This is a genomic window from Nakamurella sp. UYEF19 (genome assembly GCF_040546275.1).
Classification (GTDB): domain Bacteria; phylum Actinomycetota; class Actinomycetes; order Mycobacteriales; family Nakamurellaceae; genus Nakamurella.
Genome location: NZ_JBEPNO010000005.1, coordinates 115048 through 172718, shown reverse-complemented (window position 1 = coordinate 172718; position 57671 = coordinate 115048). Strand labels below are relative to the sequence as shown.

The 57671-nt window shown below is 69.1% G+C and carries 42 protein-coding genes and 1 tRNA gene (2 of these 43 only partly in view); 13 read left to right on the top strand and 30 right to left on the bottom strand.

What is annotated here, in order from left to right; translation table 11 throughout:
• From ABIB25_RS10495 to ABIB25_RS10480, 4 genes are all read right to left on the bottom strand, one after another.
• Positions 1-1404, bottom strand: partial view of a branched-chain amino acid ABC transporter permease gene (locus ABIB25_RS10495; RefSeq protein WP_354528386.1) — the 5' portion only. The gene continues 36 nt to the left of window position 1, outside the view; the window shows 1404 of its 1440 coding nt (coding positions 1-1404); the start codon lies at positions 1402-1404; its stop codon lies beyond the left edge, outside the window.
• A gap of 6 nt (positions 1405-1410) precedes the next feature.
• Positions 1411-2460: a branched-chain amino acid ABC transporter permease gene (locus tag ABIB25_RS10490; RefSeq protein WP_354528385.1), complete on the bottom strand. Its 1050-nt coding sequence runs from the start codon at positions 2458-2460 to the stop codon at positions 1411-1413.
• A 146-nt stretch (positions 2461-2606) separates the two neighbouring features.
• Positions 2607-3917, bottom strand: coding sequence for a branched-chain amino acid ABC transporter substrate-binding protein (locus tag ABIB25_RS10485; protein WP_354528384.1), 1311 nt, complete (start codon positions 3915-3917; stop codon positions 2607-2609).
• 301 nt (positions 3918-4218) lie between these two features.
• Positions 4219-4803: an ANTAR domain-containing response regulator gene (locus ABIB25_RS10480; protein ID WP_354528383.1), complete on the bottom strand. Its 585-nt coding sequence runs from the start codon at positions 4801-4803 to the stop codon at positions 4219-4221.
• 206 nt (positions 4804-5009) lie between these two features.
• Here ABIB25_RS10480 and ABIB25_RS10475 point away from each other — a divergent pair.
• Positions 5010-5083: transfer RNA gene (locus ABIB25_RS10475), tRNA-Leu, on the top strand.
• Between the two features lie 109 nt (positions 5084-5192).
• Here the strand turns inward: ABIB25_RS10475 and ABIB25_RS10470 are convergent.
• The 11 genes from ABIB25_RS10470 to ABIB25_RS10420 form a co-directional block, all read right to left on the bottom strand.
• Positions 5193-6341, bottom strand: a complete 1149-nt coding sequence (locus tag ABIB25_RS10470) for a cation:proton antiporter (protein WP_354528382.1) — start codon at positions 6339-6341, stop codon at positions 5193-5195.
• A 143-nt stretch (positions 6342-6484) separates the two neighbouring features.
• A complete protein-coding gene (locus ABIB25_RS10465; RefSeq protein ID WP_354528470.1) occupies positions 6485-7324 on the bottom strand; it encodes an acyl-CoA thioesterase in 840 nt (279 codons plus the stop codon).
• Between the two features lie 156 nt (positions 7325-7480).
• Complete coding sequence (gene pyk / locus ABIB25_RS10460) at positions 7481-8899, bottom strand: pyruvate kinase (protein WP_354528381.1); 1419 nt, start codon at positions 8897-8899, stop codon at positions 7481-7483.
• Between the two features lie 185 nt (positions 8900-9084).
• On the bottom strand, positions 9085-10536 hold the full coding sequence (locus ABIB25_RS10455) for a glutamate synthase subunit beta (protein ID WP_354528380.1): 1452 nt from the start codon (positions 10534-10536) through the stop codon (positions 9085-9087).
• Positions 10529-15127: a glutamate synthase large subunit gene (gene gltB, locus ABIB25_RS10450; RefSeq protein WP_354528379.1), complete on the bottom strand. Its 4599-nt coding sequence runs from the start codon at positions 15125-15127 to the stop codon at positions 10529-10531. The genes ABIB25_RS10455 and gltB overlap by 8 nt, the downstream gene beginning before the upstream one ends.
• 344 nt (positions 15128-15471) lie before the next feature.
• Positions 15472-16695, bottom strand: a complete 1224-nt coding sequence (gene lgt / locus ABIB25_RS10445) for a prolipoprotein diacylglyceryl transferase (RefSeq protein ID WP_354528378.1) — start codon at positions 16693-16695, stop codon at positions 15472-15474.
• Positions 16695-17537 carry a tryptophan synthase subunit alpha gene (gene trpA / locus ABIB25_RS10440; RefSeq protein ID WP_354528377.1) on the bottom strand — a complete coding sequence of 281 codons (843 nt, stop codon included), beginning with the start codon at positions 17535-17537 and terminating at the stop codon, positions 16695-16697. Before trpA ends, lgt begins: the two co-directional genes overlap by 1 nt.
• Positions 17537-18766, bottom strand: coding sequence for a tryptophan synthase subunit beta (trpB, locus tag ABIB25_RS10435; protein WP_502919788.1), 1230 nt, complete (start codon positions 18764-18766; stop codon positions 17537-17539). Before trpB ends, trpA begins: the two co-directional genes overlap by 1 nt.
• A gap of 402 nt (positions 18767-19168) precedes the next feature.
• Positions 19169-19987: an indole-3-glycerol phosphate synthase TrpC gene (gene trpC / locus ABIB25_RS10430; protein WP_354528376.1), complete on the bottom strand. Its 819-nt coding sequence runs from the start codon at positions 19985-19987 to the stop codon at positions 19169-19171.
• Positions 19988-20223: 236 nt separating this feature from the next.
• Positions 20224-21048, bottom strand: coding sequence for a Trp biosynthesis-associated membrane protein (locus ABIB25_RS10425; protein ID WP_354528375.1), 825 nt, complete (start codon positions 21046-21048; stop codon positions 20224-20226).
• Positions 21041-22699, bottom strand: a complete 1659-nt coding sequence (locus tag ABIB25_RS10420; protein WP_354528374.1) for an anthranilate synthase component I — start codon at positions 22697-22699, stop codon at positions 21041-21043. Before ABIB25_RS10420 ends, ABIB25_RS10425 begins: the two co-directional genes overlap by 8 nt.
• Before the next feature lie 44 nt (positions 22700-22743).
• Between ABIB25_RS10420 and ABIB25_RS10415 the strand changes: the two genes are divergently transcribed.
• Entirely contained in the window at positions 22744-23703 is a 960-nt protein-coding gene (locus ABIB25_RS10415; protein ID WP_354528373.1) for a GNAT family N-acetyltransferase, read from the top strand.
• A gap of 27 nt (positions 23704-23730) precedes the next feature.
• On the opposite strand, the gene hisI is transcribed toward ABIB25_RS10415, so the two are convergent.
• The 6 genes from hisI to ABIB25_RS10385 all read right to left on the bottom strand — a co-directional run bounded on the left by hisI (position 23731) and on the right by ABIB25_RS10385 (position 28562).
• Entirely contained in the window at positions 23731-24075 is a 345-nt protein-coding gene (gene hisI, locus ABIB25_RS10410) for a phosphoribosyl-AMP cyclohydrolase (protein WP_354528372.1), read from the bottom strand.
• Positions 24072-24863 (bottom strand): imidazole glycerol phosphate synthase subunit HisF, encoded by a 792-nt coding sequence (hisF, locus tag ABIB25_RS10405; RefSeq protein WP_354528371.1) that lies wholly within the window; start codon positions 24861-24863, stop codon positions 24072-24074. Before hisF ends, hisI begins: the two co-directional genes overlap by 4 nt.
• Positions 24864-24991: 128 nt before the next feature.
• Positions 24992-25711, bottom strand: a complete 720-nt coding sequence (gene priA / locus ABIB25_RS10400; RefSeq protein ID WP_354528370.1) for a bifunctional 1-(5-phosphoribosyl)-5-((5-phosphoribosylamino)methylideneamino)imidazole-4-carboxamide isomerase/phosphoribosylanthranilate isomerase PriA — start codon at positions 25709-25711, stop codon at positions 24992-24994.
• 11 nt (positions 25712-25722) lie between these two features.
• The gene (locus tag ABIB25_RS10395; protein ID WP_354528369.1) at positions 25723-26925 is read right to left on the bottom strand and encodes a THUMP-like domain-containing protein; all 1203 of its coding nucleotides are present in this window, start codon (positions 26923-26925) and stop codon (positions 25723-25725) included.
• Positions 26922-27701, bottom strand: a complete 780-nt coding sequence (locus ABIB25_RS10390) for an enoyl-CoA hydratase/isomerase family protein (protein WP_354528368.1) — start codon at positions 27699-27701, stop codon at positions 26922-26924. The genes ABIB25_RS10395 and ABIB25_RS10390 overlap by 4 nt, the downstream gene beginning before the upstream one ends.
• A gap of 45 nt (positions 27702-27746) precedes the next feature.
• Positions 27747-28562, bottom strand: coding sequence for an ABC transporter ATP-binding protein (locus tag ABIB25_RS10385; protein WP_354528367.1), 816 nt, complete (start codon positions 28560-28562; stop codon positions 27747-27749).
• An 89-nt stretch (positions 28563-28651) separates the two neighbouring features.
• On the opposite strand from ABIB25_RS10385, the gene glgX reads away from it, so the two are divergent.
• A complete protein-coding gene (glgX, locus tag ABIB25_RS10380) occupies positions 28652-30859 on the top strand; it encodes a glycogen debranching protein GlgX (protein WP_502919781.1) in 2208 nt (735 codons plus the stop codon).
• Between the two features lie 213 nt (positions 30860-31072).
• On the opposite strand, the gene ABIB25_RS10375 is transcribed toward glgX, so the two are convergent.
• Positions 31073-31831 carry a hypothetical protein gene (locus ABIB25_RS10375; protein ID WP_354528366.1) on the bottom strand — a complete coding sequence of 253 codons (759 nt, stop codon included), beginning with the start codon at positions 31829-31831 and terminating at the stop codon, positions 31073-31075.
• A gap of 228 nt (positions 31832-32059) precedes the next feature.
• Entirely contained in the window at positions 32060-34657 is a 2598-nt protein-coding gene (glgP, locus tag ABIB25_RS10370) for an alpha-glucan family phosphorylase (RefSeq protein ID WP_354528365.1), read from the bottom strand.
• A gap of 300 nt (positions 34658-34957) precedes the next feature.
• Here glgP and ABIB25_RS10365 point away from each other — a divergent pair, with 300 nt between their 5' ends.
• The 5 genes from ABIB25_RS10365 (at position 34958) to ABIB25_RS10345 (ending at position 43997) form a co-directional block, all read left to right on the top strand.
• Positions 34958-36985: an alpha-1,4-glucan--maltose-1-phosphate maltosyltransferase gene (locus ABIB25_RS10365; RefSeq protein ID WP_354528364.1), complete on the top strand. Its 2028-nt coding sequence runs from the start codon at positions 34958-34960 to the stop codon at positions 36983-36985.
• 155 nt (positions 36986-37140) lie between these two features.
• Positions 37141-38961 carry a maltose alpha-D-glucosyltransferase gene (treS, locus tag ABIB25_RS10360; RefSeq protein WP_354528363.1) on the top strand — a complete coding sequence of 607 codons (1821 nt, stop codon included), beginning with the start codon at positions 37141-37143 and terminating at the stop codon, positions 38959-38961.
• Positions 38962-38965: 4 nt separating this feature from the next.
• On the top strand, positions 38966-40420 hold the full coding sequence (locus ABIB25_RS10355; protein WP_354528362.1) for a maltokinase N-terminal cap-like domain-containing protein: 1455 nt from the start codon (positions 38966-38968) through the stop codon (positions 40418-40420).
• Positions 40417-42708: a 1,4-alpha-glucan branching protein GlgB gene (glgB, locus tag ABIB25_RS10350; RefSeq protein WP_354528361.1), complete on the top strand. Its 2292-nt coding sequence runs from the start codon at positions 40417-40419 to the stop codon at positions 42706-42708. Before ABIB25_RS10355 ends, glgB begins: the two co-directional genes overlap by 4 nt.
• A gap of 17 nt (positions 42709-42725) precedes the next feature.
• Positions 42726-43997, top strand: a complete 1272-nt coding sequence (locus ABIB25_RS10345) for a neutral zinc metallopeptidase (protein WP_354528360.1) — start codon at positions 42726-42728, stop codon at positions 43995-43997.
• Between the two features lie 16 nt (positions 43998-44013).
• Here ABIB25_RS10345 and argS read toward each other — a convergent pair whose 3' ends face one another.
• On the bottom strand, positions 44014-45741 hold the full coding sequence (gene argS, locus ABIB25_RS10340) for an arginine--tRNA ligase (protein ID WP_354528359.1): 1728 nt from the start codon (positions 45739-45741) through the stop codon (positions 44014-44016).
• Between argS and ABIB25_RS10335 the strand changes: the two genes are divergently transcribed.
• The gene (locus tag ABIB25_RS10335) at positions 45740-47068 is read left to right on the top strand and encodes a chloride channel protein (protein WP_354528358.1); all 1329 of its coding nucleotides are present in this window, start codon (positions 45740-45742) and stop codon (positions 47066-47068) included. The genes argS and ABIB25_RS10335 overlap by 2 nt on opposite strands.
• Positions 47069-47089: 21 nt before the next feature.
• Here the strand turns inward: ABIB25_RS10335 and ABIB25_RS10330 are convergent, their stop codons facing one another.
• Complete coding sequence (locus ABIB25_RS10330; protein WP_354528357.1) at positions 47090-48277, bottom strand: ROK family transcriptional regulator; 1188 nt, start codon at positions 48275-48277, stop codon at positions 47090-47092.
• A gap of 120 nt (positions 48278-48397) precedes the next feature.
• On the opposite strand from ABIB25_RS10330, the gene ABIB25_RS10325 reads away from it, so the two are divergent.
• Positions 48398-49663: a YbiU family protein gene (locus ABIB25_RS10325; protein WP_354528356.1), complete on the top strand. Its 1266-nt coding sequence runs from the start codon at positions 48398-48400 to the stop codon at positions 49661-49663.
• 34 nt (positions 49664-49697) lie between these two features.
• On the opposite strand, the gene ABIB25_RS10320 is transcribed toward ABIB25_RS10325, so the two are convergent.
• Complete coding sequence (locus ABIB25_RS10320; RefSeq protein WP_354528355.1) at positions 49698-50642, bottom strand: tetratricopeptide repeat protein; 945 nt, start codon at positions 50640-50642, stop codon at positions 49698-49700.
• Between the two features lie 13 nt (positions 50643-50655).
• Complete coding sequence (locus tag ABIB25_RS10315; protein ID WP_354528354.1) at positions 50656-51504, bottom strand: exonuclease domain-containing protein; 849 nt, start codon at positions 51502-51504, stop codon at positions 50656-50658.
• Between the two features lie 164 nt (positions 51505-51668).
• On the opposite strand from ABIB25_RS10315, the gene ABIB25_RS10310 reads away from it, so the two are divergent.
• Positions 51669-52181, top strand: coding sequence for a MarR family winged helix-turn-helix transcriptional regulator (locus ABIB25_RS10310; RefSeq protein WP_354528353.1), 513 nt, complete (start codon positions 51669-51671; stop codon positions 52179-52181).
• 10 nt (positions 52182-52191) lie between these two features.
• Here ABIB25_RS10310 and ABIB25_RS10305 read toward each other — a convergent pair whose 3' ends face one another.
• Positions 52192-53379 carry an acetyl-CoA C-acetyltransferase gene (locus ABIB25_RS10305; protein ID WP_354528352.1) on the bottom strand — a complete coding sequence of 396 codons (1188 nt, stop codon included), beginning with the start codon at positions 53377-53379 and terminating at the stop codon, positions 52192-52194.
• A gap of 105 nt (positions 53380-53484) precedes the next feature.
• Between ABIB25_RS10305 and mce the strand changes: the two genes are divergently transcribed.
• Together mce and ABIB25_RS10295 are read left to right on the top strand one after the other, a co-directional pair.
• Entirely contained in the window at positions 53485-53967 is a 483-nt protein-coding gene (mce, locus tag ABIB25_RS10300) for a methylmalonyl-CoA epimerase (RefSeq protein WP_354528351.1), read from the top strand.
• A gap of 75 nt (positions 53968-54042) precedes the next feature.
• Positions 54043-55593, top strand: coding sequence for a coiled-coil domain-containing protein (locus ABIB25_RS10295; protein ID WP_354528350.1), 1551 nt, complete (start codon positions 54043-54045; stop codon positions 55591-55593).
• A 101-nt stretch (positions 55594-55694) separates the two neighbouring features.
• On the opposite strand, the gene ABIB25_RS10290 is transcribed toward ABIB25_RS10295, so the two are convergent.
• Positions 55695-57305 carry a hypothetical protein gene (locus tag ABIB25_RS10290; RefSeq protein ID WP_354528349.1) on the bottom strand — a complete coding sequence of 537 codons (1611 nt, stop codon included), beginning with the start codon at positions 57303-57305 and terminating at the stop codon, positions 55695-55697.
• Positions 57281-57671, bottom strand: partial view of an ABC transporter ATP-binding protein gene (locus ABIB25_RS10285; protein ID WP_354528348.1) — the 3' portion only. It continues 464 nt past the right edge of the window; 391 of the gene's 855 nt are visible here — the last part of the coding sequence; its start codon lies off the right edge, out of view — the gene reads right to left on this strand; the stop codon is at positions 57281-57283. The genes ABIB25_RS10290 and ABIB25_RS10285 overlap by 25 nt, the downstream gene beginning before the upstream one ends.

Genomic DNA, 57671 nt, shown 5'->3' with positions numbered 1-57671 from the left:
GTCGCCGGGGTCCTTGCTGTGGGCGTAGGGCGCGGACGAGCCGTCGTCCGACAGCACCTCGTCCGCGGGCTCCTCCCGGAGCACCGGACTGACGGCGGCGGCCGACGCCCTGATGTCTGCGTCATCGGCCGCGTCCGAGGCCTCGAAGGCCTCGGATTCCTGCTCGGCCTCGGTGATGTCGGCGCCGATGGCTTCCATCTCGGTCCGGCTCGGCGTGTTCATCAACGCCTTCGTCCGTTTCTCGGGGATCAGTCCCTCACGCCTGAACAACATCATCAGCACCAGCAGAACGCCCAGGATGATGTAGTTGTAGCGCGGCAGCTGACCCTGCAGCGTGGTTCCGGTGTTGAACCAGGAGTCCAGCTGCACGCCGATCTGCTGGAGACCGTTGCTGTTGAGCCAGGCCAGCAGGAAGGCGCCGATGATGACACCCCACACGTTGCCCATGCCGCCGAGCACCACCATCAGCAGGACCAGCACCGACTTGCCGAAGTCGAAGCCGGACGGGGACACGGCCCCGGTGATCGCCGAGGCGTTGGCCACGCCGCCGATCCCACCGAAGAATGCGCCGACCGCATAGGCCGAGAGCTTGGAGCGGACCAGCGGCACACCCATCATGCTGGCCGCGAGCTCGTCCTCGCGGATGGCCAGCCAAGCCCGGCCGAGCCGGCCCTCCCGGATGCGCAGGGAGATGAAGAGGCAGATCGCCACGAGCAGTCCAAGGACGAGGATCTTGTAGACGTTCGAGGTGGAGTTGTTCAACAGCTTCTGCGGCACACCCGCATAGACGAACGGTCCGGTCCCGATGGGGTCGATGATCGAGATGCCACCGTCACCGCCGGCCAGGTTGAACCCTGCGATGTCGTTGGAGTTCTTGAAGAACTGGGTGATCACCTCGCCGAAGCCGAGGGTCACCAGCGCCAGGTAGTCACCACGGAGCCGGAGGGTGGGCGCGCCGATGATGATGCCGAGGACCGCACACAGCACCCCGGCGATGATGATGACGAACCAGAAGTTGATGTGGGTGCCTTCGCCGGAGACGGCGGAGAGCACGTGGAAATCCCACGTCCAGTTGAACGGCGCCGCCATCAACCAGCCGGCGGTGTACCCACCGAGAGCCCAGAAGGCCACGTAGCCCAGGTCGAGCAGACCGGCGTAGCCGACCACCACGTTCAGCCCGAGCGCCATGATGCACCACATCAGGCACTCGTTGATGGTGGAGACCGGAAGCCAGCCGGTGATGCCGCTGGACACACCGGTCGCGAGGTTCGGCAGCACGGTCTGGTAGACGAGGAAGAGGCCGACGATGACGACGACATACCCGATGGGCCAACGGAACTCGCCGATCTTGCGGCGGCTTCCACCGGTGGTCGGCGAGGGCTTGGAGAGCGTAGGAATGGCCATGTGCGTTTACACCTTCTCCGTCGTTCGCTTGCCGAAGATGCCCTCGGGCTTGAACACCATGAAGACGATCAGGATGATGAAGATGACCGACTGCGACCACTGCTGGCCGAGCCCGTGGGCGCCACCCTCGTTGATCGCCTGGACGATGCCGATCAGCAGACCGCCGACGACGGCACCGGTCAGGTTGCCGATACCACCGAGAACTGCTGCGGTGAAGGCGATCAGGCCGAGCTGGGTGCCGGTGTCGTAGTAGGTGTTGGTGCGCACCAGGAAGTACAGGACGCCGGCTGCTCCGGCCAGGGCCCCGCCGAGGGCGAAGGTGAACGAGATGGTGCCGTTCACGTTGATACCCATCAGTCGGGCGCCGTCCTGGTCCTGCGCGACGGCTCGCATTGCCTTGCCGCGCTTGGTCTTCGACACGATGTACGTCATCAGCAACAGCAGGATGACCGTGACTCCGAGCACCATGATCAGCTGGTAGAGCGGCAGGTTGCCGATGGTCGGACCGTTCCACACGATGGTCGGCCAGTTCTTCGGTGCCGAGCCGTTCACCAGGTCGTTCTGGCCGATGCCGCGGAATACGAAGGAAAGGCCGACCGCCGTCATCAGCGGTGCGAGTTTGGGGGCGCTGCGCAGTTTGCGGTAGGCGAAGAATTCCGCTCCGACGTTGACCGCCGCACCGAAGGCCATGGTCACGACCAGCACGATCAGGATCGGCAGGATGGCCTTCGTGGTCAGGTCACCGACGCCGAGGACGTTGACCGACAGGTTGGCCGCCACCACCGTGGCGAGCATGAAGAGGTCGCCGTGGGCGAAGTTGATCAGCTCGATGATCCCGTAGACCATCGTGTAACCGAGGGCGATCAGCGCGTACATGGCGCCGTTGTTGATGCCGGTGATCATGCTGTCGAAGAAGCCCGAACTGTCGGACACCGCGTTCCAGATGATCCAGGCGACGCCCAGGACGAGAACGCTCAGCCCGGCGTACTTCTCCACGATCGGACCGACGCGGACCTTCGCCTTGCGGGGGGTTCCGGCGATGACGAGTGTGCTCATGGGGACCAGGCCCTTCTCCGGACCCCCGAGCGGTCGACGCGCGAGTTCCGGCTGCTGCTGTCGGATGGGACGGTAACGCCGCTAAAGAGGTGATGCCTGGGCCCGAACACACAATCGTCCGGACCCAGGCATCGACGATCTTCAGGTCAGGAGACGGCCTGGGCCTTGACGAACGTCTCCTTCTGGTCCTTCACGATCTCGACGGTGATGTCCTTGGCCGTCGTATCGCCCGATGCCGGATCGATCTTGATCTCCTTGCCGGTCACCGAATCGGCGACCGGGATGGTGATGCCGGCACCGGAGAAGACCTGGTCGGTGACGCCCTTGCGGGTGCCGTCCGACTTGGCGATCGCAGCGAGGATGACCTGGACGGCGGCGACGCCGTACAGCGGGTAGCTACCGGTCGGAGCGGCACCGTACTTGGCGGTGTACGCCTGGATGAGCTTCTTGCCCGGTCCATCGGCCTTGATCAGCTGATCGGTGGTCAGACCGGCGAAGGTCAGGTACATGCCGGCCGACTGCGGGAGGGCAAGGAGGTCCTTGTACCCGGTGAAGCCGTCCGGTCCCATGAGCTTGACCTTGGTGTTGTCACCGAGGACGGCGACCTTGTCCTTGATCAGCTGGCCACCGTTGTTGTCGTAGATGCCGCCGAGGTACACGCAGTCGGCGCCGGCCGTCTTGGCCTCCTGGAACAGCGCGGTGTAACTGGTCTGCTTGGCGTCCCACGCCTTGGTGCCGACGATCGTGATGCCCAACTTCGCGGCGGAGTCGGAGAAGGCCTTGGCCACGCCCAGCCCGTAGGTCTGGTTGTCGTTGAGCACGTAGCACTTGGTGACCTTGAGGTCGTTCTTGGCGAAAGCGGCGGCGGCGGAGCCCTGGTAGTCGTCGGTGGTGACGACGCGGGCGTAGGTGCGGTTGCCGGCCGGGTAGTACTTGTTGGGCTCGCCGGTGTCCCAGGTCTTGGTGAGACCCGGGTTGGTGTTGGCGTGCGACACCATCAGCATGTCGGCCGGGTTGAGGACCGGAACCTCGATCTTGGCGCAACCGGAGTTGAACGTACCCATCACGGCGACCTCGTCGGCGTTCGCGACGTGATCGGTGGCGTTCTTGGCACAGGCAGCGTCGTCCCACGCGCCCTTGGCGGCGGTCGAGTCGTCGTACGGCTTCAGGGTGATGTTGTAGTTGCCGGCCTTGTTACCTACCTGGTCCAGGTACAGCTGGATCAGCTTGTTCGTCGAGTCCGACTGCGAAGCCGAGCTGCCCTGCAGCGGAAGGTCGGTGGAGATGACGAGCGTCTTGCCACTGGCCGGGGCGGCACTGGAGACCGAAGCCCCGCCGGACGCCGCCGCGCTCGATGTCGTGGGGGAAGCGGTCGTGCTCTTGCTGGCGCAACCAGCCAGCGTGAGAGCGGCTGCCGTTCCCACGGCGACCACACGGATGATCGAACGAGTTCGCAATTGTCCTCCTCATAGGGCGCCCGGCCGCGCACGTTGCGCTGCAAGGATGATGCTGTCGGCGTCTCGTCGCAGAGTGGCGCACAGTTGTTTCGGTGCCATTACCGAGCAGTCTCACACCCGACGGTCGGGCTCGCGCCCGGGACGGATGCGTCGTGCCCGGACCGGCCGGAGACGAGACACCTGCAAAGCAGGAGGCTATGCGCCAGCCGTGGAGTTCACCATCCCCACGCCGACTGATGCTCAATCGTGACCTAGACCCCGGCGCTGTCCGGGTCCGGCCGCGACCGCCGGGACCCGGCGCCTAGGCCTTGGTACCGAGTCCGTCCAGCACAGCCTGGGCGACGGCCTGCATCGAGGTCCGCCGGTCCATGGCCGTCCGCTGGATCCAGCGGAACGCCTCCGGTTCGGTCATCTTCTGGTTGGTCATCAACAGGCCCTTGGCCCGGTCGATGAGCTTCCTGGTCTCCAACCTGGCCGTGACGTCGGAGACCTCTTCCCGCAGCGCCACCATCTCCGCGTAGCGCGCAACGGCGAGTTCGATGGCCGGCAGCAGGTCCGCCGGCGAGAACGGCTTCACCAGGTAGGCCATGGCCCCGGCATCCCGGGCCCGCTCGATCAGGTCTCGCTGGGAGAACGCCGTGAGCATCACCACGGGCGCGATCTGGCCGGACACGATCTCCGCCGCGGCGTCGATCCCGTCCTTCTTGGGCATCTTCACATCGAGGATCACCAGATCCGGCTTGAGCTTGATGGCCAGCGCCACCGCTTCCTCACCGTCACCTGCCTCACCGACGACCTCGAAGCCTTCCTCCGCCAACATCTCGGCGAGATCCAGCCTGATCAGAGCCTCGTCCTCGGCGATGAGAACGCGACGCGGACTGGTCATCAGCCACCTCCTGCGTTGTGGTGCTCGTGAGTACTGCGCAACCGTTTTCGGCTGCCGACGGAGCCTACCGACAGGATGTAACTCCTGTGTGACGGTCCACGTCGGAAGGAAGCGTTTCCGCTGGGCCGGAAAGGACCGGGTGTGATGCGGCACTACCCGCTCGCGCCAGCCGGGTAGGCTATGCCGGTCCCGCTCGCGGGAAGCCTGCCCCCGTATCCCAATTGGCAGAGGAAGCGGATTCAAATCCCGTTTAGTGTCAGTTCGAGTCTGACCGGGGGCACTGTGACACTGCCGGACTTCGTCCGAGACCATGCCCACCTGGGCGACGATGACACTGCCGGACTGCGTCCGGGGGCTTCCCGGATTCGGGTACTCGATGACATTGCCGGTCAGGGCTTCGCCTCTGGTTTCACCGGTCCCGAACGCGACGCCACCGCCGCGGCCGCGCTCGTCACCGCGACACTGATCAGGGCCGCGGCCAGGATCGCTCCCCCCTCCCCCGGCGCCAGCAGCCCCGACCGGGTCCCGATGGTTACCGCCGCCACCGGCACCCCGAGTTGGGCTCCGGCCAGCAGCGCCAGCGACAAGGGCTGACCGGCCAGCGCAGCGGCGGCGTGGATCAACCCGGTGCCGCCGGCCAGCAGGCCGGCGACCAGCAGCATCCGCGGATTCGAGCCGACCGCACGCAAGTCCAGCGACGCGCCGAGCCACACGAAGAAGATCGGCGACAGGAATCCGTCGCTGACCGAGAACAGTTGCTTGGCAAGCCTTCTCGGCTCCCCACGGCTGGCGATGACGATCCCGGTGACGAACCCGGCGAGCATCACCGAGACACCGACCGTCTGTGCCAGTCCGCCGAGGGAGAAGACGATGATCAGGTTCCAGCGCAGCTCGAGCCCGAAGTGCCGCTTCTTGGAGAGTCTCTGCAGCTTGTGCAGCACGCCGGATCTGCTCAGCAACATCATGACGACCAGGACCACGCCGCCCGCCGCGATCACCGCCACCGCACCGATGGCAGCCCCGAGAGCCTTCGACGGGTTCTCGGCGAGCGGAAGGGCGACGATGCAGACGGTGTCGGCGACCGCCACATGCACCACCGTGGCGATCACCCGGTCCCCGGTGAGGCCGGCACCGTCGATGACGGGCATCACCAGAGCGGCCGAACTCGACGCGAGCAGGACGGCGTAGAGCAGCCCGTGCCCGGTGCCCGCGACGGCGGCGATACCGAGGCCGGCGGGGACGGCCAGCACCCCGGTGCCCGCGGCCAACGCAAGACCGCGGCCGAGCTGTGACCGCAATGCGGCCTCCCTGATCGGCACGTGGCTCCCGGCGACCAACATGACGAGTGCGAATCCGGCCGAGGCCAGGAACGACAGCACCGGATCGTCCGGGTGGACCCAACCCACCCCCGTCCGCCCGACCACGACGCCCACCAGGATCTCGCCGACCACCACCGGAATGCGCAGGCGGGCCGGGGTGGCCAGGATCGGACCGATCAGACCCACGGCGATCACCAGCGCCAGAGCTGCGAGGGTCATCTCACGTCACCGCCCGTCTCTCGGATCACCGCCCGTCGGGAACGGCCGGCGATCCGCCCGTCGGCGACACCGCGAAATGATGATCATCACATCAGTCCTACCCGGCTGCCGTCCGCAGGGGCGGATACCGGTCGGCGCAGGTGCTACCCGACCCTGACCAGGCCCTCCTGCACGACGGTCGCCAGCATGGCACCGTCGGCGGCGAAGAAGTGTCCCATCGCCAGCCCTCGCGATCCGGAGGCACTGGGCGAGTGGGTGTCGTACAGCACCCAGTCGTCGACCCTGATCGGCCGGTGGAACCACATCGCGTGATCCAGTGACGCCAGCTTCAGGGTGCTCCACGTCCCGCCGAGCCCGTGCGTCGTCAGGATCGAGTCCAGCAGGGTGAGATCAGAGAGGTAGGCCAGCATGCAGACGTGCAGCAACTGGTCGTCGGGTAGAGCGGAGAGGCTCTTGAACCACACCTGATTCCGGGCGGCGGCCTGTGGTTGCGCTCCGAAGTGCCACGGTGGTTCGTTGACGTAGCGCGTGTCGAACGGCCGCGGGATCCGGTTCATCACCGCCAACGGGGCCGATGCGGCAGCGACTCGCTCCGCGAAGGTCGGCAGTGACTCCGGCGCGGGCACCTCTGGCATCGGATCGCCGTGGTCAGGGCCGTCCTGGGCGAGCTGGAACGAACCGGACAACGTGAAGATCGCCTTGCCGTGCTGGATCGCCACCACCCGTCTGGTGGTGAAGGAGCTGCCATCCCTGGTCCGGTCGACCTCGAAGACGATGGGAACGGCCGGATCCCCGGGACGGAGGAAGTAGGCGTGCAGGGAGTGCACCCGGCGATCCGGTGAGACGGTGCGCCCGGCGGCCGTCAGCGCCTGCGCAGCGACCTGCCCGCCGAACACGCGCATCGTCGATTGCTCCGGAGACACACCCCGGAACAGGTTGTCCTCCAACCGTTCCAGGTCGAGCAGGGTCAGCAGCCCGGCCATCGCCTCGGGGCCACTGCTGGGGTTCGGTCCGTCGGGCAGGTCGCTCGGTTCGTCCACAGCGATCACCGTAGTGGCTGTGCGGCCTCACCCGATGACGGTGCGGCTCTCGTCACGGTCATCGGGTGGGCCGGGTGCGCGAACAGTACGGTTGCGCGGTCAGTCCTTGTAACCCAGCCGGTGCACCCGGATCAGGTTGGTCGAACCCGAGGTGTTGGGCGGCGAGCCGGCCACGATCACCACGGTATCGCCGGCGTGATAACCGGGGACCTGCAGCATGGCCGAGTCGACCAGCTCGACCATGGCGTCGGTGGTGTCGACCGGGGCGACCTGGAAGGTCTTGGTGCCCCACGTCAGGGCGAGTTGGTTGCAGGTGGACTCGAGCGGGGTGAACGCCAGCAGCGGCAGGTTGGTGTGCAACCGGGCCAACCGCCGGACGGTGTCGCCGGACTGCGTGAACGCCACCAGCGCCTTGGCCTCCAGCCGCTCCCCGATGTCGCGGGCCGCGTAGGAGAGCACGCCGCGCTTGGTGCGGGGGACGTGCGTCAACGGCGGGACGACAGTGGTCTCGGCCTCGACGGCCTCGATGATGCGGGCCATCGTCGCGACGGTGACGAACGGGTACTTGCCGACCGAGGTCTCGCCCGAGAGCATCACCGCGTCGGCGCCGTCCAGCACGGCGTTGGCGACGTCCGAGGCCTCGGCCCTGGTCGGCCGGGAGTGCTCGATCATCGATTCGAGCATCTGGGTGGCGACGATGACGGGCTTGGCGTTCTCGCGGGCGATCTGGACGCAGCGCTTCTGCACCAGCGGCACCTGCTCCAGCGGGAGCTCGACGCCGAGGTCACCACGGGCGACCATGACGCCGTCGAACGCCAGCACGATGGCTTCGAGGTTGGCGACGCCTTCCGGCTTCTCCAGCTTGGCGATCACCGGGATGCGGGTGGCCCCGACCTCGTCGATGACGGCGTGCACCAGATCGACGTCGGCCGGCGACCGGACGAACGACAGGGCGATGAAGTCGACGCCGAGGGACAGCGCGAACTTGAGGTCCGACACGTCCTTCTCGGACATGGCGGGTACGGAGACGTTCATGCCCGGGAGCGAGATGCCCTTGTTGTTGCTGACCGGGCCGCCCTCGGTGACGGTGCAGCGGACGTCGTTGCCCTCGACGGTGGTGACGACCAGGCCGACCTTGCCGTCGTCGATCAACAGGCGGTCGCCGGGACGGGCGTCGTTGGCGAGGCCCTTGTAGGTGGTGGAGACGCGATCGGCGGTGCCGATGATGTCGTCGACGGTGATGGTGACGGTGCTGCCGGTCTCCCAGACGTGGGGTCCGTCGCTGAAGCGGCCGAGGCGGATCTTCGGCCCCTGCAGGTCGGCGAGGATGCCGACGGTCTTGCCGAGCTTCTTCGCGGCGGAGCGGACGTGACCATGGACGATCTGGTGATCGGCGTAGTCACCGTGGCTGAAGTTCATCCTGGCCACGTTCATGCCGGCCTCGATCAGCGAGGTGATCGCTTCCTCGGAGGACGTGGCTGGGCCAAGGGTGCAGACGATTTTTGCGCGGCGATCCATGCTCTGAGAGTAACTGTTTTCTGAACCGATTCCGTCATCGGGGTCACACTGCCTCCGGCCGCGCTTATCAACATCGTCTGCGCTGACGAAGGTGGCCGTTTTGGGACGCGTGGTGCGCGAATCGACCCGATCATGAGCGCCGGCGAAGTTGATAAGCGCGGTCGGGGTGGGCTGGGGCCGGAACCTCAGCGCAGGGCGATGGCGGTGGGCTGGAGCGGGTCGGGCAGGCTGGACCCGCCGGAGAGATACGCGTCCACACCGGCCGCAGCGGAGCGCCCCTCGGCGATGGCCCAGACGATCAGCGACTGCCCGCGACCGGCGTCGCCGGCCACGAAGACCCCGGGCATGTTCGTCATGTAGTCGTCGTCGCGGTCGACGGTGCCGCGGCCCGAGATGTCGATCCCGAGGTCGTCGAGCAGACCCTCGCGCTCCGGGCCGACGAACCCGAGCGCGAGCAGCACCAGATCGGCCTCGAGGTCGGTCTCGGTGCCTGCTGACGGGATGAACCCGCCGCCGACCCGCTTGCCCTCGACCAGGTGGATCCCGGTGACCCGCCCGTCGGTGCCTTCGAACGACGTCGAGTTGACGCCGAACACGCGCTGGCCACCCTCTTCGTGGGCGGCAGACGTGCGCAGCAGCAACGGGTACACCGGCCACGGCGTCGACGGATGACGGGTCACCGGCGGCTGCACGTGGATGTCCAGCTGCGTCACCGACGCGGCGCCCTGACGCAGCGCGGTGCCGTAGCAGTCGGCCCCGGTGTCACCACCGCCGATGATTACCACGTGCCGGCCGGCGGCGTCGAACCGCGGCGCGAGATCAGCGGTGCCCTCGAGGGCTTTGTTGGCGCTGACCAGGTAGTCCATCGCCAGCTCCACTCCGTCGAGCCTGCGCCCGTCGACCTGCAGCTCGCGCGGGACGGTCGAGCCGGTCGCGATGATGATGGCGTGGAAGTTGTGGCGCAGGTCGGCCACCGACAGGTCGACGCCGACGGCGCAGTGGGTGAGGAAACGCACGCCCTCGGCCGTCATCTGCTCGAGGCGGCGGTCCAGCACGTCACGGCCCATCTTGAACTCGGGGATGCCGTAGCGCATCAGCCCGCCGATGCGGCCGTCACGCTCGAAGACCGTGACCTCGTGCCCGGCCCTGGCCAGCTGCTGCGCTGCGGCGAGGCCGGCCGGCCCGGAACCGACGACGGCCACCTTCCGGCCCGTCGACACGGCCGCCGGCCGCGGGGCGAGCCCGCCGTCGGCGATCGCCCGGTCCGCGATCTGCTGCTCGACGACCTTGATCGACACCGGGTCGTCACCGATGGCCAGGACACAGGAGCCCTCGCACGGAGCCGGACACAGCCGGCCGGTGAACTCGGGGAAGTTGTTCGTGGCGTGCAACCGGTCGGAGGCGTCCTCCCACCGGCCGGTGCGGACCAGTTCGTTCCACTCCGGGATCAGGTTTCCGAGCGGACAACCCTGGTGGCAGAACGGGATCCCGCAGTCCATGCATCGGGCAGCCTGGTCTCGCGTCTCGGCCTCGCTGAACGGCTCGTACACCTCTTTCCAGTCGCGCAGACGCAGCGGGACGGGACGACGGGTTGGCGTATGACGCTCGTACTTCAGGAACCCGCTGGGGTCAGCCACGGGAGGCCTCCATGATCAGATCGTCGGCATCGACGCCGGTTTCGGCAGCGCGGGCCTGCAGCGCCAGCACCTTGCGGTAGTCGCGCGGCATCACCCGGGAGAACCGGGCGGACTCCTCCGGCCAGGCGGCCAGCAGAGCCCTGGCAATCGGCGAACCGGTGTACCTGGCGTGGTCGGCCACCACCTCGCCGAGCCAGATCAGCTCGTCGGCGTCCAGGACCTCGACGTCGACCAGCTCCTTGTTGATCCTGGTCAGATCGGCATCCAGCAGGTAGCCGATCCCACCGCTCATGCCGGCGGCGGCGTTGCGGCCGGTGCGGCCGAGGATCACCACCCGCCCGCCGGTCATGTACTCCATCGCGTGGTCGCCGGTGCCCTCGGCGACCATCAGCGCGCCGGAGTTGCGGACGGCGAACCGCTCCCCCACCCGACCGCGCAGGTACAGCTCGCCGGACGTGGCGCCGTACCCGATGGTGTTGCCGGCGATCACCTGCGTCTTGGCGCCGGGCGCCTGGGCCGGCGAGTCCTCGGCCGGCTTCACCACGATGCGGCCGCCGGACAGACCCTTGGCCACGTAGTCGTTGGCGTCACCGGTGAGGGTGATGACGATGCCCGTCGGCAGGAACGCCCCGAGGGACTGCCCGGCGGTGCCCGTCAGGTCGAGGTCGATGGTGCCGGCGGGGAGTCCCTCCGGGCCGAACCGACGGGTCACCTCGGAGCCCAGCATGGTGCCGACCGTCCGGTTGACGTTGCGGACGAGCGACGTCAGCCGCACCGGTGAGCCGTCGGTCAGGGTCTGCGCGGCCTGCTCGATGAAACGCGCATCCAGCGTGTCGGACAGGTCGTGCTGCGCCGGGTTCGTGCAGGAGTGACCGGCATCGATGTCTGCCACCGCCAGGAGCGGCGCCAGGTCGAGTCCGCGGGCCCGGTGGTGGTCGACCGCGGGGGCGATGTCCAGCAGTTCGGCGTGACCCACCGCCTCGGTGATCGACCGGAACCCAAGGGCGGCAAGGTATTCGCGCACCTGCTCGGCCAGGAACAGGAAGAAGGTCTCGACGAACTCCGGCGTCCCGGTGAACCGCTCGCGCAGCACCGGGTTCTGGGTGGCGATGCCGACCGGACAGGTGTCGAGGTGGCAGACACGCATCATCACGCAGCCGGCGACCACCAGCGGAGCGGTGGCGAAACCGAACTCCTCGGCGCCCAGCAGGGCGGCGATGACGACGTCACGCCCGGTCTTCAGGCCGCCGTCGGCCTGCAGCCGGACCTGTTCGCGCAGACCGTTGAGCCGCAACGTCTGCTGTGCCTCCGCGAGCCCCAGTTCCCAGGGCTGGCCGGTGTGCTTGAGCGAGGTGAGCGGCGCGGCACCGGTACCGCCGTCGTAGCCGGCGATGATGACCAGGTCGGCGTGGGCCTTGACCACACCGGCGGCCACCGTGCCGACCCCGGGTTCGGCGACCAGCTTCACCGATACCGCGGCCCTCGGGTTCGCGTTGCGCAGATCGTGGATCAGCTGCTTGAGATCCTCGATCGAGTAGATGTCGTGGTGCGGCGGCGGCGAGATCAGCCCGACACCAGTGGTGGCGTGCCTGGTCTTGGCAATCCACGGGTAGATCTTGTTGCCCGGAAGTTGGCCGCCCTCACCGGGTTTGGCCCCCTGGGCCATCTTGATCTGGATCTCGTCGGAGTTGACCAGGTAGGCGCTCGTCACACCGAACCGGCCTGACGCCACCTGCTTGATCGCGCTGCGTCGCGCCGGGTCGAGCAGCCGCTCGACGTCTTCGCCGCCCTCGCCGGTGTTGGATCGTCCACCGAGCCTGTTCATGGCGATGGCCAGCGTCTGATGGGCTTCGATCGAGATGGAGCCGTAGGACATGGCCCCGGTGACGAAGCGCCTTACGATCGCCTCGACGGGCTCGACCTCGGTCAGCGGGATCGGCGTCCTGACGTCGGTGCGCAGGCCGAACAGGCCACGCAGCGTGCCGCCCTTGCGGGACAGTTCGTCCACCGTGTCGGTATACCGCCGGAACACCGAGACCTGCTTCGTCTTGGTGGCGTGCTGGAGCAGGTAGACGGTCTCCGGGTTGAACAGGTGGATCTCGCCCTCCCGACGCCACTGGTACTGGCCGCCGATCTCCAGGCCGCGGTGCTCGCGCACGGCCGTGTTGGAGACGAATGCCAGCGAGTGCCGTTCCAGGATGTCCTGCGCGATGACGCCGAGATCGCTGCCGCCGGTGCGGGAGGTGGTGCCGGTGAAGTATTCGCCCAGCACGCTCTCGTCGATACCGAACGCGGCGAACGCCTGGGCCTGGCGGTACGAGCCGACCGTCGAGATGCCCATCTTGCTCATCACCTTGAGCACGCCCTTGCCGAGCGCGTAGACCATGTTGGTCACCGCCTTGGCCGGGGTCGTGTCCCCCAGCAGACCGGTGACGGCCAGGTCCTCGGCGGACTCGAGCGCCAGGTACGGGTTGACCGCGCCCGCGCCGTAGCCGAGCAGCAGCGCCACGTGGTGCACCTCGCGGGCGTCGCCGGTCTCGGTGATCAGCGCAACCTTCGTCCGGGACTTCTGCCGGACCAGGTGCTGGTGGACGGCGGAGGTGAGCAGCAACGACGGGATCGGCGCATGCCGCGCGTCGCAGTCGCGGTCGGACAGCACCAGGATGCGGGCGCCGCCGGCGATGGCCTCGTCGGCCTCGCGCCGACATCGCTCCAGCGCGGATCGCAGGGCTTCCGCGCCGCCCTCCACCTCGTACAGGCCGGAGATCACCGACGAGGCGAAGCCGGCCATGTTGCCGTCGGAATTGACGCCGACCAGCTTGGCCAGGTCGTCGTTGTCGATGACCGGGAACGGCAGCGAGATCTGCCGGCAGGAGTTGGGGGACGGAGCCAGCAGGTTCTCCTCCGGCCCGATGACGCTGGACATGCTGGTGACGACCTGCTCGCGGATGGCGTCCAGCGGCGGGTTGGTGACCTGGGCGAAGAGCTGCGAGAAGTAGTCGAAGAGCAACCGCGGCCGGGCCGACAGCACGGCCTCCGGGGTGTCGGTGCCCATCGATCCGATCGCTTCGGCTCCGGTGGCCGCCATCGGCGTGACGAGGATCCGCAGGTCCTCCTCGGAGTAGCCGAACACCTGCTGGCGGCGCAGCACGGCGTCGTGGGAGGTGACCACGTGCTCACGGGCCGGGAGGTCGCCGAGCGGGACCAGTCCGGCATGCACCCAGTCGGCGTACGGGTGCTGGGCCGCGAGCCGCGACTTGACCTCGGCGTCGTCCATGATCCGGCCGACGACGGTGTCCACCAGGAACATCCGGCCGGGCTGCAGGCGGCCACGCTCGATGATCTTCTCCGGCGGGATCGGCAGCACACCGGCCTCGGAGGCCAGCACGACGGTGTCGTCGCTGGTCAGCCACCACCGTCCGGGGCGAAGGCCGTTGCGGTCCAGCACCGCTCCGAGCAGACGGCCGTCGGTGAAGGTGACACAGGCCGGGCCGTCCCATGGCTCCATCACCGACGCGTGGAACTCGGCGAAGCCGCGGATCGCCGGGTCCATCGTGTCGCGGCTGTTCTCCCAGGCCTCCGGGATCATCATCATCACGGCGTGCGGCAGGCTGCGACCGCCGAGGTGCAGCAGTTCCAGCACCTCGTCGAACGACGCGGAATCAGAGGCGAGCGGGCTGTTGATCGGGAAGACGCGGGACAGGTCGCCGGGGATCAGGTCGGTGGCCAGCAACGCCTCGCGGGCGCGCATCCGGTTCCGGTTGCCGCGGACCGTGTTGATCTCGCCGTTGTGCGCGATGAAGCGGAACGGGTGGGCCAGCGGCCAGGCCGGGAAGGTGTTGGTGGAGAAGCGGGAGTGCACGATCACGATCGCGCTCTCGACCCGGGTGTCGCGGAGGTCGTCGAAGAAATCCGGCAGCTGCTGGGTGGTCAGCATGCCCTTGTAGACCATGGTCCGGCTGGACAGGGACGGGAAGTACACGTCCACGTCAGCCGCCACAGTCTCGTTCTCGGATCGCTTGCGCACGGCGTACACCAGGCGGTCCAGTGCGATCCCGTACGGACGGTGACCATGCTGGTCGGCCGGGCCGGCCAGGAAGAGCTGCTCGAAAACGGGCATGACGTCGAGCGCCATCTGCCCGACTCCGGCGCCCACCGGGTCGATCGGGACGGAGCGCCAGCCCAGCAGGTCGAGCCCCTCCTCCGCGATGATGGCCTCGACGATGGCCTTGGCGCGGACCCGCTCCTCGTCATCGGCGGGCAGGAAGGCGATGCCGACCGCGAAGGCGCAGCCGTCGGGCTCCTGACCCTCGCGGTCGCCGCAGGCCACTGCGACGGGCAGATCGAAGTCGACGACGGCGCGCAGGAAGCCTTCCGGGACCTGGAACAGGATGCCGGCACCATCGCCCACGGCCGGGTCAGCGCCGGCGGCACCACGGTGCTCCAGGTTGATCAGTGCCGTGATGCCGTCGGCGACGATCTTGTTGCTCCGTCGTCCCTTGATGTCGGCGACCGCGGCCACGCCGCAGGAATCGCTCTCGTATGAGGGGTCGTACAGGCCCTGGGGACCCGGAATTGCCGAGTACTTCACGGCAAGCCTCCCGTCGTCGTCGGTGCGACCGACATCATCGATTCCGTATCCGGACCGGCGATGGGATCACAGCGAATGTTGCTGTCAGTGGCGGCAGTACTGGATGGGGCTGGATCCGGTGGGGCTGGACGGTGTGGGCGTGCGTGTGAACGCCACCCCATCGGAAAGGCCACGATGAGGTCTCAGCAGACACCAGAGGGATCACCGCCGATGCAGAACCGCAAACCCCATTCCGGGTGACCAGGACGACGGTGGCCCAGTTAACGGCAGATTACAGGACTGACGCGAAACGAACACCACGGCAGGGCTTTCCCACAGGTGGGAGGGGCTGCCGGACCGCACGATCAGGCCTCCGGGCGCCGTTCAGACCCGTCGACGCCGGATGACGTGGATGGCGTCACCTGTTCGGCCGTCGTCCGTTCGGAAGCCCCGTCCGAACCTGACGAAACCGGTTCCGACGGTGCGCCGGCGGTCACCGATGCTTCGTCCAGGTGTTGCGTCTGCTTCGGGTCCTGGTCGGGATCCAGGTCGGAGTCAGCCGTCTCGGCAAGCTCCACGCCGGCCCCGTCCAGCTGCTCGCCTGCCGTCTCGGTGGCCGGGCCGGTCTCGACCTCGCCGGCTGCCAGTTTGGGCGGTTTGCCCTGCAGGCTCGCCGGGTCCTCCCGCTCCACGCCGCGACGGGCGATCAGGATCGCCACCGAGACGATGAACAGCAGGATCGAGGTGAACACGTTGATCCGCAGACCGAGGAAGGTGTTTGCCGTGTCGATGCGGAGGGTTTCGATCCAGCCGCGGCCGAGGGTGTAGCCGGCGACGTAGAGCCAGAAGACCTGCCCGCGACCCAACCGGAACTTCCGGTCGGCCCAGACCAGCACGGCAGCGATGGCCAGGTTCCACAGCAGCTCGTACAGGAACGTCGGCTGGTACGTCCCGCACAGCACCGTCGGGTCGGCCTTGATGTAGGTCGGGTTGAACTCGGGGGCGGCGCCCGTGTTGAGAGGGTCGCAGCCGAGAATCGTTCCCGATTCGCCTCCCGGGGTGCGCAGGAAGACGTCCAGGCCCCAGGGGAGCGTGGTCTTCGACCCGAAGAGTTCCTGGTTGAAGTAGTTGCCGAGCCGGCCGATCGCCTGCGCCACGATGATGCCGGGCGCAACGGCGTCGGCGAACGCGGACAGCGGGACCTTGTAGTAGCGGCAACCCAGCCACGCACCCACCCCGCCCAACGCGATGGCGCCCCAGATGCCGAGGCCGCCGTCCCAGATGGCGAAGGCGTTCCACGGGTTCCGGCCCGCCCGGAAGTAGAGCTCGTTGTCGGTGATGACATGGTAGAGCCGACCGCCGACCAGGCCGAAGGGCACGCAGAACACGGTGATGTCGGTGACCCGGCCGGGGCGGCCGCCTCGCGCAACGAAACGACGATTGCCCCAGATGACGGCGACGATGATGCCGATGATGATGCAGAACGCGTAGGCCCGGATCGGCAGGATCCAGAGGTGGATGACGCCACGCGGAGGTGATGGGATGCTCGCGAGGTACTCGGTCGCAGCGGCGACCGGTCCCGTCGTCATCAACGGGCTGCCGGTGCTTCGGCCACCGCGGTCGACATCGTGGCGACAGGCCGCTCGGCGGAACGGACCCCGGTGGCCAGATCCTCGGCCAGCGCCCGGACGGCCGCCGGACCCTCCGCCGCGGCGGAGGTGAACGCGGACCCGACGATCACGGCGTCCGCGAAGGCGGCGATCTGGGCGGCCTGGGCTCCGGTGCGGACCCCGAGCCCGACCCCGATCGGCAGATCGGTGAGCTCACGGCACTTGGCGACCAGCGCTGGCGCGGCCGAGGAGACCTGGTCCCTCGCCCCCGTCACACCCATCGTCGACGCCGCATAGAGGAACCCTCTGGTGGCCGCAGCGGTGATGCTGATCCGCTCGGCGGACGAGGACGGTGCCACCAGGAAGATCGGGTCGATCCCGTACTGCTGCGCGGCGTCCAACCAGGAGCCGGCCTCGTCGACGATCAGGTCGGGAGTGATGACCCCCAGCCCGCCGGCGGCGGCGAGATCACGGGCGAAGTTCTCCACGCCATAGGCCAGGATCGGATTGAAGTAGGACATCACGACGGCGCGGCCGCCGGCCGCGGAGATGCGCTCGACGACGGTGAACGTGTCCCGCAACCGAAAACCGTGGCCTCGGGCCGTCTCTGCGGCCGCCTGGATCACCGGACCGTCCAGCACAGGGTCGGAGAACGGCACACCGACCTCGACCAGGTCGCACCCGCCCTCGATCATGGCAATCAACGTGTCAGCCGACTCGTCGACCGTCGGGAACCCGGCCGGCAGATAGCCGACGAGTGCCGCCCGACCCTCGCGTCGGGTGCCGGCGAAGACGTCTGCGAGCACGTCGGGACCGGACATCAGACCGCCTCGCCGCTGGTGACTCCGGCGATCATCTCGACACCGGGTAGGGGATGGATCGCCGCCCCGGACTTGTCGTCCCCCAGGCCGAACCACTCCATGGCGGTCTCCATGTCCTTGTCACCGCGACCCGAGACGTTGATCAGCACGATGCCGCCGGGCCCGATCTCCTTCGCCAGGGTGACGGCCCCCGCGATCGCATGGGCCGATTCGATGGCCGGGATGATGCCTTCCGTGCGGCTCAGCAACGCGAACGCGTCCATCGCCTGGGTGTCCGTGATGGACCGGAACTCGGCCCGCCCGATCTCCGCGAGGTGCGCCTGTTCAGGGCCGACCCCGGGGTAGTCCAGCCCGGCGGAGATGGAATGCGACTCGATGATCTGACCGTCGTTGTCCTGCAACAGGAATGACCGCGCACCGTGCAGTACGCCGATGGTGCCGCCGCTGATGGTCGAGGCGTGCCGACCGGTCTCGATGCCGTCACCGCCGGCCTCCATGCCGACCAGGCGCACGTCGGCGTCGTCCAGAAAGGCGTGGAACGCGCCGATCGCGTTGGAGCCGCCGCCGACGCAGGCCACCACCGCGTCGGGCAGCCGGCCCGTCATGTTGAGGACCTGCTGGCGGGCCTCCAGACCGATGATCCGCTGGAAATCCCGGACGATCAGCGGGAACGGGTGCGGGCCGCCGACGGTACCGAACAGGTAGTAGGTGGTCGCAACGTTGGTCACCCAGTCGCGGAACGCCTCGTTGATGGCGTCCTTGAGCGTCGCCGAGCCCGAGTCGACCGCGATGACCTCGGCGCCGAGCAGGCGCATCCGGGCGACGTTGAGGGCCTGGCGCTCGGTGTCGACCCGGCCCATGTAGATCGTGCACTGCAGGCCGAGCAGCGCAGCGGCCGTTGCGGTGGCGACGCCGTGCTGGCCGGCACCGGTCTCGGCGATGACTCTGGTCTTGCCCATCCGCTTCGTCAGCAGAGCCTGGCCGAGCACGTTGTTGATCTTGTGGCTGCCGGTGTGGTTGAGGTCCTCGCGTTTCAGCAGGATCCGCGCTCCCCCGACGTGGGCGGTGAGCCGCTCGGCATCGGTGACGGGGCTCGGCCGTCCGGCATAGTCCTGCGCGAGCCGATCGAGCTCGGCGAGGAACTCGGGGTCGATCCGGGCCTTGCTGTAGGAATCCCAGACCTCGTCCAAGGCGCCGACCAGCGCCTCCGGCAGCCAGCGGCCACCCATCGTTCCGTAGTAGCCGCGCTCGTCCGGATCGTGCGAGGTACCGCCGATCCCGTCCGACGGACGCGGGAGGCCGTCGGCCCGCGGGCTGCGCAGCGACGTGCGCGGGGTGGCGGTCGGCGCCGTGGGTGCTGTCGGGACGGTCTCCGGCAGCGTCTCGGCTGGCACGGAGGTGGCAAGGCTTTCAGTTGCAGAACTCACGGAGGAATCGGCTCCAAACTGGATCGGTGTGCGTGCGTGCCGACGACATCTCGGCCCGCATCCATACTGCCGCACCGGGGCGACACTCCGCGCCGACCCGGGGATCGATCTGGCTCACCACGGACGATGCGTCGGCAGATCCGGGCGGCGATCGGCGATCCGGGCGGCGTTCGACGCCGCGGTCCGCGCGAGGGACGCGGGGGGTCAGCGCAAGGGACGCGGGCAGGACGGGTGGGAGCCGGCTGTCACCAGGTCGGCCACGGCGGCACGGGGATCGCCGCTCGTCACCAGACCCTCGCCGACCAGCACCGCGTGGGCACCGGCGCCGGCGTAGGCCAGCAGGTCGGCGGTACCGCGGACGCCGGACTCGGCGATGGTGACGATGTCGGACGGCAGTCCGGGGGCGATCCGCGCGAAGACATCACGATCGACCGCCAGCGTGGTCAGGTCGCGGGCGTTGACGCCGATGACGCGCGCGCCGGCGTCCAGCGCGCGATCGGCTTCGGCCTCGGTGTGAACCTCGACGAGCGCCGTCATCCCGAGGGACTCGACACGCTCGAGCAGACCATGCAGCACCGGCTGGGCCAGGGCCGCGACGATCAGCAGGACCAGATCGGCGCCGTGCGCCCGCGCCTCGTGCACCTGGTAGGGCGAGACGATGAAGTCCTTGCGCAACACGGGGATGTCGACTGCTGCCCGCACCGAGTCGAGATCGGCGAGAGATCCGCCGAACCGCCGGCCCTCGGTGAGGACGGAGATCGCGCGCGCACCACCGGACGCGTAGGCGGCGGCCAGAGCGGCCGGATCGGAGATGGTGGCCAGCCGACCTTTGGACGGACTGGCCCGCTTGACCTCCGCGATGACGCCGACGCCCGGTTCGCGGAGGATCGACAGAACGGGGAGGGGCGGTGGAGCCGCGGCGGCCGCCGCCTTGACCTGGGCGAGCGGAATGGCGGACTCACGGGCCGCGAGATCCTCCCGCACCCCGGCGAGAATCGCCTCCAGCACACTCACTCGGCTCATCTCCCTGTGACAATCGGGGGCCGGTACCGCACCCCGTCCGCGCGCTGCGCGGAATGGCGGCGAAGGCCCTCCGAGCAGTCCGACGAACCGGAAGCCCGGGAATTTGTCCGACGGGCACTGCTGCCCGTCGGTGCCATGCTAGCTGCCCTTCGCGGCCTCGACGGACACCCCGGGTCCGGACCGGCGGATCCGCACTGCCCGGCTCGGAGACCTGGCAGTTCAGGAGGCGATCACACCTACGATTCCGGCGGACGTGTCGGACCCCCCGGGGACGCCCCCGGGTCCGCGTCATTCGAGTCCGGATGCCAGTCATCTGCGGTGACGGTGGTTGGCACCACCCTTTTGCCCGCGGACCCGTCGGACGCCGTCGGGTCGTGTCCGGCATCGAGCGCCTTCCACCACTGCGCAGCCGCATTCGCATCCGCCGCGGGGTCGGCGAGGTCCGGGGCGGCAGCTGCCACCGCTCCCGTCGCCGCCGTCGTCTCCCGGGAATTTCCGGCACTCCGCCGCCGGGCGATCGGCGCGTCGTACCGGCTACCAAGGGCCCGCCGCCCCTTCCTGGCCCCGAACCCGGCCATCACAAGCACGCCGGCCAGAGCCACCAGCAGTCCGGCCAGCAGTCCCAGGATCGGCCCGATCACGTGCACCTGCGCCGGACCGGCGGAGTCGGCCGGCCGCGTCAGATCGGATCGCAGCGTCGAGGGCGCCGAGAACATCGCGACGATGGCCAGCCCCGCCGCACCGGCGCCACCGAGGGCAAGCACCGCACCGACCAGGCGGCGCACCGCACCGGTCGTCGCCAGGGCGGCGCCGAAGCCGGCGAGCGCGACGAGGGCAACGGGAATGAGCAGGGCGTCGGTCTGCGATCCGGTGGCCCTGGTGGTGATCGTTCCGGACAGCGAGTCCGCGAAGGCCTGCGTCCACCACGTCATGGCCGCCGCGCCGGCCGCCGCCGCTGCGCCCAGCACCACCAGCAGCGCCAGCACCGCCGGCCGCCGCCGCGCCTTGGCGGTCGACGTCGGATCAGTGACGGCCGCGGTGGTGGAGCTCGTCTCAGACATCGCCGGCAGCCCGCATGGTGCCGGCGGCCGCGATGGCGGCGATCACCGCGAAGGCCTTGTGCCGGCACTCCGCATCCTCGTTGGCGGGCACCGAATCGGCCACCACGCCCGCTCCGGCCTGCACGTAGCCCAGGCCGTCGGTGAGCAGGGCCGTCCGGATGGCGATGGCAGTGTCGGCATCGCCCGCGAAGTCCAGATAACCGACCACCCCGCCGTAGACGCCACGGCGGGCCGGTTCCAACTCGTCGATGATCTGCATGGCGCGCGGTTTCGGCGCTCCGGAGAGCGTGCCGGCCGGGAAGCAGGCCTTCAGCGCGTCGAAGGCCGTGCGGCCGGGGGCCAGGGAACCGGTCACCGTCGACACGATGTGCATCACATGGCTGTACCGCTCGATGGTGAAGAAATCGACGACCCTGACGGTGCCGGGCGAGCAGACCCGCCCGAGGTCGTTGCGGCCGAGGTCGACGAGCATGACGTGCTCGCTGCGTTCCTTGACGTCCGCCAGCAGATCCTTGGCGAGCAGGATGTCGTCCTCCTCGGACACCCCCCGCGGCCGGGTTCCGGCGATCGGGTGCATCGTCACCACCCCGTCCCGAACGGTCACCAGGGCCTCGGGTGACGACCCCACGACCGCCATCGGACGGCCGGTCGGCGTCGGCAGTTGCAGCAGGTACATGTACGGCGACGGGTTCGTGGCCCGCAGCACCCGGTAGACCTCGATCGGGGAGGCGTCGGTCGGGACGTCGAACCGCTGCGACAGCACGATCTGGAAGGCGTCGCCGGCCCGGATGTGCTCCTGGGCCACCTCCACCATCGCGCGGTAGTCGTCGCTGCCGGTCCGGCGGCTGAAGACCGGCTCCGGCTGGTCGAAGATGGCAGCCGGTACCGGGACCGGGGCTCCGAGCGAGCGGGACATCGCGTCCAGCCGGTCGAGGGCGTCGGCGTAGGCGAGGTCCACCCGCTCGTCGCTGGCATCCCAGTTGACGGCGTTGGCGATGAGCGTGACGGTGCCTTCGTGGTGGTCCAGTGCGGCCAGATCCGTCGACATCAGCATCACCAGCTCGGGCACCTGCAATTCGTCAGCCGGTTCGCGGCCCGGCGTCCCGATGCGTTCCAGCCGCCGGACGATGTCGTAACCGAGGTAGCCGACCATGCCACCGGTGAGCGGCGGCAACCCGGCGAGCGGCTCGGTGTGGAGCAGTCGCACCGTCTCGGCCAGCGCCGCGAGCGGATCACCGCCGGTGGGCAGTCCGGTCGGCGGCGTCCCGATCCACTCCGCCTGCCCGTCGGATTCGGTCAGCGCGGCAGCGCTGCGAACCCCGACGAAGGACCACCGGGACCATGACTTGCCGTGCTCGGCGGACTCCAGCAGGTAGGTGCCCTCGCGGCCGGCCGCCAGCGTGGCGTACAGGCCGACCGGGGTCACCGAGTCGGCGAGCAACCGGCGCGTGACGGGGATGACTCGGCGGTCGCGCGCGAGTTCGCGGAACTCCTCCAACGTCGGCGACACGACCCCGAGCGCCGGCCGGATGGCCGGGCGGGGCTGGGCTTCCGGCGTGGTCGGCTCTTGGGCGGCTGCCGATGCGGTCGCCTGGTGGGTCGCTGAGGTGGGGGACGGCGGCGGGGCGACCGACGCCGAGAGGAATGCCATGGGGGTCATTCTGCCCGCTCTCGAACGGTCCCTAGTGTTGGACCGTGCCCGGTGCCGACGACTCCCCCGCTGCCCAGCCGTCCGGCCTCGACGAGGGGCTCGACGTCACCGCCCTCGAGCAGATCGCGGGTCGGGGTTGGCAGGGCACGACCACCGAGGCGCTCGGCGACTGGCTGCTGCGCGCCGGGCACGGCTTCACCGGCCGCGCGAACTCGGTGCTGCCGCTCGGATCGCCGGGATGCGAACCGGCCGAGGCGCTTCGGGCGATCCGGGAGTTCTACCGCGCTGTCGGGCTGCCGGCCGTCATCCAGATGCCGGAGGACCGGCCGGGCTCCGCGCTCGCCGGGTTGGATCTGCAGTTGCAGGCGGGCGGGTGGCGTCCGTACCACTCGACCGCGGTCATGACGGCTGCCGTCGTCGACGTCGCGGCGGCCTGCCCGCGGTCGGACCTGTTGCCGCCCAGCCGTTTCGACCCGGTGCCGTCGGACGCTTGGCTGTCCGGCTACCTCTACCGCGGCAATCCGCTCCCGCCCACGGCCGTCGCCGTGCTGACCAACGCGGCATCACCGGTCTTCCTGACCGTGCCGGGCGACGACCCGTCCGGCCAGCACCCGCCTGGCCAGCACCCGCCCGGCCAGCACCCGCCAGGCCAGCACCCGTCCGGCCAGCACCCGCCTGGGCAGCACCCGTCCGGCCAGCACCCGTCCGGCCAGCACCCGCCTGGGCAGCACCCGTCCTGTACTCCACGCGGGGTGGCCAGGGGTGTGGTCACCGAGGGCTGGCTGGGCGTCACGGCGGTGACGGTGGACGCCGGTCATCGCCGCACCGGCATCGGCCGTCATGTGATGGGTGAACTCGCCCGCTGGGCCGCAGACCAGGCGGAGCCGGCGCACTCCGTCTATCTGCAGGTCGACGAGGCGAACCCGGTGGCACTGGCCATGTACCGCCGACTGGGATTCGCCCGGCACCACGGCTACCACTACCTCGCCGACCCCGGCGCCTGACCCGGACCAGTACTGAAATCTCAGATCTCAGCTGATCAGGCCGTTGTCGAAGCAGGTCCGGGTGCCGGTGTGGCAGGCCGCGCCGGTCTGATCGACCAGGACCAGCAGGGTGTCGCCGTCGCAGTCACGGCGCACCTCGATGACCCGCTGGGTGTGGCCCGACGTCTCGCCCTTGACCCAATACTCGTTCCGGGAACGCGAGAAGTACGTGGCCCGGCCGGTTTCCACCGTCAGGCGGACCGCTTCGGCGTCCATCCAGGCGACCATCAGGACTTCCCTGGTGTCGTACTGCTGGGCCACTGCGCAGACCAGGCCGGCGTCGTTGTACTTCAGCCCGCTGATCTGTGCGGCCATGGCGGGGTGGGGGGTCATGACGCGGTCGCGATCGTAGTGCGGCGCACCGGGTATCCCGCGGCCGCCAGTTCGGCCTTGACCTGATCGATGCGGAACGTGCCGAAGTGGAACACCGACGCGGCCAGCACCGCGTCGGCGCCGGCAGCCACCGCCTCCGGGAAGTGATCGAGCGTCCCCGCGCCACCCGAGGCGATCAGCGGAACCCCGACGGCCGCCCGGATCTGCTGCAGCATCGGCACGTCGAACCCGGCCTTGGTGCCGTCGGCATCCATCGAGGTCAGCAGGATCTCACCGGCGCCCGCCTTCTCGGCCCGGATGGCCCAGTCGACCGCGTCGATCCCGGTGCCCTGGCGGCCACCGTGGGTGGTGACCTCGAATCCGCTGCGGCACAGCGGGTCCGAGGTACGGCGGGCGTCGATCGCGATGACGACGCACTGCGACCCGAACCGCCGGGCCGCTTCGGACAGGAATTCGGGACGGGCTACCGCTGCCGAGTTGATGGAGACCTTGTCCGCGCCGGCGCGCAGCAGCGAGTTGATGTCGTCCGGGGTCCGGACCCCGCCGCCGACGGTGAGCGGGATGAAGACCTGCTCCGCGGTGCGCCGGATCATCTCGTAGGCGGTCTCCCTGTTGTCGCTGGTGGCGGTGATGTCCAGGAAGGTCAGCTCGTCGGCGCCCTCGACGTCGTACAGCCGGGCCATCTCGACGGGATCCCCGGCGTCGACGAGATCCAGGAAGTTGACTCCCTTGACCACCCGTCCCTCGGACACGTCGAGACAGGGGATGACGCGCACGGCAACTGACATGCGTTCAGGGTATCCGCGGAGGGCACAGTAAATTGCGCTCATGAAGTGGTCGATTTCCGTCACTCCAGCCCCGAACAGACCACGTTCATGAGCGCTGTCGAAGTTGATAAGCGCGGGGGGGCGGGGGGTCAGGCGACGGCGGCGAGGGCCTGGGGCAGGGTGAAGGCGCCGGCATAGAGGGCCTTGCCGACGATCGAGCCTTCGACGCCGAGGGGGGCCAACGCCGCCAACGCGACCAGGTCGGCCAGTGACGACACGCCCCCGCTGGCCACCACCGGTGCCTTGGTGACGGCGCAGACCTGTTGCAGCAGTTCGATGTTCGGGCCGCGGAGAGTGCCGTCCTTGGTGACGTCGGTGACGACGTAGCGGGCACAGCCCTGCGCATCGAGCCGGGCGAGCACCTCCCAGAGATCCCCGCCGTCCTGCGTCCAGCCCCTGGCGGCGAGCGTCGTGCCGCGGACGTCGAGGCCGACGGCGACCTGGTCGCCGTACCGGGTGATCGCCGAGGCGCACCAGTCCGGGTTCTCCAGCGCGGCCGTGCCGATGTTGACCCTGGTGCAGCCGGTGGCCAGCGCCGCCTCGAGTGAGGCGTCGTCGCGGATGCCACCGGACAGCTCGACCTTGACGTCGAGGGTCCCGACCACGCGCGCCAGCATCTCGGCGTTCGAGCCGCGGCCGAAGGCGGCGTCCAGGTCCACCAGATGGATCCACTCCGCCCCGTCGGCCTGCCAGGCCAGGGCCGCGTCCAGCGGTGCGCCGTAGGTGGTCTCGGTGCCGGCACGGCCCTGCACGAGGCGGACGGCCTGCCCGTCGGCGACGTCGACGGCCGGAAGGAGTTCGAAGGTCACGACGGCAAATCCTACGGGGCGGATTCGGACGCTCGGCACCAGAAAGCCCACGGACGATCGCCGATCCTGGCCACCACCAGGGTGTGGGCGACCGTGGTGTCCTTCGTCATGGCGGGGCGCATCCGCTTGCGCAACTCATCGGGCACCACCGACGTCCCGCGCTGCTTGATCTCCAACGTCCCGGTCCCGTCGCGTCGGATCCAGCCCGTGACGGTGGCCACCGAGTAGGCCGCGGAGTCGAGGACGCGAAAGGCCCTGACGCCGGCGGGACGAGGTCCGGCCAGGTAGGCCAGATGCGGGTCGAGCTGGCGGAGTCCGTGACGACATCCGTAGTGGCGCACCAGATGTGCGCGGACCACGGCCGCATCGGGATCGACGAGCCACTCCCCCACCAGGTGCTCGGGCTGGACGGTCTTGGCAACCTCGTCCGGGTCATCGCTGGTGACCTCGAACCCGGCTCCGGTGCTGCTCAACACCGTGGCGCGACGGGACGTCACGCCAAGTTCCGGCGGCCAGAGCACCGCCTCCCGGGCGCCGCCGTCCAGCGACACGATCTCCACCTCGCCAGGCCGCCCCAATGCCTCGTAGTCGATGCCGGGCGGCAGCCGCAGTACTGGAAGCCGCGCGGAGTGGACGTGGTCGAGGTCGGCGACGGACGGCAACGTGTCGACCGAGGTGATCCGGCGGCCGGCCTCCCGGCGGGCCGGATCGGCGTACGGCAGCAACCCTCGGCTGACGACCGTCAGGGCATCGGCCACCAGCACCGGGGCGGGCACGCCCAGGGACGCGAGGTTGTGCCGGGCCATCCGCGCCCTGACCGGGTCCAGATCGGATCCGATCGCCGGCTCGCAGACCGGGACCAGTGCGGCCAGGTCGGCGCCGACGGAGCAGGTCAGGTCGTGCACGCCGTGGCCGGCCAACCGTGCAGCCCGGTGCTGCGCGACCGGCCAGGGGGTCGCCTGCTGCAGCGCCTCGTCGGTGAACAGCCAGCGCGCGGCCTGCTCACCGAGTTTGGGCACCGCCTTTCGGCGCAGCCGCACCGTCTCGGCCACGGCCTGGGCCCGGGACCCGACGCTCCGGCGGAGCCCGGTGAGATCGGCCAGCAGGGACGAATCCGTGAGCGGCCGGGCCTGGGCCGCGGCGAGTAGGTCGTCTCCGACCGAGGACGTCAGGAAGTCGAGATCCTCGGCGCTGAAACGATATCCAGAGCTCACCGACCGGTGAAGGTGGCCTTGCCCGGCCCCTCCCTGACGAACGAGGCCATCCCGGTCTTCTGGTCCTGCGTGGCGAAGAGCCCGGCGAACAGCCGGCTCTCGATGGCGAGACCACTCGCCAGATCGGTGTCCATGCCGTCGTCGATGGCCCGCTTGGCCGCGGCGATGGCCAACGTCGCCCCCGCTGCCAGCCGGGTCGCCATGGCCAACGCCTCGGGGTACACCTGGTCGGCCGGGACCGACAGACTGGCCAGTCCGAGACCGACCGCGTCGGCGCCCTTGACGGGACGGCCGCCGAAGATCAGCTCCTTGGCCTTCGCCACGCCGATCAGCCGCGGCAGCCGCTGGGTGCCACCCGCACCGGGGAAGACCCCGAGGGTGATCTCCGGCAGCCCGATGCGCGCATCGTCCGCGACCACCCGGAAGTCGGCAGCGAGGGCGAGTTCGCATCCACCGCCCAGGGCGTACCCGACGACCGCGGCGATGACCGGCTTGGGCAACCGGGCGATGGCGTCGATCGCGGCGGTCAGTGTGGAGCCGAACACCGAGATGGTCTCCGGCACCAGGTCGGCCATCTCCTTGATGTCGGCGCCGGCCGCGAAGGCCCGTTCGCCGCCGTAGACCACCACGGCCCTGATGTCGTCACGAGCGGCGACCTCCTGCGCGACGGCCAGCAGTTCGGCGTGCACCTGCGAGTTGATCGCGTTCACCGGCGGACGATCCAGCCGGATCACCCCGACCGCACCCTCGATCTCGAGTCGGACCAGTTCGGGCATCGTTGCCTCCGGGTTGTCTGTGATGGTGGGGAAGGTCGGGAGAGGTCAGTTGGCGTGGGCGAAGTAGCGCCCGTCGCGACGGTCGAGCAGCAGCGTCATGCCGAAGGTCTCCGAAAGTGCCTGGGCGGTCAGCGTTTCCACAATCGGACCGGCGGCGACGACCTTGCCCTCCCGCAGCAGCAGCAGGTGGGTGAAGGCAGTGGGGATCTCCTCGACGTGGTGGGTCACCAGCACGGTGGCCGGCGAGCCAGGGTCGATCGCAAGGTGGGAGAGCCTCGCCAGCAGGTCCTCCCGCCCACCGAGGTCGAGACCGGCCGCAGGTTCGTCGAGCAGCAGCAGTTCCGGATCGGTCATCAGGGCCCTGGCTGCCAGTGCCCGCTTGCGCTCGCCCTCGGACAAGGTTCCCCAGAGCCGGTCCGACAGCCGGCGGATGCCCATGGCGTCGAGTAACTCGCCGGCACGGGCGAAGTCCATCTCGTCGTACCGTTCGCGCCAGCGGCCGAGCACCCCGTAGCCCGCCGACACCACGATGTCGAGCACGGTCTCCTCCGCCGGCACGCGCGACGCGACGGCCGCCGAGGACAGGCCGATCCGGGACCGCAGCGCCATCATGTCCACCGCACCGAGCCGTTCGCCGAGCACGTGGGCCCGTCCGCTGGTCGGATGCATCTGGGCGGCCGCGATCTGCAGCAGCGTCGTCTTGCCGGCGCCGTTCGGGCCGAGGACCACCCAGTGCTCGCCCGCATCGACGTTCCAGCTGACGCGGTCCAACAGCATGGTCGAGCCCCGCCGCACCGTGATGTCCCACAAGTGCAGGACGGAGTCGGCGCCGGGCCGGATCGTCATCGTCACGACGGTCATTGTGTCCTACCGCGGACCGACGGCTTCCCTGCCACGGGGGGACAACCCCGTGTCGTCCGGAGCGCAGCCCAGCCAGCAGAATGATCAACATGTCGCCAGCCTCCGACGCTCCGGGTACACCGACCAGTGGTGACGACCCCGCCCGGCACAGGGGTGCCCGCATGCCGCTACCGGTGCCGAGCGGCTCCAGCCCGTTCCCCGGTGAGCCGTTCCCGCTGGGCGCCACGCTGACGGACCGCGGGGTCAACTTCGCCGTGGTGGCCGACGGCGCACAGGCGGTGGACCTGTGCCTGGTCGATGCCCTCGGCTCCGAGCAGATGGTTCCGATGCAGGATCGTCGCTACGGAATCTGGCACACCTTCGTCCCCGGAGTACGGGCCGGCCAGCGCTACGGCTACCGCGTCACCGGCCGGGACCGTTCGAAGATCCTGCTCGATCCCTACGCCCGCCGGGTGGACACCACCGAGTACGACCTGATGGCCGCCTCGGCGGCCGGCGTCGACACCCTCGGTCGGGTACCGCTGGCAGTGGTGGTCGAGCAGGTCAGGGTGAGCCCTGCCCGCCCCGCCATCCCGTGGGAGCACAGCATCGTCTACGAGGCCCACGTCGCCGGTCTGACCCGGTTGCACCCCGAGGTGCCCAGCGCGCTCCGCGGCACCTACGCCGGCATCGCCCACCCTGCCGTCATCGAGCACCTGCAGCGGCTGCACGTCACCGCCCTGGAGCTGCTGCCCGTCCACGCCCACGCCGCCGAACCGGAGCTCCACGCCACCGGTCGGCGCAACTACTGGGGCTACTCGACCCTGTCGTACTTCGCCGTGCACCCCGGGTACTCCTCCGTCCCCGGCCAGGAGCTCGCCGAGTTCGCGGCCATGGTCGAGACGCTGCATGCGGCCGACATCGAGGTCATCCTCGACGTCGTCTACAACCACACCTGCGAAGGCGGGTCCGGCCTGCCGGTCGACCTGTCCTGGCGCGGGCTGGCCCCCGACACCTACTACCTCCCTGCGGGCCACGACATCACCGGCACCGGTTCGACAGTCGACCCGAAGTCGCTGACGGTAGTCCGGATGATCACCGACTCACTCCGCTACTGGGCCACCGAACTGGGGGTCGACGGATTCCGGTTCGATCTCGCGTCGGTGCTCGGGCGTCCCGGCGGCGGCCCGTTCGACTCCGGTTCGGCCCTGCTGACGGCGATCGCAGCCGATCCGGTGCTCTCGCAGGTCAAGCTCATCGCCGAACCCTGGGACGCCACCGGCGAGGGGTATGCCGTCGGTCGTTTCGGCGCACAGTGGGCGGAGTGGAACGACCGGTACCGCGACGCCGTTCGTGACTTCTGGCGCGGGGTCGGCGGGGTGCGGGACCTCGGGTACCGGCTGTCCGGGTCGGAGGACCTCTACGGGGGGAATCGTGGGCCATGGGCGTCGGTCAACTTCGTCACCGCGCACGACGGATTCACGTTGCGGGACATCGTGTCCTACGAGCAGAAGCACAACGAGGCCAACGGCGAGAAGAACCGCGACGGTACGGACAACAATCGGTCGGCCAACTACGGCGCCGAGGGTGCGACCAGCGATCCGGAGATCCTGGCGGTCCGGGCCCGGCAGGCGAGGAACATCGCCGCCACCGTGCTGCTGTCGACCGGCACGCCGATGCTTCTGGGTGGCGACGAGATCTGGCGGACGCAGGGGGGCAACAACAACGCCTACTGCCAGGACAACGCCGTCAGCTGGGTCGACTGGTCGCAGGTGACCAACCGGGATGACGACGACCTCGGCACGGAGGCGGCCAGGATGCTCGCCTTCGTCCGCCGCACCACCGGCATCCGGCGGGAATCCCCAGCCCTCCACCAGGGCGAGTTCTTCGAAGGACGCGCGCCCGTCGGCGGTGACGGGGTTCCGGATCTGGTCTGGTTCAGCCAGTCCGGCCGGCAGATGACCGATGCGGACTGGTTCGACGGACAGCGGCGAACGCTGCAGATGTGGCTGGACGGCCGTGACGTCCGCGGACACACCACCACCGGTGCCCCGATGACAGATCACTCCTGGCTGCTGGTGCTGCATGCGGATGCAGATCCGATCGAGCTCACCCTGCCCGGCCCGCCCTACGGCGAGGCCTACACGCCGGTCCTTGACACGTCGGGCCCGACGGGCGAGCCGGAAGATCCGAGCCCACTGTCGGCCGGGGTCGAGCTGACCATGCCGGGCCGGACCTTGTGGTTGCTCCGCGCCCATCGAACGTCCGAGGAGGACGACGTCACGACACCGGACGTACCGCCGTCCGGAAACGACTGAACAGGACAAACCTGATTATCCGGGTGGTGCCAGCCGACGAATGCCCCAAGAGTTCACTCTTTAGAGCCCAACTCGCTCACTCAGCGTGTGTGCATCTCGCACCATGAGGCATATCGTGCTCGGGAGGATGGCGCACGGGACTGATTCTCTCGGCCCGAACCGAGCGCCTCCGACACTCAGAGCGCAGGGGATGGGACGCACAATGGTCGGGGATCACAGGTACACATCGCGCAAATTGGCGACATGGGGAGCCGGCGTCGCCGTCGTGGTCGCGTTCACCGCCCTGTCCCTCTCGGCTGCTTCTGCAGCCACCGCCGGACCGGGTGCAACTCTGGAGGCACCGGTCGTCGGTGCGGTGGCGGGAGGGCCGGCCGTCTCGCACGGGCCGGCCTGCGGCTGCCCCGACTCCAGCCCCACGAGGTCCTCGACCACCAAGACCTCCCCGACCGGGACAACCCCCACCACCGAAACCACCCCCACCACCGAAACCACCCCCACCACCGAAACCACCCCCACCACCGAAACCACCCCCACCACCGAAACCACCACCGAAACCACCCCCACCACCGAAACCACCCCCACCACCGAAACCACCCCCACCACCGAAACCACCCCCACCACCGAAACGACACCGACCACCGACTCGACGACGACGTCGGCGACCAGCTCATCGGTCTCCGGCACGACGGTCACCAGCACCACGATCGACATGTCGGCGACGTCCAGCTCGATCCCGCGGACGACCTTCTCGGTGCTGCCCACGTCGAGCAGCGAACCGGGCACCAGCACCGGCACCAACACCAGTTCGACCTTGGCGAGCGTGTCCGGTACGACATCGTCGGAGAGCCCGAGCACCTCCGCTAGCTCGGATTCGCTCACCAGCACGACCATCTCGGTCCAGGGCACCAGTTCGAGCACCGGTCCCGGCGATCTCGCCTCGACCGGCGTCTCGGCGGCCGGGCAGTTGCTCACCGCGGGTCTGCTGCTGTTGCTCGCCGGCGGATCCTTCGTGCTGTTCGGTCGCCACCGCAGAGCACCTCGCCAGCACTGACCCGCCGATACCGACGGGCTAGCGCTGACCCGCCGACAACGACGTCGCCGGAGCACCACAGCAACACCGGGCCACACACAGCAGGGGCGGAGAACGTAGCGCCCCTGTGGCATGTTCGCCAGGCAACCATCCGGTCGGGCGGTGCTCTGTCAGGCGGTGGTGACCAGCCCGAGCTCCGCCGGCGAGGCAAGCAGCGGGTGGCGCGGGATGACCCGCACCGTGTACCCGATCGGACCCGACCTGGTGAGCGGCAGCTGGGCCTCGTAGCGGTAGCCGTCGCCGTTGCCGACGAAGGTCATCGGCACCGTCGTCACCTCGTGCAGGGCCTCGGTCTCGTCGACCCGGCCGGTGACCGTCTGGACCTCGACGTCGGACGGCTCCAGGCCGGCGAGGTCGACGTAGGCCCGGACCGTCATGACGTTGCCCATCGACGGTTCGGACCCGATCCCGGAGGTGTCGACGCTGGTCACCCGGATCTGCGGCCAGGCGTCCCGGACGGTCTCCTTCCAGGCGGACAGTTCCTTCGCGACCGTGTAGTCCGTGGTGAACTTCCGACTGAACGTCGCGGCCGGGCTGTAGTAGCCGGTCACGTAATCGCGGACCATGCGGGTGGCCTGCACCCGAGGTCCGAGGTAGGACAGCGTGTGGCGGACCGTGTCGACCCAGCCGTCCGGACGTCCTTCATGGCCACGGTTGTAGAAGAGCGGCGCCACCCGGTTCTCGATGAGCTCGTACAGCGCAGAGGCCTCGAGATCGTCGCGGCGGTTCTCGTCGGCGATGCCGTCAGCGGTCGGGATGGACCACCCGTCATGACCGTCGTACAGCTCGTCCCACCAGCCGTCGGAGATCGACAGGTTGAGCGATCCGTTGAGAGCCGCCTTCATCCCGGAGGTTCCGGAGGCCTCCTGCGGGCGGATCGGGTTGTTCAGCCACACGTCGGCGCCGGCGCAGAGGACCGAGGCCATGCCCATGTCGTAGTCGGGCAGGAAGGCCATCCGATGACGGATGCCGGCGTCATCGGCGAACCGGACCATCTCCTGCATGAACCGCTTGCCGTACTCGTCGGCCGGGTGGGCCTTGCCGGCGATGATGATCTGCACCGGGCGTTCCGGATCGAGCAGGATCGCCTTCAGCCGCGCCGGATCGCGGAGCATCAGCGTCAGCCGCTTGTAGGTGGAAACCCGGCGGGCGAAGCCGATGGTCAGGATCTCCGGGTCGAGGATTGACTCGGTCCAACCGAGCTCGGCGACGGAGCTGCCCCGCAGCAACCACGACTGCTTGACCGCGGACCGGGCCATGGTGACCAGGCGACGGCGCAGGGTCTGGCGCAGTTCCCAGAGCCGTTCGGAGCTGACCCGGTCGGCGGCCGGCCACTCCGAGGCCGAGGCCAGATCCGCCCAGTCGGCCATGTCGCCTGCCACGTCGAACATCTCGCGGGCCGCCCAGCTGGGCAGGTGGACACCGTTGGTGACCGAACCGATCGGCACCTCCTCCGGTTCGAAGCCGGGGTAGAGACCGGCGAACATCTCGCGCGAGACCACGCCGTGCAGCTTCGCCACGCCGTTGGCACGCTGGGCCAACCGCAGACCCATGTGGGCCATGTTGAAGCGCGACGGGTCGTCCTCGGCGCCGAAGGCGATCGCGTCGTCGACCCTGATGCCCGGCACCAGCCGGGAATCGCCGTGGCTGTCAGCGTCGAGGTAGTGGCGGACCAGATCGACGGGGAACCGGTCGATGCCGGCCGGGACCGGGGTGTGGGTGGTGAACACGGTCCCGGCGCGCACGGCGGACACGGCTTCCGTACAGCTCAGGCCGTCCGAGGCGATGAGCGACCTGATGCGTTCCAGACCGAGGAAACCGGCGTGGCCCTCGTTCATGTGGAAGACCTCCGGCAGCTCGTGGCCGGTGGCGGCACAGTAGGCGTTGACGGCGCGCACGCCGCCGACCCCCAGCAGGATCTCCTGCTTGATGCGATGATCCTGGTCGCCGCCGTAGAGGCGATCCGTGGTCGACCGCAGCTCGTCGTCGTTGGCCTCGTTGTCGCTGTCCAGCAGCAGCAGCGGCACCCGCCCGACGCTGGCCAGCCAGATGCGGGCCGTCAGGTCCCGCCCGCCGGGCATCGGCACGGTGACGGACAGCTGCTCGCCGTCGGCTCCGAGCAACCGGTCGACGGGCAGCCCGTGAGGATCGTGCGCCGGGTAGTGCTCCTGCTGCCAGCCGTCCGCCGAGAGCGACTGCCAGAAGTAGCCGAAGCGGTACAGCAGCCCGACGCCGATGATCGGCACCCCGAGGTCCGAGGCCGACTTCAGGTGGTCGCCGGCCAGGATGCCGAGACCCCCCGAGTAGATCGGCAGCACCTCGGAGACCCCGAACTCCATCGAGAAGTATGCGATCGACTTCGGGAACACAGCGGGGGAATCCGCCTGATCTGCCTGGGCGGCCAGGTCGATCTGGTGCTGGTACCACCGCGGCTCGGTCAGGTAGGAGTGCAGGTCACCGGCCAGACCGTGCATGCGGTCGAGGAACTGGTGATCCTGGGCCAGCTCCTGCAACCGGGCAACCGGAACGGCGCCCAGCAGCTTGAGGGGGTCCCCCTCGAAGCGCTCCCACAGTCCCCGATCGATGTCGGCGAACAGATCCTGGCTCGGATGGTGCCAGGACCAGCGAAGATTACGGATGAGCGCCCCGAGCGGCTGCAGCGGCTCGGGCAACTGGGGGCGGACGGTGAACCGTCGGAGGGCCTTCACATCATGAAATGTAATGGTTCGTCAGAGTTTCGCGAACTTCTCGCACCACTGTTCAACGGAATGTAACGATCACCCCGATCCGCCAGGTAAATCGATTCAGCACAACGAGGCATCGCGGTCCGTCCGGCCGATCACCTCTACCCGCCGGGCACCCACCACAAACGGGGAACCCAGCAGACCGGATGGATCACTTCTCCACTTCCGGCCGATCGGCGAACGGCAACAGGGCCGATCAGACGACTCGCCGGGGAACGGGAGTGGCTGCTGGTTGCCGGTGCCCACCCCGGTACGTTGATCCGCGTGGCCGGACGAATCGGATTGATCGATGTTTCCCCCAGCGTCAGCGGAGGCCGTTACCCGGCCAAGGCGGTGGTCGGTGGGCTGATCGAAGTGGGCGCAACGGTCTTCCGTGAGGGCCACGATGCGGTCGCCGCCAACGTGGTCTGGAAGCCACCGGCCGGACCGGTGGAACCCGGACGCCGGCGGCTGCCGCCCCGCGAGCCCGGCCCGCTGCAACGCATGAAGCCGGGCATCCCCGGAACGGACCGCTGGCACGCCCAGGTGACGCCCGACCGCATGGGGCTCTGGAGCGTCGTCATCGAGGCCTGGAGCGATCCACTGGGCACCTGGCGGCACGCGGTCGAGGCCAAGGCGGCGGCCGGGCAGTCCGGCCACGAGATGGGCAACGACCTCGAGACCGGGGCGATGCTCCTGGAACGAATCGGTCGACGGCCGCGGCAGCGCTATGCGCTGACCATCAAGGCGGCCGTGACGGCGCTGCGCAACCCGTCCCTACCGGTCGCCGAGCGCATCGGGCCTGCCCTGGCTCCCGAACTGTGGCCGGTGCTGGTGGCCGATCCGATCCGCGAGCTGATCACCCGGTCCCCCGCCGTCCAGATCTGGGTGGACCGTCCGCTGGCCGAGTACGGGTCCTGGTACGAGTTCTTCCCGCGGTCCTCAGGCGCCCTGATCGACGAGGACGGCCTGCCGCTGCGGCACGGCACGTTCGCCGATGCCACCGCCGAACTCCCCCGGGTCGCCCGGATGGGTTTCGACGTCGTGTACCTGCCGCCGATCCACCCGATCGGCGAGGTGAACCGCAAGGGCCGCAACAGCACTCTCGAACCGGGCGGCAGCATCAACCCCGATCCGCGGGACGTCGGATCGCCGTGGGCGATCGGGTCGGCGGCCGGCGGTCACGACGCCGTCCACCCCGAGCTCGGAACCATCGACGACTTCGACGTGTTCGTCGGTGCAGCAAGGGATCTCGGTCTCGAGGTTGCCTTGGACTTCGCTCTGCAGTGCGCTCCGGACCACCCCTGGGTCTCGGCGCACCCCGAGTGGTTCACCACCCGGCCAGACGGATCGATCGCCTACGCCGAGAACCCTCCGAAGAAGTACCAGGACATCTATCCGGTCAACTTCGACAACGATCCGGCCGGCATCTATGCCGAGGTGTTGCGGGTGGTCCGGTTCTGGATCTCCCACGGCGTCACCGTGTTCCGGGTGGACAACCCGCACACCAAGCCGATCAACTTCTGGGAGTGGCTGATCGCCCAGGTCCACGCCGATCACCCCGAGGTGATCTTCCTGGCCGAGGCCTTCACGAAGCCGGCGATGATGCACGAGCTGGGCCGCGTCGGCTTCAGCCAGTCGTACACCTACTTCACCTGGCGCACCGCCAAGGGCGACCTCACCGACTACGGCGTCGAGCTGGTCAACTCGGCCGACCACATGCGGCCCAACTTCTTCCCGACCACCCCGGACATCCTGCACGCGTCGCTGCAGTTCGGCGGCGAGGCGATGTTCGCGATCCGGGCGGTACTGGCGGCCACCCTCTCCCCCAGCTGGGGCGTCTACTCCGGCTACGAACTCTTCGAGCACGAAGCCGTCCGTCCAGGGAGCGAGGAGTTCGCCCAGTCGGAGAAGTACCAGCTCCGGCCGCGTGACTACCAGGCCGCGCTGGACGAGGGCCGCTCGCTGGAGCCGTTGATCCAGCGGCTCAACGAGATCCGGCGCGAGCACGTCGCACTGCAGCATCTGCACGGGCTGTGGTTCCACGGGATCAGCAACGACTCCCTGCTGTGCTACTCCCGGCGCGACGAGCGGACCGACGACGTCATCCTGGTGGTGGTCTGCCTCCAGTCGACCGGATTCCACTGGGGCGAAACGGATCTCTACATGCCGGCCCTCGGGCTCCCTTGGGGTGCGACCTTCCAGGCCGTCGACCAGCTCAGCGGCGAGGTGTACCAGTGGACGGGGAAGAACATGGTCGGGCTCGAACCGTCGAGGCGGGTGTCACACATCCTGACCGTGCGGCAATACTGACGCCCTCCCACCGCCGACCCCACGAACCCCGGCCGGCGTTCCGGGACCGATCGTCCCCGACGTCACCCACGTCGTAGGGCCCGGTCGCGCACCCGAACGGCGGCCGCAGACCAGCACCAGTACGAGCACCAGCACACGCAGCAGGAAAGGCCGGAATGACCGAGATCGTCGAACACCCACCCGAGACCGACTCGAACGACCTGGGTTACCGGGGTCCGCAGACCCAGGGCGGTGAGCACTCGGCCACCACGATGCCGAGCGATCCAGAGTGGTACAAACGCGCCGTCTTCTACGAGGTGCTCATCCGGACGTTCTCCGACTCCAACGGTGACGGCACCGGCGACATCCGCGGTCTGATCGACAAACTCGACTACCTGTCGTGGCTCGGCGTCGACTGCCTCTGGATCCCGCCGTTCTACGACTCCCCGCTGCGCGACGGCGGCTACGACATCCGCGACTACCGGAAGGTTCTCCCGGAGTTCGGCACCGTGCAGGATTTCGCTGCGCTCATCGAGGCCTGCCACGAACGCGGTATCCGCATCATCACCGACCTCGTCATGAACCACACCAGCGATAGCCACCAGTGGTTCCAGGAGTCGCGCAACGACCCGGAGGGTCCCTACGGCGACTACTACGTCTGGGCCGACGACGACACCGGGTATCCCGACGCGCGGGTCATCTTCGTCGACACCGAACCGAGCAACTGGACCTTCGACCCGGTCCGCAAGCAGTACTTCTGGCACCGGTTCTTCTCCCACCAGCCGGATCTCAACTTCGACTGCCCCGGCGTCGGCGATGCGCTGATCGACATCATGCGGTTCTGGCTGGACCTCGGCATCGACGGTTTCCGGTTGGACGCCGTGCCCTACCTCTACGTCCGGGAGGGCACGAACGGCGAGAACCTGCCGGAGACGCACGCTTTCCTCAAGCGCTGCCGCAAGGTCGTCGACAACGAGTACCCGGGCCGCATCCTGCTGGCCGAGGCCAACCAGTGGCCGGCCGACGTGGTCGACTACTACGGCGACGCCGAAGTCGGCGGCGACGAGTGCCACATGTGCTTCCACTTCCCGTTGATGCCACGGATCTTCATGGCTGCCCGTCGGGAGAGCCGCTTCCCCATCTCGGAGATCCTCGCCCAGACCCCGGCCATCCCGTCCACGTCGCAGTGGGGCATCTTCCTGCGGAATCACGACGAACTGACTCTGGAGATGGTCAGCGACGAGGACCGCGACTACATGTGGAACGAGTACGCCCGGGATCCGCGGATGAAGGCGAACATCGGCATCCGCCGTCGCCTCGCCCCGCTCCTGGACAACGACCGCAACTCGCAGGAACTGTTCACCGCCATGCTCCTGAGCCTGCCCGGCTCGCCTTGCTTGTACTACGGCGACGAGATCGGCATGGGCGACAACATCTGGCTGGGTGACCGGGACGGCGTCCGCACCCCGATGCAGTGGTCCCCCGACCGCAACGCCGGCTTCTCCCGGTCCGACCCGGCCCGGCTCTACCTGCCGGCGATCATGGACCCGGTCTACGGCTTCCAGACGGTCAACGTCGAGGCCCAGATGAACACCACCGCATCGCTGCTCCACTGGACCAGGCGCATGATCGAGATCCGCAAGCAGCATCCCGCCTTCGCTCTCGGTGAGTTCTCCGATCTCGGTGGCTCGAATCCGACCGTGTTGTCCTACGTCCGTACCCACGCCGGTTCGGACGGTGCGCCGGGGGGAACAGTCCTCTGCGTCAACAACCTGTCGAGGTTCCCGCAGCCGGTAGAACTGGACCTCCGGGAGCACACCGGCTCCGTTCCGGTCGAGCTCACCGGAGGCACCCCGTTCCCTCCGATCGGTGAACTCCCGTACCTCCTGACGCTGCCGGGCCACGGGTTCTACTGGTTCGACATCCAGGCGGCGGGGCACGGCGATGCACCCGGCCACGGCGGCCAACCGGACTTCAACTCACTGGAGGTGTCCTGATCCGATGGGCGAGACTTCACCTGACCTGTACCCGACCACCACCCGCTACACGGACGCCGAAGGGCAGAGGGGTGGAGCAGGACCGGCACTGTCCGCCCTGCTGACGACATGGCTGCCCGCCCAGCGATGGTTTGCGAGCAAGGGCGACCTGACCGAAGTGACCATCGAGGCCAGAACGGCCATCGCCGAGATCGGTGACCGAACGGTCGAGCAGGTGCTGTTCACCGTCCCGTCGCCGATCGGGATCCAGCGCTACCAGCTGTGGGTCGCGTGGACCCGGAACTATCCGGACAGGTACGCCCACGTGCTGATCGGCGAGACGAACGGCGAGTTCGCCTACGACGCCCTGTACGACGGCGACGTATCCGCGGTGGTCCTGTCCAACATCGCGGACGGCCTGTCCGTCGGCATCCTCGACTTCGCTCCCGAGCCCGGCGCCGAGATCGACCGGTCGGCCCACGGGCTGGTGATCGGCGCGGAGCAGTCCAACACGTCGATCGTCTACGGCAATTCGAGCATCCTGAAGGTTTTCCGGCGCCTGGAACCGGGGCTCAACCCCGACGCCGAGGTACATCGCGCCCTGCAGGCCGCCGGGTCCAGCCACATCGCAGCAGCTCTCGGTGTCATCGAGGGTCCGGTGGCCGGCAAACGCACCACCCTGGCTCTGCTCACCGGTTTCTTCGCCAACAGCGCCGAGGGCTGGGCGATGGCCACCGCCAGCGTCCGCGATCTGATGGCCGAGGGCGACCTGCGTGCCGACGAGGTCGGCGGCGATTTCGCATCCGAATCGCTCCGCCTCGGAAAGGCGGTCGCGCAGGTGCATGCGGATCTGGCGGCCGCGTTCGGTACGGCCGAACTGGATGCCGATGCGGTGCGGGACCTCTTCGCCTCCATGGTCGCCGGCGCCGAACTGGTCGCCGGGCACGTGCCGTCGATCGCCGAGCACCTACCCGCGATCCGGGCGGCGTTCGGCCGGGCCGCGGCCGCCGGGGTGTCCTCCACCGGTGACGGGGCCGGCGTACCGGTGGTCGTCCAGCGGATCCACGGGGACCTGCAGCTGGGGCAGACGCTGCGGACCCTCACCGGCTGGGCGATCATCGACTTCGAAGGAGAACCGTCGAAATCGCTGGCCCATCGCCGCGCCATGGCCTCGCCACTGCGCGACATCGCCGGCATGATGCGGTCCTTCGACTACGCCGCGAACCACTCCGGCGGCCCGTCGGACTCGCAGCACGCCTACCGCGCGCAGGAGTGGGCGGCCCGCAACCGGCGTGCGTTCTGCGAGGGCTACGCAGCGGTGGCAGGCTACGACCCGAGAGACATGGGTCCCCTGCTCGCGGCGTTCGAGCTCGACAAGGCGGTCTACGAAGTCGCCTACGAACACGGTCACCGGCCGACCTGGGAACCCATTCCGCTGCAGGCCGTCGTCAGACTCATCAAGAGTGGAGAAACAGCATGAGTTCGATCCCCACCCCGCCAGCGGGGTCGGCCACGGAATCGCCGGTCCTGACCGGTCAGTCGTCCACCACGGCAGAAGTCGTGGCGGAAACGAAGGCTGCGCCCTCCGGTCCCACCATCGACGAGTACGAGAAGCTCATCGGCGGCGACACCCACGACCCGCACGGCATTCTCGGGGCGCACCCGCAGTCCGACGGCACCACGATCATCCGGACGCTACGGCATCAGGCAAAGTCGGTGACGCTCCTGACGGAGGGCACCGAATCGCCGATGGAGCACGTGCACGGCGGCGTTTTCGCCATCACCGTGCCGGGGCCGCCGGCCGACTACCGGTTGCGCGTGGTCTACCCAGCCGACGGCGGCGACGTCTCCTACGAGGTCGACGACCCGTACCGCTGGCTCCCCACGCTCGGCGAGATGGACCTCTACCTCATCGGCGAGGGGCGGCACGAGTTCCTCTGGACCGTGCTCGGCGCCCACGTCCGCACCTACGACACCCCGATCGGCAGTGTCACCGGCACGTCGTTCGCGGTCTGGGCGCCCAGTGCCCGCGGCGTCCGGGTCAGCGGCGACTTCGACCACTGGTCGGGCGCCGGTCAGCCGATGCGTTCCCTCGGCTCCTCAGGGGTATGGGAGGTGTTCCTGCCCGACGTCGGGGCCGGAACCCGGTACAAGTTCCAGATCCTGGGCCAGGACGGTGTCTGGCGCGAGAAGGCCGACCCGATGGCGTTCGGCGCGGAAATCCCGCCGGCCACCGCGTCGATCGTCACCACCAGCAACTACACCTGGAACGACGACGACTGGATCGCGGCTCGGGCGGCCACCGACCACCTCACTCAGCCGATGTCCATCTACGAGATCCACGCCGGCTCGTGGCGGACCGACATCGGCTACCGGCAGATGGCCGACGAGCTGATCAAGGACCTCACCGAGACCGGTTTCACCCACCTCGAGTTCCTGCCGCTGGCCGGCCATCCGTACGCGCCGTCCTGGGGCTACCAGGTCACCTCGTACTACGCGCCGGACCCGAGATTCGGTTCACCGGACGACTTCCGGTACCTCGTCGACCGGCTCCACCAGGCCGGCATCGGCGTCATCCTGGACTGGGTGCCTGCCCACTTCCCCAAGGACGCCTGGGCCCTCGGCAAGTTCGACGGCACGTCGCTGTACGAGCACGCCGATCCCCGCCGCGGCGAGCAGCCGGACTGGGGCACGTTCGTCTTCGACTTCGGACGTCGCGAGGTCCGCAACTTCCTCGTCGCCAACGCGCTCTACTGGTTGGAGGAGTTCCACCTCGACGGGCTCCGGGTCGACGCGGTCGCCTCGATGCTGTACCTGGACTACTCGCGCAACGCCGGCGAGTGGCTGCCGAACGTCTACGGCGGTCGGGAGAACCTGGACGCCGTGGCCTTCCTGCAGGAGACCAACGCAACGGTCGGCAAGCGGGTCCCCGGCGCGATGATGATCGCCGAGGAATCGACGGCCTGGCCGGGCGTCACCCGGCCGACCTACCTCGGCGGACTCGGGTTCCACCTGAAGTGGAACATGGGGTGGATGCACGACACGCTCGGGTACATCGCCCGGGATCCGATCTACCGCGCCTGGCACCACAACGAGCTCACCTTCTCGATGATGTACGCCTACACCGAGCAGTTCGTGCTGCCGATCTCGCACGACGAGGTGGTGCACGGCAAGAGCTCGCTGTGGTCGAAGATCCCGGGTGACGAGTGGCAGAAGGCGGCCACCCTCCGCGCGTACTACGCGTACATGTGGGCCCACCCCGGCAAGCAGCTCCTGTTCATGGGTCAGGAGCTGGGCACGCCGTGGGAGTGGAGCGAGTCCGTCCAGGTGCCCTGGCAGCTGCGCGACTACCCGATCCACGACGGCGTCCGCACGCTCGTCGGCGATCTGAACCGGGTCTACAAGAGCTCCCCGGCGCTCTACACGCAGGACTTCGTGCCGGAAGGCTTCCGGTGGATCGATGCGAACGACCGGGACGGCAACGTGCTCGCGTTCCTGCGCTGGGGCTCGGACGGATCCCCGCTGGTGTGCGTGGTGAACTTCTCGCCACAACCGCACATCGGCTATCGGGTCGGCCTGCCCTTCGCCGGGGTCTGGAGCGAAGCGGTCAACACCGACTCGACCAGCTACGGCGGCTCCGGGGCCGGGAACATGGGCGCAGTGGTCGCCTCGGAGAACGCCTGGCACGGTCTGCCCGCCTCCGCCAAGCTGACCGTGCCTCCGCTCGGTGCGCTCTGGCTGGTGCCCGAGTCCGCACCGCAGGGCTGAGTTCGCTGGCCACCGCAGTGCCACGACGCGCCACCCGGCTCGTCGTGGCGCTGCTGTGCACCCTGCTGATCGTCGGGATCGCCGTCGCCGCACTGGCCACCGAGCAGGTCACCGGTTCGCCCCTCCCTGTCGAGACCATCGTGGTGAGCGGGGGCGGCGCGGGGACCGCCGCGCTGCCGACGATCCGTCACGTCGGTGCGCCCAGCGCGATGAGCACCCACGACGACGAGGCGGTGGCCGGCGTGCTGGCCGACCTCGACACCTTCTGGGCCGCAGCGCTTCCCGGTGAGTTCGACCGGCCGTTCGTGCCGCTGGCCGGCGGGTACGTCTCGATCGACTCCACTGCTGCGACCGGTACCTCCTACTGCATCAGCTCGCCGGACCAGATCGCCGGCAATGCCTACTACTGCCCGACCGGCGACGCCATCGTGTACGACTCCGCCGGCCTCGTCCCGGTCCTGCTCGGGCACTACGGGGTGGCGGGCCTGACAGCGGCGTTCGCGCACGAATTCGGGCACGCCATCCAGGCCAGGATCGGGCCGACACCGGCCGAGCGCTCGGCGCAGCCGGAGCGCTACCCGAGCATCCTGATCGAGGCGCAGGGCGACTGCTTCTCCGGGGCGTTCCTGGCCTGGACGGCCGCAGGGAAATCGGCTCATGTCCGGTTGCCGGCGTCGTCGATGGTGCGGGCCGTCGCTCCCCTGCTCGACTTCTCCGATCCTGTCTCGGTGAAGGCAGACGACAGCACCGCGCACGGGCTGAGCCTGGACCGGCTGACAGCGGTGCTCCGTGGCTACCGCGGCGGCGTCACCGCGTGTCACGCGCTGACCGCCACCGACCTGCGTCCGACGCTCGGACGCCCGGGGTTGGTCACGACGACCCAACCGGATCGCTTCGCCTCCGTCGACGCGGCGATCGGGGCTGCCCGGCCGTCGATCGGTCGGTTCACCGCCACGCTGCCGACCACGGCAACCGTCACCGGGCTGGCCTCCGCGGCACCGTCGGCGGGTGACCTGCGCGCTGCAGCGCCCTACGGCCAGTTCGCCGACGCAGCCGCGCTCGCGTTCGCGGTGGGTCGGTCGATCACCGGATCCTCGGCCGGCGCAGCCTGTTTCACCGGCGCCTGGACTGCCTCGGTCTTCGGACGGACGACAGCCGGACAGCTGGGGTCGTGGGCCGGCGACGCCGACGAGGCCCTGAGCATGTTGCGGGCCCGACCCGACGCGACCTTGCCGGAACTGGCGGCGTACGCGGACGGCTTCACCACCGGCTGGTCGACCTGTCACTGAATGATCTGCTGGTCGTTCACATCTGGGCTGGCGCGTTCACCCCGAGCAGCTGCAGGCCCTGCACCAGCACGCGCGAGGTGAGCGCGCAGAGCGCAAGTCGGGACGACCGCACCGCGGGATCCTCCGCCCGCAGGACCGGGCAGCTGTCGTAGAACGAGGTGAACGACTGGGCCAGCGAGAACAGGTAGGTGCACAGCCGGTGTGGCTCGAGCAGATCCCCGACCTCGACCACCGCCGCACCGTATCCCAGTAGTTCCAGCGCAAGTCGACGCTCGGCCGGCTCCCCCAGGACGATCGCGCCGATCCCGGTGTCTGCTCCGGCCCGACGCAGGATCGAGAAGATCCGGGCGGAGGCGTACTGCAGGTACGGCGCGGTGTTCCCGGTCAGCGCCAGCATCCGGTCGAAGTCGAAGGTGTACTCGGTGTCGTGGCCGACCGACAGATCGGCGTACTTGACCGCTCCGATCCCGACGTCCCTGGCCACCGCCGCCCGCAAGTCCGAATCCAGTTCCGGGCGTGCGGCGTCCACCACCGCGGCGGCCCGCTCGACCGCCTCGCCCAACAGGGCACCGAGACGGATCGGCACGCCGCTCCTCGACTTGAGGATCTTGCCGTCGGTGCCGAGCACATTGCCGATCTGGACGTGGACCGGTTCGATCTCCGGCGGCAGCCATCCGGCCAGCCGCGCCGTCGCGAAGACCATCTGCAGGTGGAGGTGTTGCGGAGCCCCGATGACGTAGATGATCCGGTCCGCGTGCAACTGCTCCACCCGGTACCGGATGGTCGCCAGATCGGTGGTGCCGTAGCCGTAACCGCCGTCGCTCTTGCGGATGATCAGCGGGACCGGCTTGCCCTCGCGGCCGGTGAACCCGTCAAGGAAGACGCAGAGCGCACCCTCGCTGACGACGGCCAGCCCGGCGGCCTCCAGCTCGTCGCACAGAGCCGGAAGACTGTCGTTGTAGCGGCTCTCGCCCATCAGATCGTCATCGGTGAGCGTGACGCCGAGTTGCCGGTAGATGCGGTTGAAGTAGCCGGTGGACATGGTGATCAGTCCGTCCCAGAGGCGCAGGGTGTCGGCGTCGCCGGCCTGGAGCGCGACCACCCGTCCCCGAGCCCGTCCGGCGAACTCCTCCCGGCCGTCGAACTTGGCTCTCGCCGCCTGGTAGAACGCGTTGGGGTCGGACCTGAGCAGCCCGGCCTCGTTCGAGCTCTCGCCGACCTCCAGCAGATGCTCGATCAGCATGCCGAACGGTGTGCCCCAGTCGCCGATGTGGTTCTGCCGGATCACCAGGTGGCCGAGGTGTTCCAGCGTGCGGGCGAGCGCGTCACCGACGACGGTGGTGCGCAGATGGCCGACGTGCATCTCCTTGGCCACGTTCGGCGCCGAGTAGTCGATCGGGATGCGTTGCGGATCCTGCCGCGGCACCCCCAACCGCTCGTCGGCGAGCTGGTCGTTCGCCCGGTCGCCGATCCATTCGTCCCGCAGGGTCAGATTGACGAAGCCGGGCCCGCTGATGCCGACCGGGCTGCAGAGGTCATCGACGTCCATCGCGGCCACGATGGCGTCAGCCACCTCGCGCGGCGGACGGCCGAGCCGCTTGGCCAGTGAGAGAGCCACGTTCGCCTGGAAGTCGGCGAACTGGGACGGCCTGATCAAGGCGTCGATACCGGCGAAGTCCGACCCGAACGCGCTCTGGACGGCCTGTTGGACACGAGCGGAGAGGACAGCGGCTGGATCGGACATGATCCCCACGCTAGTGGCCGCCCTGGTCCAGCCGTTCCGGCTCGGCCATGATGGGGGCGTGTCCACCGAGCGCGCCGGCGCAGCCGGCCATGGCCTCGGAGTCCGGCTGATCACGGTGGCCGTGTGCACCGGTCTCGCCGCGGGCGTGGCCGGGGTGCTTCTCACTCTGCTGCTGCACCTGGTGCAGCACCTCGCCTTCGGCTACACCGAGGCCACCTTCCTGACGGGCGTGGAGCGCGCCTCACCGCTGCGCCGGGTTCTCGCCCTGGGCGTCGGTGGGCTGGTCGTCGGGCTCGGATGGTGGGCGCTACGACGGTGGACGGCCCCGCTGAGCAGCATCGATGACGCCGTCCGCGACGGCACCGGCCGTCTACCGCTGCGGGAGGCCACCGCCGAGGGCGTTCTGCAGATCGTCGCCGTCGGCTGTGGAGCCTCTCTTGGAAGGGAGGGCGCGCCAAGGCTTCTCGGTGCCGCACTGGCGGGTTGGCTGGCTGATCGGACGGGCCTCGGATCCACCCAGCGGCGAACTGTGCTGGCGTGTGGCGCCGGTGCCGGGTTGGCCAGTGTCTACAACGTGCCACTGGGCGGTGCCCTGTTCACCCTCGAGATCCTGCTGATGTCCGCCGCGCTGCGGGAGGTGATCCCGGCGCTGATCAGCTCGGCGGTGGCCACCGCCGTCGCCTGGCCGGTGCTGTCGTCACGGCCCACCTACCTGGTCGCTCCGGTGTCGTTGCACCCCAACGAGATCGTCTTCGCCGCGGCGCTCGGCCCGATTGCCGGCCTGCTCGCCGTCGGCTTCGTCCGGCTGGCTGCGGCCGCCCGGAGGGCGGCGCCGACCGGGTGGCGTCTGCCGATCGTGGTCACTGTCGTCTTCGCCGGGTTGGGCGCCGTGGCGATCGCCTATCCCGCGCTGCTGGGCAACGGAAAGGGACCTGCACAGCTGGCTTTGGACGGTTCGACGTCGCTCCTGCTGCTGGCGACGCTGATCCTGCTGAAGCCGATCGCGACCGCCGCCTGCCTGGCCAGCGGGGCGAACGGCGGTCTGCTGACCCCGGCGTTGGCCATCGGCGCTCTGCTGGGCGCACTGGCCGGAGGTGGATTCTCCATGCTGTGGCCGGGCACGCCGGTGGCGGCCTTCGCGATGATCGGCGCCGCAGCCGTCCTCGCTGCGGCGCAGCGTGCCCCGCTCTGCGCCATCGTGCTGGTGCTGGAATTCACCCAGACCGGCCTGACCCTCCTGCTGCCGCTGGGGATCGCCGTCGGCGGCGCCATGCTGGTCGCGGAACGGCTGCGGGCTGCGCCGCTGTCTGGCGTCAAGCCGGGATGAGCGACGGCCGTGTCCCGTACGTCAGGCACCCGGCGTGAGCAGCCGGGACCGCCCGAGTTCCAGGGCCAGGTGCAGCGCACCGACCAGCGGCGCACCGGGGCCGAGGGCAGCCTGCTCGATCCGCACAGGGCCCGGGAACTGTTGCGCCACTTCGGTTCGGAGCTGCCCCAGCAACCCGGGCGGAGCTCCGATCGGGCCACCGACCAGGACGAGGTCAGGATCGGCAACAGCACAGACGGCGACGATCGCCTGGGCGATCATCGTGCCGAACGCTGCCGCGGCAACGGACGCCGACGGTTCGCCGCGTTTCGCTCGGGTGAAGGTGGCCAGCACTGCCGCGACGTCGTTGGACGGGGCGTCCGGTCGCCCGAACCCGGCCGCGGCTACCATCTGCGCCAGATCGCCGCGCTGCCAACGATCACCGCCCGGCCCGTTCGGTGGGTCCGAACCGACCGACACGTAACCGATCTCGCCGGCCATCCCGTGCGCCCCGCGGATCAGCCGGTCGCCCACGTACAGGCCGAGCCCGAAGCCGGCACCCAGGTGCAGGTAGGCGAAGCTGTCGACGCCCATCGCCGCCCCGCCAAGGCGCTCGGCCAGCGCCTCGAGGTTGACGTCGTTCTCGATCAGCACGGGCGCGGCCACCAGACCGGCCAGTACCCGCGCCGGTTGGATGACGCCCTCGGGGAACGGCGAGTGCGGCATGTCGACGATCTGACTCGTCTTCGGATCGACCGGGTTGGCCACCGACAACGCGACAGCACCCAGCGGTCCCCGCCCATCGGCAGCAACGACGGCCGACTGCACCGTCGTCCGCAGCGAGGTGGCCAGCGCCGTGCCGTCGCCGACCCGCACCGGCGGTTGTCGGCCCTCGAAAAACGGCGAGCCGGCGAGATCCGTTGCCCGGAAACCGATACCGGCCTGATCCAGCTGCAGGGCCAGGACCCAGCCCGCCCCGGTTGCGAGTTCGTACACCGTCGCCACGCGGCCGCGGAGTCCGGTGCGGCTGCCAGCAGCGGCCAGCGCACCGGAGTCGGTCAGGCGCCGCACCGACTCGGAGATGGTGGGTTTCGAGATCCCGGTGGCCGCCGCCAGTTCGGCCCTGGTCACCTGACCCTTCTCGAGAACCTGATCCAACACCGCCCGGTCGGTGATCTCCCGGAGCAAACCGTGGCGCGGGAGGCCGGTACGAGGCGTCTCGACCGTCATGGCCTCTGTCCCTTCTCCGGTGAGCCTTGCGCGCCCGTCATCGGGGACGCTACCCTTCCAGCAGTTCTAGTAATGAATCCTAACTAGACACACCATCTCATGACGAACGAAAGGACACCGATGTCCCCGTCCACCGCCACCAGGCGCAGTTCACCGATTCCCGAGGACTTCCCGGTAGCCATCGCCGCCGCGAAGGCCGATCTCCGCGCCCGGATCGGGGACTACGCGGGAGTGTTCGCTGCGGTCGAGGCGGACATGCGGGCGAAGGTGGCCTCGATCGTGGCCGAACGCGAAGCAGGACAACCAATCTGGCCGGTCGTGCAGGCGCAGGACATCGTGGACGGCACCGTACCGGCGGCCACGGTCGCAGCCATCCGGAAACGCGGTTGCGCCGTCGTCAAGCAGACCTTCACCAGGGGACGGGCCGAGAAGTGGGATGCCGAACTGGTCGACTACGTCGAGGAGAACCACTTCGACGAGAAGTACCAGTACCTGGACGACGGCGTCTTCGGCGGACTGGCCGCAGCCCGCCCTTCGATCTTCCCGATCTACTGGTCCAAGCCCCAGATGGAAGCGCGTGAGGACCCCACCATGGCGGCCACCCGGCGCTTCCTGAACGGCTTCTGGAAGAACGAATCGATGGGGCGGGTCTGGTTCGATCCCGACCGCGACACCGCCTACCCGGACCGCGTCCGTCGCCGCGCCCCCGGCACCACCTCCTCGGGGTTGTCGGCGCACACCGACTCCGGATCCGTCGAGCGGTGGCTCCTCCCGGCCTACCAGCAGGTGTTCCGGCACGTCTTCGACGGCCGGTTCGCCGAGTACGACCCGTGGGACGGCGCCTTCCGCACCGAGGTCGACGAATACGCTTCGACCGTCATGTGCTCGGCTTTTCGGACCTTCCAGGGGTGGACCGCACTGTCGGATATGCACCCCGAAGACGGTGTGCTGCATGTGATCCCGATCCCAGAGGCGATGGCCTACCTGTTGTTGCGCGCACTGCAGGACGATGTCGACGACACCGACCTGTGCGGCGCCGCCAACGGCGAATCACTGCCGATCGACGGGCGCTATCACTCGGTCCTGCTGCCGGCACTCTCACCGATCCCGTCGGTGGAACCGGGCGACACCGTCTGGTGGCACGGCGACATGATCCACTCCGTCGGACCGGTCACCGACCAGCAGGGCTGGGGCAACGTCATGTACATCCCGGCCTCGCCGGACTGCCCGAAGAACGCGGACTACGCCCGGCGCTGCGGCGAGGCGTTCGTGGCCGGCGTCAGCCCGAGCGACTTCGCCCCCGAGGACTACGAGGTGGGCTGGCTGGGCCGGCCTACCGTCGCCGAGCTCAGCGACCTTGGCCGCGAGCAGTTGGGCCTGGGCTGACCCCGCTTGACGGCCGCACTCCAAGGCATCCGCGTCAGTACAGGGCCGCGGCCAGCTTGCGCCGGGCCTGCTTGACCATCTCGTCGTCTGCGGCGAACAGGCCGAAGAGTTCGATCAGGTGCTCCCTGGCCTTCGTCCGGTCGTCACCGGCGGTCCGCTTGACGGTGGCGACGAGACGGTCGAAAGCGGCGTCGACCTCACCGCCGGCCACCAGCAGATCGGCGGCGTCGCACTGCAGCGCGACGTCGTCCGGCGCGGCATCCGCATCGCCGATCGTGTTGTCGGGCAGCTGATCGGTCCGGGCCAGGAAGATGGTCTGCGCCAGCGCCGCGGTGGCTCTGACGTTGCCGGGCTCGGCGGCGAGGATCTGCTCGAGCTCGGCCTGCGCGGTGGCGTAGTCGCTCTCCATCAACGCGTCCTCGGCGACGGTGAAGCGGTCGTCCACCGGTTCGGCCTCCGGGCCGGCGGGTTCGATTCCGGCAGCCGCCTCGGCGGCGCTGATGCCCGGCAACCGGTCGCGCAACGCGTCCAGCAACGCGGTGATCCACTGCGTCAGCGATGCCTCCTCAGCTGGACCCGCGTAGGCGTCGATCGGCTGCCCGGCGGCCACCGCGATGATGGTCGGGATCTCACGGGCCTGGAAGGCCTGCGCCACGCGCGGGTTGGTGTCGACGTCGACCCTGGCCAGCACCCAGGAGCCGTGACCGGTTTCGACCACCTTGTTCAGCAAGGCGGACAGACTGGTCGACAGAGCCGAACGCACCGACCAGAGGTCGAAGACCACCGGGATGTCGGTTGACGCCTGCACCACCTCGCCGAAGGTCGCTTCGGTGACGTCGATGGTGTAGCGGGAAGGTGGATTCTCCTGCGCCGCAGGCGTACCGGCGGGCGCCGGCTTGTTCTTGAGGGCGGAGAGATCGATGGCGCCGGCGAAGGCTGCTGACAGTGCAGCCTGCTGGCGACGGTCCGGACTGGTCATGGAAGATATTTTGTCACGCCGCCCGGGTGACGCGAGCCTGCTCCCCGGCCGTTGGCTCTGGAACGCGGTGACGACCGACCCGAGCCGGTGGCGCCTCGGTCTCCGGCGCTCGGTGCCGACCGACCACGGGAACTCGTAGCGGCCACGCCCGATCGATCACCGCCTCCGACTTGCCCTTCGACCGCAGGTGGGCCTGGAGGTGCACGGCCCAGTCGTGGTGCCAAACCACCTGCGCGCTGTGCAGGGTGAGGGCGTCCGCCGTCCTCAGCAGATCGTGCTCGGCAGCGATCGCCCTGGCCAGGGTGGCGGCGGCCACTGCGTCGCCCAACGCGGAGTGGGCGTCCCTGGCGTCCACCCGGTAGTGCTCGGCGGTAGCCCCGAGGGTTCGTTTGCCCTTGCGATAGCGATCCATACCGCGGTCGATGACCAGCGGGTCGACCACCCACGCCGACGGCCACCAAGGCCGGGTGGACAACCGCGGTACCCCGGACCGGACCGCCTCGGCGTCCAGCAACGTCAGGTCGTACGGGGCATTGAAGATCACGACCGGCAGCCCCGCGCACCAGGCCCGCTCGAGCTCGCCGATGATCTCCGGGATCGCCAGCCCGCTGGGCATCCCGTGAGCACGGACCCGGTCGGTGCTGACACCGTGAACGGCGGAGGCCGCATCCGGGATGCGCACACCCGCGTCCACCAGCCACTCCCGCGACCGCACTACCTCACCGTTCGGTGCGACATGCACCACTGCGGCGGTGACGACGCGGTCAGTGGTGGTGTCAACACCGGTCGTTTCCAGGTCGAACCCGACGAGGGTGCCGGTGTGCCAGGCCGGTCCCTGCGCGAACGGGTTGACGGTGCTCATGTTCGGTGGCCTGCTCCGGTCGATGCGATGTCTGGCTTGTACTTTCCGGACGTTACGCGGAGGCACCGACAACGACACGGGCGAACACACAGCGGAGCCTGCCACAGGAGTACCGACAGTGCCGGTGACGCCACGCTGCCCTGGCCCCTTGCTAACGTCATCCGATGACCTCCAACGCCCCTACCCGCGCGCTGCCGTTCGATCCGATCGCCAAGGCCGCGGAGACCTGGGCGGAACGTATCGGCCCGAACGGCGCGATGGCGGCGGTCACGAACATCATGCGTGTGCAGCAGATCCTGCAGGCCAGCGTCGACGACGCCCTCAAACCACACGGTCTGACGTTCGCCCGTTACGAGGCGCTCGTCCTGCTGTCGTTCTCCCGCCGGGGATCGCTGCCGATGCGGATGATGGGTGAGCGGCTCCAACTGCACCCGACGTCGATCACCAACATCGTGGACCGGCTGGAAGCGGACGGTCTGGCCCGCCGGCTCCCGCACCCGAGCGATCGACGCACCACGCTGGTCGAGCTCACCGATGCCGGCCGGGAACGGTTGACCGACGCCACCGGGGCCGTGATGAGCGCCAACTTCGGCCTCTTCGGCCTGGAAGAGACCGAGTCCGCGCAGCTGTCCGTGCTGCTCACCAAGGTGCGGCGGTCGGCCGGCGACTTCGCCTAGCAGCCCGTCGTCAGGTGGTCGGCGGAACCGAGATCACCAGCGCGTCGCCCTGACCGCCGCCACCGCACAGGGCAGCCACGCCGATTCCGCCGCCCCGGCGGCCGAGTTCCAGCGCCAGCGTCAGTACCAGACGCGCGCCGGACATCCCGATCGGATGGCCGAGAGCGATCGCACCGCCGTTCACGTTGATCTTGTCCTCGGAAATGCCCAGATCACGCGCGGAAGCGATGCCGACCGCCGCGAACGCCTCGTTGATCTCCACGAGATCCAGTGCGTCCACACCGATCCCGAGCTTGCGGCAGGCGGCGCGGATGGCGTTCGCGGGCTGCAGCTGCAAGGACGAATCCGGCCCGGCGACGACGGCGTGGGCCTCGATCTCGGCAATCCACGTCAGGCCGCGGCTCTGCGCCAGTTCCTTGCGCATGACCACCACGGCGGCCGCACCGTCGGAGATCGGCGACGCCGACCCGGCGGTGATGGTGCCGTCCGGCCGGAACGCCGGACGGAGACGGTCCAGCACCTCGACGGTGGTCTCCGGGCGGATGCCCTCGTCGGCCTCGACCGTGGTGGAGCCCTTGCGACCGGGGACCTGGACGGGCACGATCTCGTGCGCGAACAGTCCCCCGGCGACCGCCGCCGCCGCCCGCTGGTGCGACCGGGCGGCGAAGGTGTCCTGCTCGATGCGGGTCAGCGGCTCCGCGTCGTTGCGCTGCTCGGTCAGGGAACCCATCGCCTGGTCGGTGAAGGCATCGCGCAGCCCGTCGAAGTCGGTGTGGTCCAGCAGGGTCACGTCACCGAACTTGTAGCCGGCGCGCGACTTCGGCAGCAGGTGCGGCGCCCCCGTCATCGATTCCATCCCGCCGGCCACCACCACGTCGAACTCGCCGGCGCGGATCAGCTGATCGGCCAATGCGATCGCGTCCAACCCGGACAGACAGACCTTGTTGACCGTCAGCGCCGGGACGTCCATGCCGATCCCGCCGGCCACCGCGGCCTGACGGGCCGGGATCTGCCCGCAACCGGCTTGGAGCACCTGGCCCATGATCACGTACTGCACGTCGGTGGCCGGCACCCCGCTGCGCTCGAGCGCGCCGGCGATCGCCGCACCGCCCAGTGCTACCGCGTTCAGTCCGGCCAATGCTCCGGAAAGTCGACCCATCGGCGTCCTGGCGCCGGCAATGATCACCGTTGATCCCATAGCGGCAACGCTACCGGGCCGTTCGTGTCGGGAGGCCCACCGCCCGGGAGTCGGGAGACCTGCCCAGGAGTCGTGGGTTCCGGTGCCGGGAATACGGTGGTCGCCATGACCCTGCCCCTGGACACCTCCATCGTCTGCATCGACCACGTCGGCCTGGCCGTCCCAGATCTGGAGGCCGCCATCAGCTTTCACACCGGAGTGATGGGGGGTGCGCTCGTCCACCGCGAGACGAACACCGACCAGGGTGTCGAGGAAGCGATGATCGCCTACGACTCCGGAGCCCAGATCCAGCTGCTGGCTCCTCTGACGCCCGAATCGACCATCGCCAAGTTCATCGGCCGGAGCGGGCCGGGACTGCAGCAGCTGGCCTACCGGGTGACGGACGTGGAGGCAGTATCGGAGCGGCTGCGCTCGAATGGCCTGCGATTGCTCTTCGACAGCCCGCGCCGGGGCACGGCCGGATCCCGGATCAACTTCGTGCATCCCAAGGACACCGGCGGGGTGCTGATCGAGCTGGTGGAGCCGCCGGCTCGCCCCGAACCCGCCGACGACGACCACCCCAGGTCGGGAGTGATCGACTTTTGGTGACGCACCCGGGGACTCCAGCAAAGTTCACGCCCGGGGTATGTCAGAACAACGGCAACAGATGGAACACTGGACTTCATGACGTCTGGTGATTGGCTTCCCGCACAAGCTCCGTTCGACCTCGTGCGGCGCGGTTACTCGCCCGAGCAGGTGACCTCCCACCTCGAACGCCTCGAGTACGACCTTCGGATCACCACAGCGAACCGCGACGCCACCAACCAACGACTGACCGAGTTGGGTGCGCAGCTGGCCGCTGCACAGGCCGAGGCCGACACGCTGCGCTCCCAGCTGGACCGCAGCGCCCTCGAGCCGGTCTCGATGGCCAATCTCTCCGATCGCATGCAGCGGATGATCCGTCTTGCGGAGGAGGAGGCCAGCGAGATCCGGGCCAGGGCCGAGACCGACGCCGACCGCCTCCGCGGCCAGCTCGAGACGTCGCTCGGTGAGGCAGCCCAGGCCAGGGCGGCGTTCGACGCCGAGCGTGAGCGCACCCGCAAGCAGCTTGCGGAGCAGGTTCACGGTTTGATCGCCGAGGCCACGGCAGAGGCGGAGGACACGCGCAACCAGGCGCAGGAAGAGGCGTCGCGGTTGTTGCAGGATGCCAACGCCGAAGCGGAACGGACGGTCACCCAGGCCCGTGAGCAGGCCGAACAGGAACTGGCCGAGGCACGCGCGATGGCCGAGCAGGAGAAGGCCGAGGCACATCGTGTCGCCCAGCAGGAACTGGCCGAGGCCAGGGCGAATGCCGAGAACACCACGAACCTTGCCAATGCCGCATCCGCCACGCTCACCAGCGAGACGGCCGCCGAGCGTGATCGTCTGGACGCGGCGAGCCTGGCACACCGCACGCAGGTCGAGGACGACTTCGAGATCGCGATCACCGCGCGGCGCTACGAGGCCAACCGGGTGATCACCGACCGGGAGGAGGCGACCGCTGCGACCGCTGCGAAGCTTGTCGCCGACGCCACCGCTCATGCCGAACACCTGGTGGCGACCGCGACGGACGAGTCGGAGACGCTGATGCGTCAGGCGACCACGTACTCCAACGCGCTGGTCAACCGCGCCTCGGCCGAGTCGCACCAGCGGGTGGCCGACGCCGACGAGGCCGTGCAGACGCTGCAGACGCTACGGAACCAGCTGGCCGATCAGTTGAACTCCCTCGGCGGCCACCTGGACCACATCCGCGAGCTGGCCGGCTCCGCGCCGGCGATCATCACCCCGCCCGAGACCGAGGCAGGCCGCCCGGTCTCTGCCGACTTCCCAGCCGATCCCACCGCCCGCCCGACGCCGGTCGATCTGCCGGTCCCGGTACTCGGCGAGCAGGACCATCCGGAGTCGGCCAACGGCGCCGAGATCGACGGCGCAGCCGAACTCAATGGCAGTGCCGACGTGAACGGCAGTACCGACCTGAACGGCAGTACCGAACTCAACGGTGCCGCCGGGCCGGCCGTGGAAGACCACACCGTCAACGGCGACAAGACCGACGTCGCGATCCAGTCGGACGAGGCACCGCCGACCGAGATCACCGATCACGACACCGATGCCGTCGATGACGAGGTCACCCAGACCGTCGCGGTGGAGTCGACCAACGGTCAGCGCACCAGGATCCGCGGCGGCCGCGGCCGCTGAGCCCGGATCGGTCCAGCCCCAATCCCGATCGAGCCCCGATCGGGATCGAGCCCCGATCGGGATCGAGCCCCGATCGGGATGGGAGCCCAAGCCGTCGGGCCTCAGCTGCGGTCGCCCACGGCGACCGTGGCCAGGATCTCCGGCGTCCGACTGAGGTAGGCCGACGCGGTCAGGTTCGACACGAGCACCACGGCCACGATGCCGCTGATCGGGCCGACCACCAACGCCGCCCAACCCCACACGGGCGACACCGCCCGTGCGAGCACCAGGAACACCAACGCCGGTAGTGCCACGACGATCCCACCGCCGAACGAGACCAGCGTCGATCCCATCGTGCGACCCTTCTGACCGGGAACGCTGTTGGCGAACATGGACTTCCGGCTCTGCCGCATCGCATAGGGCAGGCGTGCGGACACATATCCACTGAAGGCCACCGACCCCAGCATGAGGGCGAGGCAGAGCCCGAGCGCAGCCGGCACCCACTCGAGGTCGTCGCGGATGATGGCCTGCAGGAACACGGCGACCACCACGATGACGGTCCCCGGGATCAGCACGAAGATCGCGTGCCCCAGCGCCTCTCCCCTGGCCCGGGTGCGGTCGGCGAAGGCGACCATGTGCAGCCACAGGCCGGTGCCCTCGACCGCGAACTGGTTGCCGGCCTGCAGCCCCATCATCACCGCCGGAAACGCCACGGCGAACAGACTTCCGTGGCCTCTGACGACGAGCAGTGGCCAGAGTACGGCCAGCGCCGCGACGATGATCCATGGGATCCGGCGCATCGGATCCCGCCAGGTCAGCAGTCTGTCCCGGGCGATGACGAGGGACACCATGCCGCGCAGCGAGGACGCAACGGCTGTGCCGGAGGCCTTACCGTCCGACGGCGCCGAACCCTCCGTCGTCGACGGCAGGGTCGTCAGGCTCTTGCGGAGAGCTGTTGCCCACCACCACCATCCGATTACCACAGCGGCCGTAGGCGTCAGTAACGCGACCAGCAAACGGCCCCAGTTGGAATCGTGCAGCGTGGAGGGAATGGTGGCCAGGGCACCGTTCGGACCCCAGGACAACGCTCGGGAAAGCGACGTAATCCCCGAACCGATTGCTGACGAACCGTTGGAGCTGGCCGAGGATGCAGTCTGGTTCAGCGCGAACGACAACCCGATGTAGACGAGGAAGAGCAGCGATCCGACGACCATGCCGAGGTCCCGGCCGCGCCGACCTGCCATCAGACCGGCCATCGAGGCGGAGGCCGCCCGGGACACGATCACGCACAGCAGTAGTTGGACCGCCGCGCAGATCAGTGCAATGGGCAGCAACGCCCAGGTGGTGGACAGCGCGATCGCGGCGCCGACCATGACCACCGCGTTCGCCACCGGCAGGTACCCGACCAGGGAGGACACCAGCAGACCGCGTTGGAGCGTCGCCGTCGTGAGGGGAAGCAGTGCGAACCGTGCCGGGTCGACCGTCTCGTCGAGCCCGAAGGCGACCAGGGGTGCGAGCACCCACGAGAGCATCTGCACCGTGAAGAGTGAGACGACAGCAGTCCTCGCGAGGGCGGGATTGGTGCGCAGCGCGACAAACCCGAACACCACCAGCCCGAGCGCGAGCACGGCCACGCACCACCCGACCACGAGCCAGCCCTTGGTGGCGCCGCTGGCGGCCCGGAACCGGCTGCTGACCAGCCGCCACTTCAGGCCGGCGAAGATCCCAACCATTCCAGGCCTCCTTCCGCGACGTCGTCGGCGCCGACGAGATGCATGAAGGCGTCATCGAGACTGGCAGCCGACCCGCGGACCTCCGCCACCTTTCCGCTGGCCACGATGCGACCGTGCCCCATCACCGCGACGTGGCTGCACAAGTCCTCGACCAGAGCCATCACATGGGACGAGAAGATCACCGTGCCGCCGCCCGCCGTGTACCGGCTCAGCACTGTGCGGATCACCCTGGCCGACACCGGGTCGACGGCCTCGAGCGGTTCGTCGAGCAGCAGGATCGGTGGCGCGTGCAGCAGCGCGGCAGCGAGAGTGATCTTCTTGCGCATCCCGGTCGAGTAGTCGGCGACGAGTTTGGAGCCGGCCTCG

What these genes read in the sequence shown, in the direction of transcription:
- ABIB25_RS10490 (WP_354528385.1), bottom strand. Translation starts at nt 2,460, where the DNA reads ATGAGCACACTCGTCATCGCCGGAACCCCCCGCAAGGCGAAGGTCCGC.
- ABIB25_RS10480 (WP_354528383.1), bottom strand. Translation starts at nt 4,803, where the DNA reads ATGACCAGTCCGCGTCGCGTTCTCATCGCCGAGGACGAGGCTCTGATC.
- ABIB25_RS10470 (WP_354528382.1), bottom strand. Translation starts at nt 6,341, where the DNA reads ATGACCCTCGCAGCTCTGGCGCTGGTGATCGCCGTGGGTCTGATCGGT.
- ABIB25_RS10465 (WP_354528470.1), bottom strand. Translation starts at nt 7,324, where the DNA reads ATGGCCGGGCTGCTGACCCTGCTCGACCTGGAACGGTTGGAGGACAAC.
- pyk (WP_354528381.1), bottom strand. Translation starts at nt 8,899, where the DNA reads ATGGATCGCCGCGCAAAAATCGTCTGCACCCTTGGCCCAGCCACGTCC.
- lgt (WP_354528378.1), bottom strand. Translation starts at nt 16,695, where the DNA reads ATGACGACGGGACCGGTCGCCGCTGCGACCGAGTACCTCGCGAGCATC.
- trpA (WP_354528377.1), bottom strand. Translation starts at nt 17,537, where the DNA reads ATGTCCGGTCCCGACGTGCTCGCAGACGTCTTCGCCGGCACCCGACGC.
- trpB (WP_502919788.1), bottom strand. Translation starts at nt 18,766, where the DNA reads ATGGGTGGCCGCTGGCTGCCGGAGGCGCTGGTCGGCGCCTTGGACGAG.
- trpC (WP_354528376.1), bottom strand. Translation starts at nt 19,987, where the DNA reads ATGAGCCGAGTGAGTGTGCTGGAGGCGATTCTCGCCGGGGTGCGGGAG.
- ABIB25_RS10425 (WP_354528375.1), bottom strand. Translation starts at nt 21,048, where the DNA reads ATGTCTGAGACGAGCTCCACCACCGCGGCCGTCACTGATCCGACGTCG.
- ABIB25_RS10420 (WP_354528374.1), bottom strand. Translation starts at nt 22,699, where the DNA reads ATGGCATTCCTCTCGGCGTCGGTCGCCCCGCCGCCGTCCCCCACCTCA.
- hisI (WP_354528372.1), bottom strand. Translation starts at nt 24,075, where the DNA reads ATGACCCCCCACCCCGCCATGGCCGCACAGATCAGCGGGCTGAAGTAC.
- hisF (WP_354528371.1), bottom strand. Translation starts at nt 24,863, where the DNA reads ATGTCAGTTGCCGTGCGCGTCATCCCCTGTCTCGACGTGTCCGAGGGA.
- ABIB25_RS10390 (WP_354528368.1), bottom strand. Translation starts at nt 27,701, where the DNA reads ATGCCCGAACTGGTCCGACTCGAGATCGAGGGTGCGGTCGGGGTGATC.
- ABIB25_RS10385 (WP_354528367.1), bottom strand. Translation starts at nt 28,562, where the DNA reads ATGACCGTCGTGACGATGACGATCCGGCCCGGCGCCGACTCCGTCCTG.
- glgX (WP_502919781.1), top strand. Translation starts at nt 28,652, where the DNA reads ATGTCGCCAGCCTCCGACGCTCCGGGTACACCGACCAGTGGTGACGAC.
- treS (WP_354528363.1), top strand. Translation starts at nt 37,141, where the DNA reads ATGACCGAGATCGTCGAACACCCACCCGAGACCGACTCGAACGACCTG.
- ABIB25_RS10355 (WP_354528362.1), top strand. Translation starts at nt 38,966, where the DNA reads ATGGGCGAGACTTCACCTGACCTGTACCCGACCACCACCCGCTACACG.
- glgB (WP_354528361.1), top strand. Translation starts at nt 40,417, where the DNA reads ATGAGTTCGATCCCCACCCCGCCAGCGGGGTCGGCCACGGAATCGCCG.
- ABIB25_RS10335 (WP_354528358.1), top strand. Translation starts at nt 45,740, where the DNA reads ATGATCCCCACGCTAGTGGCCGCCCTGGTCCAGCCGTTCCGGCTCGGC.
- argS (WP_354528359.1), bottom strand. Translation starts at nt 45,741, where the DNA reads ATGTCCGATCCAGCCGCTGTCCTCTCCGCTCGTGTCCAACAGGCCGTC.
- ABIB25_RS10330 (WP_354528357.1), bottom strand. Translation starts at nt 48,277, where the DNA reads ATGACGGTCGAGACGCCTCGTACCGGCCTCCCGCGCCACGGTTTGCTC.
- ABIB25_RS10325 (WP_354528356.1), top strand. Translation starts at nt 48,398, where the DNA reads ATGTCCCCGTCCACCGCCACCAGGCGCAGTTCACCGATTCCCGAGGAC.
- ABIB25_RS10320 (WP_354528355.1), bottom strand. Translation starts at nt 50,642, where the DNA reads ATGACCAGTCCGGACCGTCGCCAGCAGGCTGCACTGTCAGCAGCCTTC.
- ABIB25_RS10315 (WP_354528354.1), bottom strand. Translation starts at nt 51,504, where the DNA reads ATGAGCACCGTCAACCCGTTCGCGCAGGGACCGGCCTGGCACACCGGC.
- ABIB25_RS10310 (WP_354528353.1), top strand. Translation starts at nt 51,669, where the DNA reads ATGACCTCCAACGCCCCTACCCGCGCGCTGCCGTTCGATCCGATCGCC.
- ABIB25_RS10305 (WP_354528352.1), bottom strand. Translation starts at nt 53,379, where the DNA reads ATGGGATCAACGGTGATCATTGCCGGCGCCAGGACGCCGATGGGTCGA.
- mce (WP_354528351.1), top strand. Translation starts at nt 53,485, where the DNA reads ATGACCCTGCCCCTGGACACCTCCATCGTCTGCATCGACCACGTCGGC.
- ABIB25_RS10295 (WP_354528350.1), top strand. Translation starts at nt 54,043, where the DNA reads ATGACGTCTGGTGATTGGCTTCCCGCACAAGCTCCGTTCGACCTCGTG.
- ABIB25_RS10290 (WP_354528349.1), bottom strand. Translation starts at nt 57,305, where the DNA reads ATGGTTGGGATCTTCGCCGGCCTGAAGTGGCGGCTGGTCAGCAGCCGG.